Here is a 57,671-nt window from a genome sequence, read left to right on the forward strand (position 1 = left end):
AACACCGCAAGGTGGCCTCGGCGATCAATTGTGACCTGGTGCTGACCTATGGTGACGAGGCTCGCTTCCTGGCCGATGAGCTGGGTGCGGATATTGCCACCCACTGCCCCACTCTGGAGGACGTTGTGGCACGACTTGCGAATTGCCAGAATGCTGTGGTTTTGGTAAAAGGTTCCCGAGGAAACCAAATGGAAAGGCTTCTTGATGCTCTATAACCTCCTTTATCCCATGGCGGAACAGTTTCCGGTGCTGAACGTCTTTCGCTATATAACCTTCCGGGCGATCTACGCGGCCATTACGGCTCTGCTGCTCTCGTTTTTGCTGGGGCCTTCCCTGATTGCCTATTTGCGCAACAAGCAGTTTGGCCAGGTTATCCGTACCGATGGCCCCCAGAGTCACAGCGGCAAGCGCGGTACTCCCACCATGGGCGGCATTCTGATTATCTTTGCCACGGTTATCCCCACCCTGCTCTGGGCGGATCTGAAGAATATGTATGTGTGGCTGATTGTATTAACCATGGTTGTGGGGGGCCTGATTGGCCTGGCCGACGATCTGCTTAAAATTTTCCGTAATACCTCCAATGGTCTTTCTGGGCGTAAAAAGTTGCTGGGCCAGTGCCTGCTGGCGCTTTTTGTGGCCTATGTTCTCTATGCCAGTGGTTTCTCCACTGGCCTGAACATCCCCTTCTACAAGCAGTACGCCCTGGATCTTGGCCTGTGGTTTATTCCCTTCGCCATGCTTGTCATCGTGGGCTCTTCCAACGCGGTCAATCTGACCGATGGCCTCGATGGCCTGGCCATCGGTGCGGTGCTGATCTGCGCCGGTGCTTTCGCGGTTATTGTCTACGCCACCGGCCACGCCGGTTTTGCCAACTATCTGCTGATCACCTTTGTGCGCGGTGTGGGTGAGCTGACTATCTTTCTGTTCGCCCTGTGCGGGGCGGGTCTTGGCTTCCTGTGGTACAACTCCCATCCGGCGGAGATCTTTATGGGTGACGTGGGTTCGCTTTCCATCGGGGCCAGCCTGGGAGCTGTGGCGGTCATGGCGAAGCAGGAGATTCTGCTGGCCATTATCGGAGGGCTCTTCGTCCTGGAAGCGCTCAGCGTTATTATTCAGGTGGCTTCTTTCAAGCTGACGGGCAAGCGGGTTTTTCGCATGGCACCTATCCACCACCATTTTGAACTGGGTGGCCTGAGCGAGTCCAAGGTCATCGTGCGCCTGTGGACCGTTGCCATTATCCTGGCCCTGGTCGGGCTCAGTACCTTGAAGATGAGGTAGACGGCATGTTGTACGAAAAGGGTTCGCCGGTTCTGATTCTCGGTGCCGGCAAAAGCGGCGTCAGCGCCGCCCGCTTTCTGGTTGCCCGTGGTTGCCCGGTGACTCTTGCCGATGATGGTTCTTCGGCCCATGTGCCCGGAGAGCTGGCGGGTGCCGTGACTCTTGTCAGTGGCCCCGGGAGTATCGCAAAGTGCCTTGCGGAGCATCCGGGTCTGGTTGTGGCCAGCCCCGGGGTGGATATACGGTCCTTTGACAGGCCCATGGTCAATGATATTGAACTCTTCTACCAGGAGTACGAGGGAGCCATCATCGCGGTAACCGGCACCAACGGGAAATCGACGGTCACGGCGCTGATTGCCCATATCCTGCAGCAAAGTGGTATCAGTGCCGTGGCGGCAGGCAATATCGGACTGCCTGCCCTGGACACCCTGGCCCTGGGTTGTCAGGTGACGGTGCTGGAGCTTTCCAGCTTCCAGCTGGAGACAATTCAGACCTTCCGACCGGATATTGCCGTGCTGCTGAACGTTACCGAGGATCACCTCAACCGCTATGATACCTTTGAACACTATGTTGATGCCAAGGAACGCATCTTTCTCAACCAGACCGCGGAAGACTGGTGCGTGCTCAACCACGATGATCCGGTGATACGTACGCTCACCAGTGACAACCATATACCGGCCCGCAGGGTCTTCTTCAGCAGTCGCAGCCGACAGATGGTCGATAACTTCCTCAACTGCACCGTTCAGGGAGTCAGGGGCAAGGTCAATGGCCAGTTGCTGGAGGCGCCAGCCGATCGCCTTTGCCTGGAGGGTCTGCACAATATGGAGAATGTCGCAGCCGCCCTGGCGGCCGTGCGTCTGTATGGACTCAGCCCGGAGCAGATTGGCACTGGGTTGGAAGGATTTGCCCCCTTGCCCCATCGCATGACGCTGGTGCGTGAAATCGTGGGCGTGCGCTACATCGATGACTCCAAGGCCACCAATATCGGCGCGGTTCTGAAGTCCCTGGAGGGGCAGAAGAATATCATTCTCATTGCTGGTGGTCGCAACAAGGGAGGGGATTTTGCCCAGCTTGCCGGAGCGGTCAAGGCGTCCTGCAAACTGATTCTCGCCATTGGCGAGGCGCGCCACCAGATTGCCGGAGCCCTGGGCAAGTCGGTATCAGTGCTTCTGGCCGATGACATGGCCGATGCCGTCAGCCAGGCATGGAAGCAGGCTGTCAGCGGTGACACAGTGCTCTTAAGCCCTGGATGCGCCAGTTTTGACATGTTCACCTCCTTTGAACATCGCGGGGCCGTTTTTGAGCAGGCGGTGCAGCAATTGTGAGCACCATGGCCCAGGTGGCATCCAGATCACGGCTGCAGACGTCGCACAAAATCTGTCTGCTGATTCTGACGCTCTGCTTCATTGGCGCGGTATTTATCTACAGCGCCAGCAGCATCACTTCAGCGGATCTGTACGGTAACCCGGCCTACTACCTGAAACGGCAGCTGGTCTGGCTGCTGATCGGTTCGCTGGTATTTCTCAGTGCGGTTCTGGTTGACCTGGAGAAAATGCGTCAGTTTGCTTTCATGGCAACCATTGTGGTGATGGTTCTGCTGATGCTGGTCTTTTTCCAGGATCCCATCAACGGGGCTTACCGCTGGATTCGTTTCGGCCCCTTTTCCCTGCAGCCATCGGAGTTGGCCAAGGGGGTGCTGATCTTCTACGCTGCCCACAAATACGCCCAGTGCGCGGATCGCGATGAGCCTGCCCGCAATGCCCTGCCCACCATCGTCATTGTTCTGATGTCCATCGTGCTGCTCATCTTCATGGAGCCCGACCGGGGAACGCCGGCCATTATCGTCGTGGTGATCTACTCCCTGTCGCTGCTGGCGGGAGTGCGTAAAAAAAGCATGGTTCTGCTGCTGTTGCTGATTATTCCCTATATTTATTACGATATCTTTCTCTCCGACGGCTACCACCTGCGCCGCATTCAGGCGTTTTTGAATCCCCTTGAAGATCCGCTTGGCAAGGGGTATCAGGCCATGCAGTCCGCCATTGCCATCGGCAGTGGCGGGCTGTGGGGTGTCGGGCTCGGCGAGGGGGCGCAAAAGATATTCTACTTGCCGGAAAGCCATACGGATTTTATCTTCGCTGTCATCTGCGAAGAGCTCGGTTTTCTGGGGGGTATGGGGGTGGTGCTGCTGTATGCGGTCCTGCTGCTCTACATCATCAAAGTCGGCAGCGAAGCCCGCAGCTATTTTGAAACCTATCTTACCTTTGGTATCTCCTATCTGCTGATGGTGCAGATATTCTTTAACCTGGGAGTCGCTGTCGGAGCACTGCCCACCAAGGGGCTTGCCCTGCCGCTTATCTCCTATGGCGGATCCAGCCTGGTCACCACCATGCTCCTGCTGGGGCTGGTGGTCAATGTTGCCCGCAACACAGAAAGGCAGCGTACCCATGCGTATTCTCATTAGCGGTGGAGGAACCGGTGGCCACTTCTTTCCCGCCATGGCAGCACTGAAATCTTTTCAGGAAAAGGGTTTTGACGTCTACTATGTGGGCAGTCGCCGAGGGATTGAGGCGGAAAAAGTGGCTGCTTTCACGGCGGATTTTCTTCTGCTGGAGCTCAGTGGCATGCTGGGGCATTCCGCCTTGAAAAAACTGCAGGCTGGCTGGCAGCTCGTCTTTGCTGTCAAGGAGCTGCTGCTGCTGATGCGCCGGATGCGTCCCGATGCCGTGGTGGGCTTTGGCGGCTACTCCAGTGCTGCTGCAATCATTGCCGGCAGGCTGATGGGGGTGCCCTGTTTCATCCACGAACAGAACGCCATTGCCGGCCTGACCAATCGCCTGCTCGATCGTGTTACCACGCGGTCTTTCAGTGCTTATGGGAACATTGGCGAGCATGTGGGCCTGCCCCTGCGCCACAGTGCCCTGGTGCCAGCACCAGCCGATGAGCGGGAGCACCTGCTGATCTTGGGGGGCAGCCAGGGGAGCCTCTTTCTGAACACCTTTGTGGGCGATCACCTGGGTGAGCTGACGGATCTTGGCATGCCGGTCTACCATCAGACGGGCAGTCTGATGCACGAAAAACACATGCAGATGCTCCATGAGCGCTATGGCAGGCAGCTTCCCGCCAACTACCTCCCCTTTGCCTTCAGTGACGATATCCACCACATTATGGCGGGCAGCGTGGCAGCTATCTCCCGCAGTGGTGCCGGCGCCGCCTTTGAGCTGATGCAGCTGCGGGTTCCCTCCCTCTTTATTCCCTTTCCCCATGCGGCTCACGACCACCAGTACGCCAACGCAAAGTACTTTGAAGATCGTGGCTGCGCCCTGGTGTACCGCCAGGAGGAATTTGAGCGGGGTGCCATGGATAAGGTCCGGACCTTTCTGTCTTGCGTAGATCAATATCATGGGAACATGCAGGGACTTGAAATTGACACTGATGCCAGCACCCTGACGGAGCGCATTATTGGCGCGATCCGCATGAGTTAAGCATTCTGCTGCCGGCAGGCGTTCCGGAAAGCAGCAGCCAGCATGTGGGTCACCTTGCAATACCCGCCATATTCTGATAGTCATAACAGGTTGTTGAGAAATGATGGCCTAACAGATTGCTGAAACACTTCACAATACTCAGGCAATGGAAGAATACTCAGGTGCAAGGCGCTCGCGGAGCGAGCAGATGAGGGTTTTTCAGCAGCCTGTTAAGGTGCTTCAGCTCATATGTGAAATGACACTGAGAAATCATACAAGGAGACACCCATGAAAAAAATGACATTGCGCCTTTGCCTGGCTGCAGGCTTGACCCTGGGAACGCTTGCCGGTGTGGCACTGGCTTCCGATACGGTTCTTGCTACCGTGGAAAAACGTCAGATTACCCAGCAGGATCTGAATCGCGCTATCCAGAGCCTGCCCGATGAACTCCGTGCCCAGGTGCGTTCGAACCCGGAGTTCAAGGCGCAGCTCCTGGATGAGCTGGTACGTCAGGAAATGGTTTACCATGAGGCCCAGCGTCAGAACTTCCAGGAAAATGAAGTGGTGCGCAACCGCCTGAAACTCCTTGAGCGCGAGCTGATGATCAACGCCTTCCTTGAGGAGTACCTCAGCCGCAATGTCAGCGTCAGTGAACAGGACCTCAAGGAGTTCTACGAGCGCAACAAAGCACGCTTTGTCACCCAGGCGACCGTAGCCGCCAGCCATATTCTGCTGGAAGACGAGCAGAAGGCCCGTGAAGTGCTGCGCAGGGCCCGCGCCGGTGAAAATTTCGGTCAGCTGGCCCGTGAGCACTCCCTGGATCCGGGCAGTGCCCGCCAGGAAGGCTTTATCGGCGAATTCTACCGTGGACAGGGCCTGGTGAAGGAATTTGAAGACGCCGCCTTTGCGGCGGAAGTTGGCGTCCACCCTGAGTTGGTGCGAACGGAATTCGGATACCACATCATCAAGGTTCACGAGAAAAACCCCTCCCGTACGGTCAGCCTGGATGAGGCCAGGGATCGTGTGACGGAAATCATCGCCGAGGAAAAACAGAATCAAGCCCTGATGCGCCTTATCCAGGAACTGGAACTGCGCTATTCGGTCAGGACCCACAAGGATCGCATTCAGTAAGCTCAGGATACCCCCATGAAAAAAATCGGTTTCAGCCTGTTTATTGTGCTTTGCGGTGCTGCCCTCAGTGCTGCCCTCAGTGCTGCCACTCTGGTGGATGGTATTGCGGCTGTGGTAAACGGAGTACCCATTACGATTCAGGAAGTTCGCCAGGCCAATAAGGAACATATCGAACGTGCCACCAGAGGCCTTGCCGACGAGCAGGCCCGGGAGGCAACCATGCAGATGCTCCTGGAAGGAACCCATCAGAAAGTGGAGCAGATGCTGTTGGAAGATTACGGTCGGCGCAACCGCATCTTTATCTCCGCACAGCAGGTGGAAGAGGCCATTAACCAGGTAGCTGCCAACAACAATGTCAGCCGCAGCGCTCTGGAATCAATGCTGGCCGATGAGGGAATCTCCATGGAGTCCTATCGGCGCGATATCCGGGTTCAGCTCCTGGTCATGCAGATTGGCCAGAAACTGAGTCAGGAGATCAGTGTCAGTGAACTTGAGGTGGTCAGCGCTTTTCGCGAAGGACGCTTCCAGCGTATTCCCTACGCCGATGTGGGCCATGTGCTGATTGCGCTGGATGGCAAGAGTGACGATCAGGCCATCCGGATTGCCGAACGTCTCCATGAGCGCATCATCAGCGGTGACATTGAATTTGAAGAGGCGGCGCGCCAGTATTCCGAAGGGCCCAATGCCGCCGAAGGTGGCCTGATGAAGGACGTGCGCCGCGGACGCCTGCTGCGCGAGCTGGACCAGGCGATCTTCAGTATGGAAAAGGGGCAGACGACCCTGGTGCGCTCCAGTGTGGGCTACCACATTCTGCACCTGTATGATCTGGGCTTTAACCGTGAAATGTCCGATGAGGACTTTTCACGCACCCGCGCAGCGCTGCTGCGGGAAAAGCAGGAGCGCAGGCTGCAGGGCCTGATGGATGAACTCAGGGACAGTGCCGTTATCCAGTACAACCTGAAAGAAAACAGCTGATATGCGCCTTGACATCTTTCTGAAGAAATCGCGCTTGATCAAACGACGCCCTCTGGCCAAGAAGATGTGTGACGAGGGCATGGTTCAGGTGAATGGCCGGGTCGCAAAAGCCGGCACCAAACTGCTGGTGGGTGATACCATCGCCATTGACAGCGCTTCACGCCTGGTGGAGGCCAGGATCGAGGAACTCCCCGGTGGCAACGTGCGCAAAGATCGCGCCGCTGAACTTTACTCGGTGCTGAAAAATGAACGCAAGCAGATTAACATCCTCGACTGGTTTGATGATGATGAGGAGGACGATGACTTTTAACAGGCTGCTGAGAGCCCCATCTGCGGGTCTCGCCCCTGTTTTCCGTTGTCTGCCCCTGGATTGCGAGTAGCCTTTGCCCTTTCTGTAAGGGTTTTACGCGATATTTCCGATTATATTACCCCGTGGAGGTAGCCATGCATCGAGCCATACGCCTGCTCCTGACCCTGATGACCCTGACCCTTATTCTTGCCGGATGCTCCCAGAAAGTCAGCCGCATTGATCTGGAAGAGACCCGTGATCTCAGTGGAAACTGGAACGATACCGATTCCCGCCTGGTTTCCCGTGAAATGGTGGGCGATGTTCTCTCCCAACGCTGGCTGCCGAACTTCGTGGAGAGCAACAACCGGCAGCCGACGGTCATCGTGGGCTCCATGCGCAACCTCAGCCATGAGCACATCAATATGCGCACCTTCATCTCTGACATTCAGCGCGAGCTCATCAACTCCGGACGCGTTGACTTTGTGGCCTCGGCGGAAGATCGCACTGACCTGCGCGAAGAGCGGCGCGATCAGGATCTGCACGCCCGCGAAGAGACTCGGTCCCGTATGGGCCAGGAGATTGGTGCTGACTATATGCTCAGCGGAACCATCAACACCATTATCGACGTGGAAGGCCGCACCCAGGTGAAGTACTATCAGGTTGATCTCTCCCTGACCGACCTTGAGAGCAACCGCATTGTCTGGATTGGTCAGAAGAAGATCCGCAAGCTCATTGAGCGTTCACGGGTACGCTCGTAAGCGCCACCGTAGCAACTATGGCCAGTGCAGTCTTTCGGCGACCACTGCTGCCCTGGGTACTGCTGGCAGCCATGCTGAGCGGTGGCTGTGCCACCTACAGCGACTCTTTTCTCATGTTAGAACGCAGTCTGCAGGCCCAGAATCCCCGTGAAGCACTGCAGCATCTGGAAAGGACCACTCCCGGTTCCCGCAACCAGGTGCTGCACCTGCTGAATCGGGGCATGCTGCTGCGCATGGACGGAGAGTTTGCTCAGAGCAATCGCAGCCTTGAAGAGGCCAAGAACCTCATGGAAAAACTGCGCGCGGTCAGCATCAGCGAGCAGTTTGGCTCCTTTGTCCTCAACGACAGCACCATGTCCTACGTGGGCGAGGAGTTCGAGCAGGTGCTGGTTCACCTGTACAAGTCCCTGAACTACCTGGAGCTGGGAGAGCCTGACAGTGCCCGTGTGGAAGCGCTGCAGGTGGACATCAAATTACTGGAAATGGCCCAGGCCGGCTTTACCGGCAACTACCGCGAAGACGCCCTGGCCCGCTACATAACCGGCATGGTTTACGAAATCCACCGGGAGTACAGCGATGCCCTGATTGCCTATCGGCGGTCCTATGAAACCTATCAGGAGTATGCCAGGCACTTTGGCGTAGCGCCTCCGGGCCAGCTGCGCCACGATCTGCTGCGTATGGCTCACCGCATTGGGTACCGCGAGGAGCTGGAGCGCCTGCAGCAGGAGTTCGGAATGGCTGAATGGGAGCCACCTGCCCTCACGAGTGGCCATGGTGAAGTGGTGGTGATTCTCAGCAGCGGCCTTGCCCCCATCAAACGTGAAGAGAGCGCCCTGATACAGCACTCCCCCAATCGCGTCCTGCGCATTTCCCTTCCCACCTACGAAGCCCGCCCACGCGCGGCCCATGGCGTGCGCCTGCGCACCGGGCAACCCCCCATGATGGTTTCCGCAGAAAGGGCCCATGATATCAATGCCGTTGCCCTCGATACCCTGCAGGCAAAAATGGGTGCCATTACCGCCCGGGCCATTGCCCGCATGGTCGCCAAGGATCAGACCGTCAAGGAAGTGCAGGAGCAGGCGGGGCCCCTGGCGGGATTTATCGCCAACATCGCCAGCATTGCCACGGAGACCGCTGATACCCGCAGCTGGCTGACCCTGCCCCAGGAAATACACATGGTTCGCCTCTCTTTGCCAGCGGGCGAACACGAACTTCAGCTGGAAATCCTGGGCGCCTTCGGCCAGGTGGTCGACTCCCTGCGTCTTGAAAGTGTCACGGTGGAAGCGGGCGGCATTGCGGTGCTCTCGCCCCACTGGATCCCCTCTCACCTTTCCCATTCCCCAAGGAGATAGCCATGCGTAGCCTGATTTCCGCCCTTCTCGCCCTGTCTCTCACTCTCCTGTTGAGCGCCTGCGCCAGCAGGGATACCTCGGCACCCACCCACCCGACATGGCTGACGGGAGAGAGCGAACGCTTTCCCGCCAGCAGCTATGTGCTGGGCCGCGGCAGCGGGCCAACTCCCGCCATTGCCGCTGACGGAGCCCGCGCGGACCTGGCCAAATTCTTTCAGGTGCAGGTGAGCTCTCAAGTGCGTACCCATGTCCTTGAGCGCGTGGAGGGCACCGCCGCGCCCCAGATTCAGCAGCAGTATGAAGTGGAGGTGAACGCGCGGGTCAATCGCGTGCTTGAAGGGGTGGAAATCGGCGAGAGCTGGTACGACAGCCAGTCGGGAAGCTACCACGCCCTGGCGGTACTGCATCGGGGCCGTACGGTACTGAACCTGGAGAATCAGGCCGCTGACATCGATAGTCGCACACGCCACCACGTGGAGCAGGCCACCCGGCGCTCCGATGTGCTGGGTGCGGTCAGTGAACTGCAGCAGGCCATAGAGCTGCAGCGCAGCCGCCTGCCCGTGGAGAAGATGCTGCAGGTGCTGGATCGCACCGGCCTGTCCCCCGTGCGCGAGTACGAAATCAATGCTCTGCAGACCAGGCAGCGTGAGCTGCTGGCAACCAGAACCATCCGGGTGGTGGCCACTGCCGATCAGGGAGCCGATCAGCTGCAGGCAGCCGCCAGCGGTGCCCTGAGCACCTGGGGTCTGCGGGTGGTTCCCGAGGGGGACTATACCCTGAATGTCACGCTGCAATCGGCGACGCCCGTGTATCAGGATCGCTGGTACTGGGTGCGCGCATCGGTGGACATGGTCCTCAGCGATGCCGACGGCAATGTGCTCAACCGTCACAGTACCCCGATCCGCGAATCGGCTCAGCAGGCTGCCACCGCCAGCCGGCGCGCCCTGGAGCAGGCCATCAGGGCCACGGAACTCCACGCCATGAAACTGTTTGTGGAGGCAGGGCAACCATAATCACTTCCTGAAAGACGGAACAGGAGTTATCCGATGCGGCTTACGTCCACGGACACTTCCAGTTCATCCTTGCCACTGCTGTAGACAACGCCGTTGATGGGGATAATGTCCGAGTAGTCACGACCCCAGGCGCAGACGATGTGCTGCTGGTCGGGCAGCTGGTTATTGGTGGGGTCGAAGTGCACCCACCCCCAGCCCGGTACATAGACGGTGAACCAGGCGTGGGACGCATCGGCCCCCACCAGCTTCTCCTGTCCGGGAGGCGGCAGCGTTTCGAGATAGCCACTCATATAGCCGGCGGCCAGGCCGATGGAGCGCAGGCAGCCAATGGCCACGTGGGCAAAATCCTGACAGACTCCCTGGCGGTGGCGCATGACCTCGGTCAGGGAGGTGGTGATGGTGGTAAAGCCGGGGACATAGCGGAAATCATGGAAGATGCCTGCCATGAGGTCACGGGCCACCAGCACCAGGGGTTTTTCCGGTTCCAGGTACTGGCTGACGTATTCGCGCAGCTCAGGAAAGACCGGAACCAGCGGCGAGGCCATGGTGTACTGGCGGGCGTTGATGGTGGGTTCATCAAGGCAGGAACTGAGAGTTTTCAGGGTCTCCTCCCAGCTTATGGGCTGTTGCAGGGGATCGCGGCCCTGGTTTCCCAGGATTTTCACATCGCTGATCACTTTGATGATCATCTCCCGATAGGGCTTCTGCATGCAGAAGTAGCTGACGTAATTGCCGAAGAAGTCGGTGCGTTCCCGGTAGTCATCAGCCGAAGGCGTGATATTCATGGAGCTGCTCTGTACCACCTGCCGCGAGAAAGAGCGCGGCTTGATGCGCGTTTCGTTATAACACAGGTCGACGCTGTCGCTGTAGGAGTAGGTGGTGGTGTGGGTGACGCGAAACATCATAGTTCCACCTCCAGCAGGGTTTTCACCAGTTGTCGCCGGTCGGCGGCGTGGCGGAAGAAAGTACGGTTGATGACGACGGAGAGCTTCTCCAGAGAGCTCTCCAGGTGAATCAGCAGCTCTTCGAGCTCGGTGTGCATGGTGCCGTCCAGGCTCACCCGGCTGAGCTCGCTGGCCTGGGCCAGCTTCAGGGCGGTGGAGACGTCCAGGATCAGTCGCTCATCCTCATCAAGGCGCGAAGGAATGCGCTGACGTGGCAACTGGTCCACGTGCTGGCGCAGAGTGCCTATCTGATAGGCCAGGGAGCGGGGGTTCACTTCGTCCAGCAGTGCCAGTTCCAGCACCCCTTCCAGGTGCAGGGCCGAGCGGTAGCGGCGCCGGTAGGTGATCAGGCTCTCGCAGGTTGCCAGCAGCGCTTCCAGCAGGACGTACTCTACCCTGGCCTCATGGCTGGCGGAGACCGTTGCGCGAAAAAGGGTGATCAGCAGCAGGGCACGCTCAATGCGACGCCCCATATCCAGCATGCGCCAGCCGGCTTCACGGGTCATGCTTTCCATGGTCAGCCCTGTAAACGCCACCATGGAGGTGATCAGCTGGTTGAGTTCGGTGTGCAGGCGGAAGATATTATTGCTGTTCTTGCGGTACGCTTTTTTCCAGTGCTCCTCCATGTCGTTGATAATGCGCCAGGTGTCGAAGGACCAGCGTTCGCGGACGCTGAAAGCTCCGCGCAGGAAGGCGTTGATGCTGGAGCTGAGGCTGCCGACGCGCTTGGGGTCGATGATGATGCTCAGCAGTTCTTCCTCGGGTTTCTGCAAACGCTCCAGGGCGTCATCGCCCACAAAGCCGGGCAGGGTTCCCGTGAGCTGGGTCGTAGTCTGCAACAGGGCGCGCAGGCTGGCATTCTCCGTGGCGTCGTCGCTGTAGGAGTCCCGGTCTGCCAGGCTTGAGAGGGTGGTGCGCAGCAGGCGGGCAGTGGTTTCCACCCGTTCGGCATAACGACCGACCCAGTAGAGGTTTTCTGCGGTGCGGCTTGGCAGTGAGCTCTGCTGGCGGATCAGGCTTTCCAGTGACTCCTGTTTCCAGAGGCTGATATGCTCCTGGGGCTTGGAAGAGAGTATCCAGGTGTCTTTGGTGATGGGGTTGCCGCCATTGCGGATCTCTTTCTTGGTCTGCTCGGGGACGCTGCGGGCCAGGCCACCACGCATGACGGTGTAACCCTGGTCCCCTGCCACGAGAAAGCTTCGCATAAAGGCCCTGCGCGGCTCCAGCTGGTCGCCGGTGAGGGAGGGGGCCGTGGAGAACTGCACGATTTCGCGGCCACTGAAGGCGTAGGGGGTCATTTTGATACGGGCTTTCAGGTTCTCCAGCTCCCGCTTGCTCAGCAGGGGGCCGTAGACAATCTGGCCTTTTGGGTCGTGGAGGGTGCTGATGATGGCCAGCTTGTCGATGTTGGTCAGGACGTGCTGCTTTTCGCGTTCCTGCCCGCACCACCAGGTGGCGACCATGGGCAAAATCAGGTCTTCATTGAGATAATAGCGGGCGATGGCCGGCAGAAAGGCCATCAGTCCAGGGTTTTCCATAACGGCACAGCCCACAGGGTTCACGACGGTGACATTGCCTCGACGCACGGCTTCAAGGAGCCCGGGGACGCCCAGGTAGGAGTTCTTGTCCAGCTCCAGGGGATCGCACTGGGTGTCCATGACACGGCGCAGGATGATATCCACCTGCAGCAGCCCATCGATGGACTTCAGCCAGACGCGCCCATCGCGCACCGTCAGATCGTCGCCCTGCACCAGGGTGTAGCCCAGGTAGGTGGCGAGGTAGGCGTGCTCAAAATACATTTCGTCTCGGGCTCCGGGGCTCAGGAGTACGATGCGGGGAAACTCCCGCTGCTGGGGAGCGAGTTTGGAAAGGGTTTCCCGCAGCACCCGGAAGAAGCTGGCCAGGCGGTGGGTCTGGTAGCTGCGCATCAACCAGGGCATGATGCGGGACATGATCATGCGGTTTTCCAGGGCATATCCCAGACCGGACGGGGCCTGGGTGCGGTCATTGAGTACCCAGATGCGATTATCGGGGCCCCTGGCCAGGTCAGCGGCGTAGAGGACGATATTGCGGCTGCCGGCAGCGGCGACCTGGTCACAGGGACGCAGGAAGCCACTGTGACCGTAGATAAGCTCCAGGGGGAGCAGCCCTTCCCGGATCAGCTTGCGGGGTCCGTAGAGATCCGCCATGATCATGTCCAGCAGACAGGCCCGCTGCAGCAGGCCTGCTTCAACGGTCAGCCACTCTTCGCCTTCGATGAGCAGGGGGATCATATCCAGCTGCCAGGGGCGGCTGTGGGAGCCTTCGTCGTGGAAGGTGCTGTAGGTGACGCCGTTTTCCCGCAGCAGCTGCTGCATCTCCTGCTGGGTGTGGCCGATTTCGGCGGGTTCCATGGCGGTGATATATTTCATGAACTGTTGCCAGTGCGGCTGAATGGTGCCGTCCTGGGTCCACATTTCATCGTAGGAGGTGCTGTTTTTGAGATATCCCCGCAGCCGTGGAGGTATTTCCGGTGCCTGTTCCATGCGCTCTTCCTGTGCCAGAAAAACTGAAATTCAGCACCAAAATAAACCAGCGGCAAAGCGGAAGTCACGCAAAATCACGATCTTTGCTAAAAACCCGGACAGCTCAGGAGAGGGCGGATACCCGGAAGCGCCCCATCAGGCGCTGCAGCTTACTGCTGGTGTTGCGGGCGGTGTCCGAGGCCTGGGAGAGATGGACAACCGACTGGCGCACCTGGGTGGTGCTGCCGCGCACCTGGGAAATATTGGCGGCGTGGCCCTCACTGCGGGCGGAGATACGGCGGATGGCTTCCAGCATCTCTTCGATGACATCATAGAGGCTGCTGTTATCCGCTGCAGCTTCTTCGGCCAGGCTCAGTCCGCGATCCACTTCACTGACGCCATTGTGCATGATCCCCACCGCCTGCTGGGTCTGGGCGCGCACGCTGGCCAGCATGGCGCTGATCTCCTTGGTGGCGTCGGTGGTGCGTTCGGCCAGCTTGCTGACTTCCTGGGCCACCACGGCGAAGCCTCGTCCGTACTGACCGGCACGGGCGGCCTCAATGGAGGCGTTCAGGGCCAGAAGGTTGGTCTGGCTGGCGATATCGTTGATGACATCGGCGATACCGGCGATCTCCTCCGTGCGCTGGTCAACTTCCTGAATACTGCGCGAAGAGCTGTGTATGGCATCGCGGATGCGCTGGGTCTCCCGGCGTACCTGCTGGAACTGACTCTGGGCGTTGGCAATGACGCTGTCCATCTCCGCGCGCATCTGACCTGCGGTCACAGCAGCGCTGCTGGTTTCGCTCATCTGACTGTCCAGCTCCTGCAGCATGTTTTCTATGGCGGTTTCCATCTGACGGGTAGCGCTATCCACAAAGCGGTTCTGATCGATCATCTCGTCGTTGGCGTGGCGTGCTTCATGGGTGAAGCGAACCACCTGGTGGATCGTGCTGTCCAGGTTGTCAATGAAGCTGTTGATCCAGCGAGCCATTTCGCCGGTCTCATCGCCGCTGAGGTAGCGCTGGTCGAGCCGCAGGGAGAGATTTCCGCCTCCTTCGGCAATGGTGCGGATGACATCATTCATGGCTCGCATGCGCCCGACGATGCGGTTGACTCCCAGGCGGTAGAAGATCCAGGCGCTGCCGAGGAAGAGGGTGGCGTTGGCCATGTGAATAAGCGGAGCGGCCAGGCCGATGCCAAAGGTGAAGAAGAGATTCAGAGCGCCCATGCCGGTGATGATAACCAGGAACATGCGCATGAGCAGATAATTGATGGAGCGGCGGCGGTAGACCTCCTCCAGGTCTGCTTCGCACATCATGCCCCAGGTGTCCAGGGATCCGGGCAGCTGGAAGGTGACGCCCTTGCCGATAACGGGAATATGGCGATAGTCGGAGTAGCCGGGGTATTTGATGTAGAGGTTCTGACCATTTCTGATGGTCTCGCGCACACCGGGGTGCAGCTGACCGGTGGCAGGGTCCGTGAACGTGATTTCAAACTCGGTGTGGTTGTGGATTTTGATAACGCCATAACCGGAGTCAATACCCTCCTTCAGGTTCTCGCCATGGGAGAAGGTGCTGTCCTCAAAGCGCGAGCGGGAGAGGGCGGTGCCGACGGGAATGCGGGAGTCGAAAACCGGTTTTACCATGAAGATATAATTGTCGCCGGATTCAGGATAGATGTGCCCGGCTTCGCGCTGAATCAGGTCGCTGACCACGTCATTGGGCACCCTGGCGCAGAGCACACCCAGGGTCTGGCCACTGCTGTCGCAGATAGGCTGGTGGAACATCAGGGTAACCGCATCGTGGAATGACGAAGTGGTAGGGCCGATGCGTTCGGTGTCCGGATCAACATAGGGGCCATGGAGGAAGGGCTGACGCAGGCCCACGGCCAGGGCCTGTTCGCTGAAGGTGCGCTTTCCTTTGCGCCAGGGTAGAGTCGATGCCAGGATCATGCCTGCCGGGTCGACCACGAAGAGCTCCGCGATCTCCAGCAGCCGCGAGCGGCGTGCTTCGATGATGCTCCCTGTCTGGGAGACATCCTCTCCCAGCTGGTCTGCCAGATGGCGCAGATATTCCCACTTCTGCTGTGTCCAGTCCTGCAGCAGGGTGGTGCGGGTCTGGGCAATGCCCTCGAAGGTTTCTTCCACCGCATGGTATGAATGACGATTCAGCAGGCACGACCAGCCCATTGCCAGTTTACCGGTACGGCCCGTCCAGGGGAGCCAGCGTCGTTCGCTGGCGGTCAGGGACATCGCGTCGCTTGTGAGTAACATGGAAACACCTCGCCTCGTTTCTTGTGAGGCCTCCTGCTATAGCAAGGAGCCCGCCAGAAACCGGAAGTGTCCGCAATATCACATTCCCCCCTGGAATGTCAGGGATATGACGGGAATTCACTGCGTAAAAAGGTGGCAAAATGCAGGAGGGGTGCAGCTGGTGCCAAAAGAGCGGGCATTTGAGAAAAAACGATCTTGGTGATTTCTGTCATTAACCAGACAAGCCTATTTGCGATTTGCGTTTGGTGGCTGCTGAGTCGAAGGTGCTTCCAGTATCACGCCCATGCTGCGCACGCTCCTGATATGATGGTGGCCTATTTTTTTGCGCAGCCGCAAGAGCAGGTTCTTCAGGGCGGCTTCGCTCATCTCCTCGTCACCATACACAACGCTTTCGATCATCCGCTGTGACACAAGACTCCCGCGTTTTTTCAGCAGCAGCTCCAGCAGGCAGCTCTCCTTGCTGGTCAAGGAGATGGTGGAACCCTTGACCAGCAGGTTTTTCTTCAAGGCGCTGTAACTCACATTATCATCAATGCGCACAAAGAGTTCGCCGTTTTCTTCCAGCTTCTCCACGCAGGCGACCAGTGCCTGACGCAGCCTGGAGAGGTCGATGGGTTTGAGGAGGTAGTCGACGAAGTTGAGTTTGACGGCCTGCAGCAGATCCTCGGTTTCAGCATAACCACTGGTGATGAATATGGGCGTGCGGGAGTCGAGTCTGCGTATTTCTTTGGCAAGGGTAAGGCCACCCATGACCGGCATCTTCAGATCGGTAATGACGATGTGAATGGGTTCGCGTTCGAATATTTCCAGGGCGCTTTTGCCATTGTCAGCCACGTGAAGGTGCGCGAAGTATCGTGTCAGGAGTTTGGCCGTCTCTTCGCGCAGCAGCGGCTCATCTTCGACGTACAGAGCGTTGAGGTTCTTGACAACTTCGAGGGGGGTCATCGGGGTGGGCTCCATCTGCAGAATAGCTTCACGTACAGGAGCTTAGCGCAAAACCAGTCGGGTGTGAATAGAAAAATGTTATCTTTGATACTTTCCTGATACTTTTATGGTTTACAATGATTTTGCAGCTCAGATTGTGGGAGTCCGTGTGGCTGCGCGGCAATTTTCAAGCTATGTTTTATTTCGGGAGGTTTGTTCCATGGGGGAGAAAATTATTATTGACCCCGTCACACGCATTGAGGGGCATCTGCGCGTCGAGACGGCCATGGAAGGCCGACGGGTCAAATCAGCCCGCTGCAGTGGCGACATGTTCCGAGGCATTGAAAAGGCCCTCAAGGGGTTTGACGCCCGGGTAGCCCAGCATATTACCCAGCGCACCTGCGGGGTTTGCCCGTACGCCCACGCGGAAGCTTCGGCCCTGGCCCTGGAGAGTGCCATGGGCATCCGGCCCAATGTCAATGGTCAGCTGCTGCGCAATCTCACCGTCGGAGTTTACCAGATTAAGGATCACCTGCTGCATTTTTATACCCTGTGCGCCCTGGATTTTATTGATATCACCGCCGTACTGGAATACCGGGGCAATGATCAGGCGCTGCTGCAGGTGAAGTCGTGGGTTCAGCATGAACTGGCCAATAACAAGGTATTTCCGGCGGCGCCTTTTCTGCCCCGTTACGAAGCAACCTACTGTTCTGACCATGAAGTAAATATTTCCGGAATAAAAGGCTACCTTGATGCCATCGAAATCATGGCCCAACTGCACAAGATGGTGGCCATCTTCGGTGCCAAAGCGCCCCATCCGGTGGCCATTGAGGCGGGTGGCGTGACCACCATGCCAACGGTGGACCGCCTCGCCCACTTCGGCACTCTGCTCAGCCACTGCACAGATTTTGTGCGCAATCGCTACGGCAATGATGTCCTGGCAGTGGCTAAGGCCTTTCCCGCTTACTTCAAGGAAGGCAAAGGCTATGGGAATACCCTCTCGGCTCCCTATCTGCCCGACGGCAATGGCGAGAATTTCTTCTTCGCCGGTGGCGTCACCATCGGAGGAAGCTATCGCCCCCTGGATCTGGGGAAAATTACCGAGGACCACTCCTACGCTTACTACCACAATGGTTCCAGCCCCCTGCTGCGCCCGCTGCAGACTGATACCCTGCGCCCTCTGAGCGCCCGTGACTTTGAAGTCGAGCAGGGGAAGGTCGATGGCAAGTACAGCTGGAACCGTGCGCCGCGCTATGATGGTCATGCCATGGAGGTGGGCCCGGCAGCCCGGGTGGTCAATACCTACCGCAGTGGTTCCAATCCAGAGCTGACCGCCATGGTCAACCGCCTGAATCGTGAACTGGGTATTACCATTGACGACTACCCCTCCGTTATGGGTCGTCACCTGAGTCGCTATATTCTGGCGGACCTTACCCTGCGGCACATGGAGCGGCAGCTGGCGGAAGTGCGTCCCGACGTGCTTGGCTTCACCCACCACCCGGTGCCGGTGAATGCGCGAGGGGTCGGCATCACCGAAGCGACCCGCGGTGCCCTGGCTCACTGGATTGAAACCGATGGCAAGGGCGTGATCCGCAACTACGAGATGGTGGTTCCCACCACCTGGAATATGTCTCCCCGCGATGGCCGTGGCAACCCCGGTGCGGTGGAGAAGATGCTGGAGGGTACCGAGGTGGCCGATGCCGCCAATCCCATGGAGCTGGCGCGCATTGTGCGCTCAACAGACCCCTGTATCGGCTGTTCGGTACATTGAAGGAGGACGCATGTTTACTGAAATTTCCAGGAATATCGACCGGCGCCAGGCCCTGAAGCGGATTTTTGCAGCCATTACGGCCGTGGGCGCGTCGTCATTCCTTTCGTTTGAGGATCTGCTGGCGGCTGACGCAAGCCCCCGGAAACCTCTCAATATTCTGTGGCTGCACGGAAGCTCCTGTACCGGCTGCTCGTGCGCCCTGCTGGACATCGAAAAGGTGCCGGTGCTGGATGTTCTCACCCGCTTTGCCCATATCGTCTTCCACCATGACCTCTCCCTGGCCACTGGCGATCAGGTCATCGCCATCAAGGAGAAGCTGCTGGCTTCGGAAGAGCCTTTTGTGCTGGTGCTGGAGGGTTCCATCCCCGTGAGCATGCCCCATACCTGCATGGTGGGGCACCGCACCATGGATTCCTGGATGGAGCGCATTCTGCCAAAGGCCACGGCCTGTATCGCGGCAGGAACCTGCGCCAGCTTCGGCGGTATTACCAAAATGCCCGGTATGGACACAGGTTGCATGGGACTTTTGCAGTACTCCAGTTTCAAAGGGTATACCACGCCGTTGATCACCCTGCCCGGTTGCCCCATGAAGCCCGAACACCTGCTCTATGCCCTGCTCTACTTTACCGCCCATGGGCGACCACCCGCGAGTGATCGCTATGGACGTCCCCGGCATATGTTCGGACGCACGGTTCACGACCGCTGTGTGAACTACGCTGACTTTCAGGAAAACTACTTTGCCCGCAGGATCGGCGAGGATGGCTGTCTGCTGAAGCTTGGCTGTCAGGGAATGGTGACCCGCAGCGACTGCGTGGTACAGGGTTACAATAATAATACCAATACCTGCATACGTGCCGGACACCCCTGTATCGGATGCTCCGGGGAGAGCTTTCCGCGGCGGGTGATGTTCCACAGTTATGATGACAGCCGCGATATCATTCCAAGGAGGCCCTGACCATGCATGCTGCAGAGGATCGTGTCTCGTTTTTCCACTCCCTGATCTTCCGGTCCATCGCCTACCTGATGATCAGTGCCTTTATCCTGTTTCTGATCTCCTTTTTCCTCTATCAGGGCTGGCAGGAGCGCCTGATTCAGCAGCGCCTGGTGGAACATGGCAACAGCTACATGGAGATGCTGGTGGCCAACACGGCCGACTCCATTGCCAAGGGGCAGCGCAACTCCTTTCAGAACGTGATAGACAGTTTCACCCAGGTCAACGAGGTGGATGAAGTGGCCATGTACGGGCGCAACTACGGTCTCATGAACTATGTCTCCAACCAGGTGACCGTCGGCATCCCTTTTGTGCAGCACAACGGAACCTTTGTGAACCCCAACGAGCAGCTGTATCGCGAAAGCCGCGGCATGTACCACCGCAAGGACTGGCATATGGTGGACATGGAGGAGACGGAGCAGGGCCTTGCCCACGTGCGGATAACCCAGGCGGCGGGGCAGAGCTGCGTGGACTGCCACATCGCCATCAATCCCGATATCCGGTTCGATAACGGTTTTGCCCATGCTCTGGACAATGGCCGTTCGCACTTCTACTACCGCATGGAGGTCACCCGTGACTGTATCTCCTGCCATACCAACTGGCGTGAGGGAGAGACGGCGTCCTACCTGCGCATCTCCCTGAATAATCACGCCATGGACGAGCAGCGACGGGAGAATACCCTGGGAATCCTCTTTGTCATGGCATCGGTACTGGTTCCCCTGCTGATCATCGTGATTCTCATCATGCGCCTGATGATCTACCGGCCCCTTTCAAGGGCCCTGCGCTTCGCCCAGGGCGTGGCGGCCGGGAACCGTTCCCATCAGCTGGACGCCAGGGAGAAAAACGAAATCGGTCAGCTGGGGCGTGCCCTCAACAAGATGATGGACAATATCAACGACGCCGTGCGCGATGCCGCCCGGCAGGTGGGCAGTGTCAGCGAGCGGGTCAGTGATATTTCAGGCCAGCTGTTTGCCCATATCGAGCAGGCCAGCCGCGGTGCTCAGCAGCAGAGCGAGAAAACCCAGAAGACGGCCCACGCCATGGATGTCATGAGCTCCACCATGGTGGAAGTGGCCCAGAAGACCTCCGAAACCCATGAAGCGGCGGAGTCGGCCAAACACAAGGCGGCCGAAGGTTCCGAAGCGGTGCGTCAGGTGGTGCAGTCCATCAACCACGCCCGCACGCAGTCCCTGAGCCTCAAGGAGAACATGGGTATTCTGGCCCGTCAGGCCGAAGATATCGGGCAGATCATGAACCTGATTCGCGACATCGCCGATCAGACCAACCTGCTGGCGCTGAATGCCGCCATTGAAGCGGCCCGGGCCGGCGAGTCGGGACGGGGATTTTCGGTGGTGGCCGATGAGGTGCGCAAGCTGGCCGAGAAGACCATGGAGGCCACAAAGAATGTTACCCAGGCTGTGGAAGCCATTCAGCGCGGTGCCCGGGATAATATGGAAAATGTCGATCAGACCACCAGCGTTATCGGCGAAGCCACCGAGAGGGCGAACCAGTCCGGCGAGTCCCTGCAGGAGATCGTGACCCTGGTGCAGTCAGCCACGGATCAGATTCGCCTGATTGCCCGAGCCATGGAGGAGCAGTCCGCCACCAGTGAGGAAATTAACAGTTCCATTGACGATATTCGTCGCATATCTCTGGAAACCAGCCAGTCCATGGAGCACTCCTACCACGATGTGGAAGAGCTCGCCGCCCAGGCAGATCAACTGCAGAAAACCATCGAGAAAATGCGTCAGGGGGATGTGGAAGACGGCGGCAGGCATCTGCCGCGCCTGGCGGAAGGACGGCAGGGGTAGTCTTCCGGGCTGCTGGTCAGTGGCTTTCGTGCAGGTAGAGTGACGAATAGATGCCCGACGTACGGATCAGCTCAGAGTGGCTGCCCTGCTGGGCAATGCGTCCATCTTCGAAGACGATAATGCGTTCGGCCTGACGCACCGCGCTGAGTCGATGGGCGACGATGATGGTGGTGCGCCCTTTGAGGTATTCGGCCAGGGCTTTATGCAGTGCCCGTTCGGTGTCGATATCCAGCGCTGAAGTGGCTTCGTCCAGGATGACGACGCGCGGATCCTGCAGGATCATGCGGGCGATGGCCAGGCGCTGGCGCTGGCCACCGGAGAGCTTGAGCCCCTGGCGGCCGACGATGGTCTCCAGCTGGTCGGGAAGCTGCATGATGGTATCCCTGAGCTGGGCGATGCGCAGGGCTTCCCACAACTGTTCATCACTGGCTTCGCGCCCGAGGGTGATGTTCATGCGTACGCTGTCATGGAACATGGGCGGATGCTGCAGCACCGTGGCTATGTGATTGCGCAGCGTCTCATAGCCAATCTCTTCCACCGGCACGCCATCAAAGAGAATGCGCCCCTGCTGAGGCCGGTGAAATCCCACCAACAGCTGGATCAGGGTGGTTTTTCCGCCACCGCTGGCCCCCACAAAGGCCACCTTTTCTCCGGCAGCGATTTCCATATTGATATTTCTCAGTACCGGCTCGTCGTCCCGATAGCCGAAGGTTACCCCTTCCAGGGAAAGAGCCGTGGAAAGCTTCCCCGCGAAGGGATTCTGGCGCGGAGGGTATATGGGCTCTTCTTCCAGATCGAGGGTGCGATTGATGCGTTCCAGGGCGCCATTGGCGGCCTGGTAGCCGTACTGAATACTGAGCACATCCTGCACCGGACCCATGATGAACCACAGGTAGTTGAAGACGGCGAACATCTGGCCGATGGAGAGATCGGAAAACACTACCGTCAGCATGGCCATGGCGCGGAAGATATCGAAACCGAACATGAAAATGAGAAAAGAGAAGCGGCTGGCCGCCTCGCTCTTCCAGGCATAGGCGTCGGCATGGCCGCGAATAGCACCGGCATAGAGGCGCAGGCGGTCAAAAAATGCCTGCTCGCGGCCCGAAGCCCGCACCTGGGCGAAGGCGTCCAGGGTTTCGCTGAGGGACTGCTGGAAGACTTCGACCGCCTGGTTCTCCTGGCGCTTCAGGTGCTTGACCTGCCGCCCCACCTTGATGGTGAAGTAGACCACCACCGGGTTGAAACAGATGAGGAAGAGAGCCAGCTGCCAGTGGATGAAGAAGAGTATGACCCCCGCACCGGCAATGCTCAGCACCGAGATGAGCAGCTTGGCTACGGAGCTGCCCAGAAACTGATCCAGGGTATCGACATCGTTGACCAGATAGGCGTTCATGGATCCCGAGCCGATGGATTCGTAGCGGGCCATGGTCACCCGTTGCAGGCGGCTGAGCAGGGCGCTGCGCAGCTCAAAGGTGACATCTTTGGCGATACGGGTGAACTGGCGCATCTGCCAGACGCCGAGCCCGGCGGAGAGGGTTCGCAGGCTGAGGGTGATGAGCAGAATGAGCAGCACCGTCGCCACGGCACCATGCCACGCCGTGGGCAGCAGCCACTGAGAGAGGCTGACCAGGGTTCCGGGTTGCGCCAGCAGTACTTCGTCCACCAGCAGGGGGATGAGCAAGGGGACGGGGATGCTGACCAGAGCCGCCAGCAGAGCGATGGCATTTGCCATGATAAGGTGTCGGCGGTGGACGAGAACCCTGGCGGTAATGTCACGCCAGGAATAGGGCTTAACAGCCCCTGAGGGCTTTGCGGTATCGGTGCGGGTTTCCCCTGTCATGGTGTCTCTCCCGTGTCTGCCGGGTTCTGGGAATCCACGATCAGAAAACGCGAATCCAGGGAGCGCTCCAGAATGGAGCGGACAACAGGCCACTCCAGGCCGCCACTGCCACAGCCCGGACGGGGGAGCACCACCTGGGGCCATTGATGCTGGTCGGTCAGTTCCACCAGTTCGCGGGTGGATCGCTTCAGAATTCCCAGATCCGGCGGTTCCATGGGCCCGTTTTCAATGGGAAAGGCGATGATCTGATGGTCAAGGACGAAGACGTGGTTGCCGTGCTGGCGGATCAGAGCACCCAGCTGAGCGGGAAGATGTGGGAAGCGCTGGCGGGCCTGGGCGGCGCAGCCGCGTGGCATGGAGCAGTGGCCGCGGCGATTGAGTTGGCCACCGGTGGTAATCACAACCGGGCACTGCTCCAGGTAGTCCCACAGATTGCCTGACACCATTCGCATATCAGAGGTCAAACTGCTTGATTTTGCGTTGCAGGGTGCGCAGGCCGATGCCCAGCATGCGAGCCGCCTGGGTACGGTTCCCCTGCACCTTGTTGAGGGTATTGACGATGGCCTCTTTCTCGATCTCCTCCATGGTCATGCCCACGGCGAAGTCGATATGTTCCTCTTCGTCAGGCTCATCGCTGAAGCCTTTCTGGTCCGCGTATTCCGAGGGAATATCGCTGGTGGTGAGCACTTCACTGCGATTGAAGATCACCATGTTTTCCAGACAGTTACGCAGCTCGCGCACATTGCCGCGCCAGGGGATATTCTTGAGTATCTCCATGGCCTCGGCGGATATGCCGCGGATGGTGCGGTTATTCTCCTTGGCGAAGGTTTTCAGGAAGTGGTTGACCAGCAGGGGTATGTCTGACTTACGTTCCCGCAAAGGGGGGACATGGATCACCACGACCTTGAGGCGGTAGTAGAGATCCTCCCGGAAGTGGCCCTTGCGGACTTCTTTCTCCAGGTCGCGGTTGGTGGCGGCGATGATGCGCACGTCGATGGGGATATTTCCGGCGCCGCCGACACGCATGATTTCACGGTTTTCCAGGACACGCAGCAGTTTCACCTGCACGGCGAGGCTGATTTCACCGATTTCGTCCAGAAAGAGGGTACCGCCGTTGGCCAGTTCAAATTTTCCCTTGGACTGTTTCATGGCACCGGTGAAGGAGCCCTTCTCATGACCAAAGAGTTCACTCTCCAGCAGACTTTCAGAAAAAGCCGAGCAGTTGATGGCCACATAGGGCTTTTCCCAGCGTTCCGAGCACTCGTGGATGGTCTGGGCAATCAGCTCCTTGCCGGTTCCCGACTCTCCCAGCAGCAGTACCGATGCCCGGGTGGAGGATACGGTGGTGATTTTTTCGAAGATTTCCTGCATAGGTTTGCTCTGGCCGATCAGCAGAGGAAAGGTGTTGTTCTCTCCGAGGATGGAGCGCCCTGGCCCAGCGGGTGGGGTTGAAATAGTGGTGGCCTTCTCCCAGGCCTGGGCGACCAGGGCGCGCAGCTCCGAGAGGTTGACGGGCTTTGCCACATAGTCAAAGGCGCCGTGCTTCATTGCTTCAACGGCGGTTTCCACGGAACCGTAGGCGGTGATGAGGATGATTTCGCTGCTTGCCTGAAGGCCCTTGACAAAGGGCACCAGATCCAGGCCGCTGCCATCGGGCAGGTTCAGGTCCGTGACCACCACGGGGTGCTTGTGCTGACGAAAAAGGCGCTGCGCCTCGGAGAAAGTTTCCGCTTTGTGGGTCTGATATCCTTTTTTCTCCAGGGCCCGGCTGATGGATTCCAGGGAGGCGCGCTGATCGTCAACTACCAGGATGGGGGGTGTCCCGTCGCTCATGTGGGTATATCCGGTAAAGTAATGGTGACTGTAGTGCCCCGGCCAAGGATACTCCGTATCTCCAGGGATCCGCCGTGGGCTTCCACAATATTTTTGGCAATAGGCAATCCTAACCCAGTTCCCTCTTTTTTAGTAGAGTAAAACAAATCATACACCTTTTCGCGATCCTTGGGGGAGATGCCCGGGCCGTTGTCGTCGATGACGATCACGTGGTGACGCTTGCGGTTTATGGAGTGGGCTATGGTTATGATGCCGCCGGATCTTTTTTCCAAGGCCTCTATGCTGTTTTTGATGATATTGGTGAGTACCTGGCGTATCTGGTTGCGGTCCATGGAAATGGTGTCACTGCGGCTACTGGTTTTTTCCAGGACGAGCTGGATGTTTTTTTCCATGCAGGTCTTGCGGAAAAGCTCCACCACTGCGCCCATGGTTTTGGTGATGCTCTCATGGCGCAGCCTGGGCGAGTGCATGCGTGAGTAGATGAGGAAGTCATTGAGCAGTTCGTTCAGGCGCTGCACTTCATCGGAGATAACATGGCAGGTGCTCATGGCTTCATCACGGTCAATGGTTTCTTCGCGCAGATCCTCTTCCAGCAGCTGAATATTGAGGTTGATGGCGTTGAGGGGGTTCTTGATCTCATGGGCCAGACTGCCGGAAATACTGCCGATGTAGGCCAGCTTCTCGTTGGCGCTGACGCGCTTCTGCAGCTCTCGCAGCCGATTGATCTGGTTGACCATGTAGAGAAAGAGGGCGATGACGGCACCGAGGATGACCAGGAAGACGATGGAGTGCTTGCGCATCAGACCCTGGATTTCCGAGGTGAGCGAATCGCGGATCAGCGCACTGGAAACGCCAAGTCGCAGAACGCCGACCCGGCTGGTGTCGTAGAAGATGGGGATAGCGATATCAAAGCCGTCAGCGGTGAATTCGGCTGTTTCCAGCAGGCCTGACTGGATCAGCGGGCGATCGGCGGCAGCGGCATTCAGGGAGACGGCATCGTTGAGGATTATTCCCTCGCGGTGACGGTCTGTGTGCAGGACGACCAGGCCATTGGTCTCCATGACCATAACGTAGATGATCTCCTGATTGCGGGAGCGGATATCCTCCATGAGCTGGTGCAGAGCCCGATAGTCGGTCTGGCTGGTATTGAGGCGGCGGATATCGTAGGAACTCATGATGTCTTCTATTTTCGACTGAACCCGGTAGGCGTGCACTTTGGACTCGCTGAGCTTGTTGTCTACGCTCTTTTCGGCAATGATTCCCACGATGAACTGCAGCGAGAGCCACACCGTGGCCAGAATGACCAGAGTGAAGAGAATATAGAAGACGATCAGGTTGACTTTGAGATTTTTGTCCATGGCTCAACTCGCGGCGAATGTACTGATAAGCGAGCGCACCTGAGCGCTGTCGGTGCAGGAATTCAGCGCCTGGCGGAATTCGCTGCTGCCCGGTGTGCCCTTGCTGTACCAGGAGCCGTGTTTGCGCATGAGAATATGGGCCCGCTCCGGCATATACTGACACAGAAGGTCAAGATGGCGCAGCAGAATTTCTCTGATCTGCCTGGGTGTGGGCTCGCAGGTGGCCTGGCCGCGAACCTGTGAAAGTATTTCACGGAAGATCCACGGGCGGGTATAGCCCTCACGGGCGATCATGGCTCCATCGGCCCGGCTCTGTTCCATGGCCAGACAGGCGCTTGGGTAGTCAGTGATATCGCCGTTGATGATCAGGGGAATGTGCAGCAGAGATTTGATGGGAGCCACCTCGTGCCAGCGTGCCTGCCCACCGAAGCCATCACTGCGGGTGCGGGCGTGTACCGTGAGCATGGACGCGCCGGCCTGCTGAACCTGCAGGGCCAGTTCTGGCAGCAGTTCATCACCATGGATCAGACCCAGTCGCGTTTTCACCGTGATATCCGCACAGGCTCCCGCTGCCGCGACCATCTGGCTGACGATCTCCCCCGCCAGCTGCGGGTGCTGCATCAGCTCAACACCGGAACCGGAGCGCACGACTTTTTTGACAGGGCAGCCCATGTTGATATCAATCAGCGTGAATCCTTCCTCTGTGCAGATGCGTGCCGACTGGGCCATGGTTGCCGGATTGGCTCCGAACAACTGAACAAAAGGCCGCAGGCGTTCCTCTGCTCCCACCCGCAGGAATTCGACGGTTTTGGGAATATGGCGGCTGAGGGCTTCTGAGCTGACCATCTCGGTGAAGATGTTGGGACAGCCCTGTTCACGGGCGATGACGCGAAAGGGAATATTGCAGACACCGGCCACCGGGGCCATGAAAAGGGGGGTGTCTATGGTGTTGTGGCGCAGTTGCAGGGGGTGAAACATAGGTCTTCCGGATCCAACAGAAAACGGGGCTTCAGTGAAGCCCCGTTCTGGTTTTTGTGGGTGAGCCTGTCGTGGCCTTATACCTTGGGGCCAGCTGCGCTGAAATCGTAGTCGGCGCCTCTGGTGATGTATTTCTCGTAGTTTTTGGTGAACATCTCCGCCAGCTTCTTGGCTGTTGCGTCATAGGCGAACTTGTCGGCCCAGGCGTTGCGAGGGTTGAGGACAGAAGTGTCTACGCCGGGGATTGCTTCGGGAATCTGCAGGCCGAAGATGTCCATGGTCTCAAACTGGCAGTCGTTGATCTTGCCGTTGAGGATGGCGTTGACACAGGCGCGGGTGGCCTTGATGCTCATGCGCTGGCCCACGCCGTACCCGCCGCCGGTCCAGCCGGTGTTGACCAGGAAGGCGTTGACATTGTGCTTGGCCATCTTTTCGCCCAGCAGTTTGGCGTAGGCCGTGGGGTGCAGGGGCAGGAAAGCTTCGCCGAAGCAGGCGGAGAAAGTGGCCTGGGGTTCGGTGACGCCGCGTTCCGTACCGGCAACCTTGGCGGTGTATCCGCTGAGGAAGTAGTACATGGCCTGCTCCCTGGTGAGTTTTGACACCGGAGGCAGGATGCCGAAGGCATCGCAGGTGAGGAAGATGATATTGCGGGGATGGCCAGCTTTCAGGGCGGGCTCGTGATTGTCAATGTGGAAGATGGGGTAGGAGACCCGCGTGTTTTCCGTCTTGGAGGCATCTTCATAGTTCACGATGCCGTCGTCGTCGTAGACCACGTTTTCCAGCAGGGCATCGCGTTTGATGGCCTGGTAGATTTCCGGTTCGCTGCCGGGATCGAGGTTGATGGTCTTGGCGTAGCAGCCGCCCTCGAAGTTGAAGATACCATCATCATCCCAGCCGTGCTCGTCGTCGCCGATGAGCCTGCGTGAAGCGTCGGTGGAGAGGGTCGTCTTGCCGGTGCCGGAGAGACCAAAGAAGAGGCAGACATCGCCTTCTGATCCAACATTGGCGGAGCAGTGCATGGAGAGTATATTTTCAAGGGGGAGCCAGTAGTTCATCATGGTGAAGACGCCTTTTTTCATCTCACCGCCGTACCAGGTTCCGCCAATAATAGCCACATTCTTTTCGATATTGAAGATGACAAAGACTTCAGAGTTCATTCCGTGCTCTTTCCAGCGCGGATTTACCACTTTGCAGGCATTGTAGATGGTAAATTCAGGGGCAAAGCTGCTGAGCTCGTCTTCGGTGGGGCGAATAAACATATTCTTGCAGAAGTGGGATTGCCAGGCGATTTCCGAGATGACGCGGATATTGCGGCGGGTTTTCTGGTTGGAGCCAACAAAGCCGTCGGTGACATAGACATCCTTGCCGGAGAGCTGGTTCGTTACCAGTTGGTAGAGCTCGTCAAAAACCTCAACGGCGACGGGCTTGTTGATGTTGCCCCAGGCGATATGCTGAGCTGATGGATCCTGCTTGACGAAATACTTGTCCTTGGGAGATCGTCCTGTGAACTTTCCCGTGTCCACCATCATGGTACCGTTGGAGGATACCCGACCTTCCCCGTTGTCTACTTCGTGTTTGAAAAGCTCCTCGTAGCCGAGGTTCCGGTAAATCTTCCCTACGCTCTTGAGGCCCAGGGAATCGGCGTCCAATGCATTGGCTGTCTTCATGGCACTGCCCCTTTGCATGATAATACTATAACATACTTTGCGTTATATGCTGTTGCAAAAGTAACATATTTGCTGCAGCAGGGGAAGGGAAAGTTGCCAAAATATTGACAGGGATCTGCATTGGTATGTTCTTGTTTTTGAATGGGATGCGACTAGGTGGTGCCGTTTGTGGAACCCTGTTCGGCGGTGGCGGGATTATCAGTGGGGGCTTTGACCTGGGAGCGCAGATAGTTTTCCATTTCCAGCAGGGACTTGTTGCAGGGGGCGACGGGGCTGGAATGGTCAAGAACCGGTATCAGGTTTTTGTCCAGAAACATGATCCGGCCAGACTGCTGTAGCTTGCGCACGGCGGCAATGCAGCGTTCCAGCAGCTTGCGGTCGGAGAATATTTCGCGGTTGGTAATCTCTTCGCCGAAGACGCGGTGTTTTTTCAGAAACTGATAGAGGCTGGGCAGCACCTTCTGCTGGGGCGTCTGGGGGCCGATCACCAGGACCTCATCCTCGCCTTCGGCATGGGCCTGGGATTGTGTGCCGTGCAGCGCATCGTGGACGCGCTGCAGCAGTTCGCGGATATCGATGGGTTTGATAATATAGCTGTTGACATTGATTGCCGTCATCTGGGAAATATGGTGTTCCTCATTGAGGGCGGTGGTGATGATGACCGGTACTTCAGGATTGATTTCGCGGATCAGCTCGATCATGCGAAAGCCGTCCATGACCGGCATGTTGATATCGGTGACCACGATGTCGGGGCGGTGTTCCCGGAACATGTCCAGGCCCTCTTGCCCGTTGGCGGCGATGTAGAGGTTTTTGACCCGACGTGAGAGGGGTTTTTCCAGCGCTTTCCGTATGACCGCTTCATCTTCGACATAGAGAATTTTCAGTTCGGAAAAATTCGGAGCAGTCTCCACGGCAGTCCTCCACGGTCAGCAGCCTGCTGGAATATTTTCTGGATACGCAGGCTGACTCTTCCTGAATTGTACACTGAAAAACATCTTAATACGCATCCCATGTGAGTTCAAGGATCTTATTGTGTCACCGTCGAAAAATACCATCATGAAACCATGCAGACCGCAGCTGCTCGCTCCGGCGGGTGATCTCGAAAAACTGTACACCGCCGTAACCTATGGTGCGGACGCGGTGTATATCGGTGGCGATATCGGTGGCCTGCGGCAGCGGGCGGGAAATTTTTCCCATGGCGATATGGTCCGGGGGATCTCCTTTGCCCATGGGCATGGCGCGAAGGTATACGTGGCCGTCAATATCTACCCCCGTCCCGAAGATATAGCGCTCCTTCCCCCGTACCTTGCCGCGCTTCGTGCACATGGTGTCGACGCCGTCATCGCCTCTGACCCTGCCGTGGTGCGCTGTGCCCTTGAGCATGGCCACACGGTGCATCTGTCCACGCAGGCGTCGTGCATGAATACTCCCGAAGCCCTGGCCTGGAAGGAGACCGGGGTGAGCCGTATGGTTGCCGCCCGGGAGCTTTCCATCGAGCAGGTGCAGCGTATAGGTGCCGCCAGTGGCCTGGAAACGGAGATGTTTGTCCACGGCTCCCTGTGCATGTCCTACAGTGGCAAGTGCCTGATCAGTAATTTCACCGCAGGCCGCGACGCTAACCGCGGGGGCTGTGTCCAGAGCTGCCGCTGGGGCTACCGGGTCTGCGGGGAAGCAAAGGACCCTGGTGAACTGGTCTATCCCTTGAATTCACAGGATATCATGGGTATCAGGCAGCTGGGGCGCTTTCGCGATGCCGGCATAAGCTGTCTGAAAATCGAGGGGCGCATGAAATCACACCTCTATATCGCAGCCACCACCTGCGCCTACCGCAACGCCATCGATGACCATGATGGTACCCCTGAAACGGTGGACGCCATGGAAGAACTTCTTCGCAAAATTTCCAACCGGGGCTTCACAGCGCACTTTCTGGCGGGCAGACCGGAGGATCCCGGGATCAACCTGCGCTCCTCGGGGTATGTGAGCCAGGTTGAGTATATCGGCCAGATCATCGGATGGCAGGATGGCGTAGCCCTGCTCTACAGTCGCGCGCCAGTGCGTTCCGGGGAGCCATTGTTTCTGCTGAACACTGATGGTGAACTGCTGGAGCTGCCTGGTCAGATGCGGGAAATGGATGACACCATGGTCAAGTCGGTCAATCCAGGCACTCTCGTGCAGGTGGAAGTGCCCGTTGCCTGCCAGTACTGGGTGGTATGCAAGGGAACTGAGCCACAGAGGAGGCCATGGTGAACGGTAAATTCGTGGTCTGCAGTGCAGACGATATTCGCAGCGTTCAGGAGTATGGCGTGAAGCGTGTTATCATCCCCTGGGCTGCTGCCAGCCAGGGGTCGGGAGTCTTTCTGCCTGAGCTGGAGGCGATGCTCACCCAGGCCCATGATGGTGGCATGCAGGTGGATCTCGCTGCTGACATCCTGCCCGATGACTCCCAGCTTGATGCCCTGATGGACGAGTTCCGGCGTACAGACCTGCTGCGGCCCGGCCGTATCCAGGGTGTCAGGCTGCAGAATATCGGCCTGGCGCGGGTTATCAGGCAGGCATATCCCCACCTGAAGGTGATTTTTGACGTGCGTTCCGGTGGGAACCATCCCGCCTACTATACCTGGCTGCAGCGGATGGGGCTGGATGGCGCCGTGCTCTCCCGTGAGCTTAGCCTGGAGAGTCTCCCGGATTTCTTTCGCTCCGCTGGCGCGCCCTTTTCTTTTGAGCTGAGGGTTTTTGGCGCCATTGCCTTTTTCAGCAGCCGTCGCGCGCTGCTTGATATGGCCGTGGGGCAGACATGCCTGCTGGAAGAGCCCTCGCGTCCCGGCCAGCGTTTTCTGCTGGAGCGGGGCAACGATTCGGTGCTCCACCACTCCCGTTACCTTGATCTGCGGGGCCACCTCGGGCGTCTGCAATCCTGGCCGTTGACCCTGGTACTGGATTATCGCCATGTGTGCACCTGCCGGGAGATGCTTGCGTACTGGTTTGATGGCAGGGAGTTTGCCGCGCTGCACGGTCTCGCTCCCATGGCTGATCCCCAGTTGCCTCGGGAAGAGAGTCGCCCGCCATCCGATGCTCAGGAGCCCGTGGCGCGCCTGCTTGATGTGAAGCGTTCACGCTACCTGGTGGCGGAGGTCTTCGCTGGTCTGGCTGATGGCGAGGAACTGCTCTGCCAGTCTCCCGAGGGGAAGTGTTTTTCCCTGCGCTGGCAGCCCCGGAAAACCTGGAGCGGATCGCCCGGGAGTTCGCTGGCGCTGCTGCCGTGGGTGAAAGGAGCGACTGTGGGAGCGGTGTTGATGCGAAAGGATGTGGATGGGTGAAATGCCAGGAACCCTCAGCAGGCTGCTGGAAAACCCCCATCAGCGTTGCCAAGAAAAAAAGCACACTCATGTGAGTGTGCTTGTTCCATTTGGAGCGGGAAACGGGACTCGAACCCGCGACCCTCAGCTTGGAAGGCTGATGCTCTAGCCAACTGAGCTACTCCCGCTTAAAGAGTGGTGGGGAGGGGAGGATTCGAACCTCCGAAGTCGATGACGACAGATTTACAGTCTGTTCCCTTTGGCCGCTCGGGAACCTCCCCACGATAATGGCTGAATGGAGCTGGTGAGAGGAATTGAACCCCCAACCTGCTGATTACAAGTCAGCTGCTCTGCCAATTGAGCTACACCAGCCCATACGCCGACAGAGGACAGGCCCCCGTCGAACATCGGGGATTATAGGGAAATACTCAGCGATTTCAAGCAAAATCTCCGCTTACTTGTCTTTTTCCTGCATCTGCTCCCAGCGCAGTGCTTTACGGGGAGGGTTTCGGTCGGAGGTGCTGGACTCATCCCCGATGGCCTGCTGCTGCAGCTGCAAATCGGCAACATAATCAGGGCATCGTGATGGATCGGAAATGGAGAATTTTTTCCCGCAGGTGGCGCGCCAGGCGCAGGTGGCACAAGTCTGTTTCATGGATGGCTCCTGAAGTCGGGTCTCTGGACGCACAGCTTGTCGGCTCGCTTGATCAGGATGACGCGGTTGCCCTTGCGGTTATACTGAATGCGGTCCATGTAAAAGTAGCTCATGAGAATGCCCCGGCCAGAGGTCTTCAAAAGGTTTTCCGCATTGCGAGGATCTGGAAGCTGCTTGACGTTGAAGCCCTCGCCTTCGTCTTCCACGATAAAAGTGAAGAGGTTGCGACGGAAGATAAAAACAAAACGCACCTTCTTGTGACCGTGCTGGCGGGTGCGCTCTTCAAAAAGCTGCTGATATGTGCCAGCATCAAGGGCATCGTTTTTCTCGTCGTAGCCGATGCGCAGGTTTCCGTGCTCAATGGCGTTCAGCAGGATTTCAAAGAGGGCCATGCGGATTTCATTGGCGCTTTTGGCGCTGCAGAAGGTATTGATGGTGGGCATCAGGGAGCTGATGACGCCGTGAATCATGTCGATGCTGTTATCGAGAGCGTATTCGCGGCGCTCTTCCACGAGCTGCTTCAGTATCATGGTATTGGCGAAACTCTGCAGCAGTCGAATCACAGCCCTGTCGAGGGATTCCAGCAGCTCTTCATTACTCCAGGGCGGTGCCAGGTAGTCAAAAGCGCCGCAGCGCAGGCAGTGCAGAATGCAGTCGGGGGCATTCTCGCGCCCCAGGACGATGATGGGAATATCGGGAGTCACCTTGCGGATTTTGGCAATGGGCTGCTCGTTGAGGCATTGGTCGCTGCCTTCATCGATGATGATGTGTGGCATGCTCTCCCAGTAGAGATCAAATGCCTGTTCCGCCGTGGAAAAGAGCACGGAAAAGCCCCTGCTCTGGAGCGCCTGTATCGTCGCTGCCTGCTCCTGGAAAAAGTCTCCGGTTCCTATCCACAGAAGAGAGTGCCCTTGCATGTCCGTCCTTTACGTGTTGGAGAGGATATCGTCCATTTCGCCTTCGCTGAAAAGGGAGTTCATGTCCAGTAGAATCAGCAGGCGATCCTGGTACTGCACCACGCCACCAAGGCGCTGGCGTCCGCCCTTGGCGATGGAGGGATTGGCCTCCACCTGGCTGTTCCTGATGCGCACCACTTCCCGTACAGCGTCCACCACCAGTCCGATGAGTTTCCCCTGCACGCTGACAATGATGATGTTGGTTTCCTCCTGCAGGTCAGAGGTGGGATGTCCCAGCTTTTTCGCCAGGTTGATGATGGGGATGACCGAACCGCGCAAATCGATGATGCCCTCCATGAAGGAGGAGCTTTTCGGTATGGAAGTGATGGTGGTTTTCTTGATGATTTCCCGCACCATGTGGATATCCACCAGGTACTCTTCATCGTGGAGCATAAAGCTCACAAACTGGAGCATTTCGTCGTTGTTTTCCGTCAGGGACGTATCAAGAATCTTTTCTTCCTGAGGCTTTGACTTCTGCATGGCACACTCCTGCTCTCTCAGATGCACTGTATCTGAATAAAGGGTTGTTCGATCAGATTGATGAAGACATCGTCTGCCAGAGCATCGCCGTCCGGGGTATCCAGGACCTTGATGAGCGGGCGGTTGATCTCGAGGGTTGAAAGTTCCCAGACCACTCCGGTATGCCCGGCATATTCACCGCTGAGAATCTGGATTTCGCTTCCCGCTGGGTAGCGGGGCGTGATGGAGATGAACACCTTGACCATCTCCAGGTTCAGACGGTTTCCCGCCAGGCGCATGATCACATCCAGGGCCCTGTCCACGGTCATGGCTTTGCGGTAGGGTCGGTGGGAAGTCAGGGCCACGAAGGTATCCACAATGGCGCAGATCTCTGCGTAGCGGTGTATCTGCGCTTTGGTGGCAATGGGTTCACGCCTTTTGGGGATGCGGTTGGAGCCCTTGAGGGCGCGGGGATAGCCACTGCCATCCTGGCTTTCATGGTGCTGATAGGCCATGTGGGCCGCCAGAATGCCCACCCGCGGGTTCTTGCGCAGGAACTCATATCCCAGATGGGGGTGGTGGCGCATCAGGGCGTCCTCGGCGGCGCTCAGGGCGCCTTCGCGCTCCACCAGCGCCGTCGGCAGAAAGAACATGCCCACATTGTGCATCAGCCCCCCCTGGGCGATGGCGGCAATCTCCTTGCTGTCATAGAGCATCTTGCGGGCCATCATGACGCAGCCTGCCAGAACCTCGATGGCGTGGTGGGAGAAGTAGCCTTCCCGCTCCTCCTGGGGGGTGACCACAAAACACTTGGAGCTTCCCAGGAAAATGTTTTCCAGAAGACTCTTGCTGGCAGCTTCCAGCTCACTGAGCCACTCTGAAGTTATTCCCTTGGGGCAGACTGCATCCATGTGGGTTTCCGGGTCGTCGATGGTCTGGTTGGCATGCGCCTCGGTGATGGCGTGGAAAACCTGGTGAACGCGATGCCTGGTGGTGCGCTTCAGATCTTCGCTGATCGTGGCAGAGGGCTGCATTCCCTGGGTACGGGGGTCATCCATGTACACCCACAGGACTCCCAGCTCGTCCAGGCGGTCGAGATTCTTGCCGCTCAGGCGATAGCCGGCACCCACCAGGAGGTTGTCTCCCCCGGTGTACACGCCATCGGCGGTCTTTTCGCCCGACTGAATTTTTTCCAGGGAAATCCTGCGCACGCGTCACCTGTGTATTGAAATAAGCCGTTTACGGGTAATCTTTTACAGTAAGTGTCCCAGCTTGTCTTTCTTGGTGTTGAGGTAGCGGGTATTGTGTTCGCACTCTGCTGTATGCAGGGGAACGCGCTCGTCTATCTCAAGCCCGTATCCGGAAAGGCCCACCAGTTTACGGGGGTTGTTGGTCAGCAAGCGGATCTTTTTGATGCCGAGGTCGGCGATGATCTGGGCGCCGGTGCCATAGTCGCGCAGGTCAGCGGCAAATCCCAGGGCTTCGTTGGCCTCCACCGTATCCATGCCCTCGTCCTGCAGATGGTAGGCGCGGATCTTATTGAGAATGCCGATGCCGCGTCCTTCCTGGAAGAGGTAGAGCACAACGCCGGATCCCGCCTCTTCAATGGCCTTCATGGCTGTCTGAATCTGGGAACCGCAGTCGCAGCGCAGGGAGCCAAACACATCTCCTGTCAGGCACTGGGAGTGTACCCGCACCAGGGTCGGGGTTTCCGGAGTGATATCCCCCTTCACCAGGGCGATGTGCTCACTGCCATCCAGTCGGGAGCGGTAGCCGATCAGTTTGAAGTCGCCACCGTAGCGGGTGGGCAGATTGGCTTCGGCGATGCGCTCTATGGAAAGCTCTTTTCTGACATGAACGCGGTAGGAGATCAGATCTTTGATGGTCACCAGTTTCATATGGTGTTCGTCGGCAAAGGCGCGCAGTTCGCTGTAACGCGCCATGGTGCCGTCGTCGTTCATGATCTCGCAGATGACCCCGGCAGGCGAGAGGCCGGCCAGGCGGGCCAGATCCACGCTGCCCTCGGTCTGGCCGGTGCGCTGCAGGACGCCGCCATCTTTGGCGATCAGGGGGAATACATGGCCGGGGCGCACCAGGTCGTGGGCTTTGCTGTCGGGGGCCACGGCGGTCAGAATCGTATGGGCCCGGTCCTGGGCGCTGATGCCGGTACTGACGCCGTGACGGGCTTCGATGGAGACGGTGAAGGCCGTCTCGAAGGCGCAGGTGTTGTCGCGCACCATGGGCCCGAGATCCAGGGTCTCCGCCTTTTCGCGACTCAGGGAGAGGCAGATCAGGCCGCGGCCGAATTTCGCCATGAAGTTGATGATTTCCGGCGTGACCTTCTCGGCCGCACAGACCAGGTCACCCTCGTTTTCGCGATCTTCGTCATCCACCAGGATGACCATCTTGCCATTGCGGATATCCTCAATGGCCTCTTCTATGGAATCAAAGCGTTGTTTTTCGTCACTGCTCATGCTGTCGTTGTCTCCTGTGTTAGCAGCCCGGCGCAGCTTTGGAAGCTGTCTCCAGGTCACGGATTTTCTGCAGGCGTCCGCTGTGGCGCCCTCCCTCAAACTCGCTGTCAAGCCATACTTGCACGATATCGGCAGCCAGATCCGGGCCGATGATGCGTCCACCCAGGCACAGCACATTGGAGTCGTTGTGCAGGCGGCTGAAGCGGGCGGTGTACAGGTCGTTGCACAGGGTGGCGCGGATGCCCGCGAACTTGTTAGCGGCAATGCTCATGCCAATACCAGAGCCGCACACCAGGATGCCCCGCTGGGCCTGCCCGCTTCTGATAGCCTGACAGACCGGGCTGGCGTAGTCCGGGTAGTCCACCCGCTCAGTATTCATGCAACCAAAATCAAGAATATCCAGTCCATTTTTACGGACCACGGAAAGAATCAGCTCCTTGAGCATAAAACCGCCGTGATCACATCCGAAAGCTATCTGCACATATCCTCCAGGGAAAATAGGGTATTTTTTGTTTATGCCTGTACCAGCAGCATGCGGGTAAGCATCATGCCTCCCACCACAGCGGCAATGGACAATGTCACGTTCAGCAGAATATTGATCAGTGCCAGCCCCATGGTGCCACTGTCGCTGAGGAGTACCGAATCCAGGGCGAAGGTGCTGAAGGTGGTGTAGGAGCCCAGAAAGCCGATGGCAAAAAAGAGCCGGAACTCATCGGGCAGCATGCCCTTCTGGGTTGTGAGTACGTAGACCACGCCCAGCAGAAAGCTTCCCGCGACATTGACCAGCAGGGTGCCGAAGGGAAAGTTTCCGCCCAGGAGCTTCAGGGCCAGGGCGCCACTGAAAAAACGGGCCAGGGCGCCGAGCGCACCGCCGACGGCGATAAACAGAACCTGTGTCATGGGCGATACCCGGCCACTGGAAACATGTTGTCACTCCCGAAATGGTAAACCGAGATATTACCACGCCTGGAGGGGCGCACCAAGGGAAAACTCCCAAAGCGTTATGGCAGTGGGGAGTCATTCCGGCAGACTGCTGAGAGCCCCATCAGGAAGTGCTGTTCCTCAATGTAGGCGTTGGGTTGTCTGGTGTTCCAGTCGCGCAGGTGTTCCAGCGGGACTTCCGTGTGAACAGTGCCGGACTGGTAGGCCCTCAGGGCTGTGGCGAAAGCTTCTTTTTCCTGCTTGCTGGGCTGAAAGTACCCGGCCATATGCTGGATGGCATTGATAACCCGGCCCCGCGTCACCGGAGCCTGCAGGGCTCCGCGCAGCCCGTATTCATAGGCATTGATGTGGCTGGCGTCCGGATGCCTGCCCGCTGCGGCGACGACGGCTCCCAGCTCCTTCTGCCTTTTGGGGTCGTAGGCCATGAGGAGGTACTTGTGGCGGCGGTGAAAGTGTTCCAGCCATCCAGGGAGCTCCTCCTGATGGCTGTGGCGCCAGCGCCCCAGGCAGAACAGGCGTGCCAGGAAGTGGTGGCGCGTTTCGGGGTCTTCCAGCCCGACTTCATCGCCCAGGGGCAGCCAGGGGAAGTATTGCCGCAGATGGCTGGCAAAAAGGCCGGAGTCGCGGACAGTGGTCGTGTCAGGCAGGTGGTGGGGTGTGCTGTCCACTCCGCAGGAGGGAGATTTGGCCTTCAGGAAAGCACCATCGATATCAAGGCCGGGAATACTGGTTGTGGCGAACTCAGACAGCTGAGCGGTCAGATCGCGCTGGTCCGTGGCCTGGATCAGCTGTATCGCGCCATGGGCACAGCGGTGGATATTCATGGGTGGACGGGGTGTCTGGAGGCCGGCGTCCACTTCGGGGCAGATGGTGAGAATTTCGCAATGGGGTCTCAGGGCATCCACCAGTTCGCACTGGAGCTGGCGGCCGTCATAGCGGCAGGGGGCAAAGCCCAGGCAGCGGCTGACCAGCAGGCGGGGACCCATGGACTGGCTCACGTCAGCGCAGCTCTTCCAGGAAAGTAGCCAGCAGCCCCGTGGTGTTTTCATCCCCCAGAACGATGCTGCGGCACTCGCTGGAAGCCTCCGGATGCAGATTTTCTCCATGGGCCCAGCAGTTGCGGTAGTTGATGGCCAGGTCGTTCACCTGCTGGGGGAAGCTGCTGTTGATGAGCTGCAGGCCATTTTTCAGGCGGGTACTGGTGAACTGGCGCAGTGCCTCCATGGAGCCGCTGAGCTCATGGGGATTGTCATCCTTGAGAGCTTCCAGCACGTTGGCCATCTGGCCAAGGGAGAGATTGATCTTGTCGCCGATATAGTTAGCCATGATCTTGAAGGTCTCTTTTTTGGGCTCAAAGCATTCCTGCAGGAACTGCTGTTTGAAGGGGTAAAAGAGGTGGCGCTTGAGTTCGCGCTCCAGTACAAAGCAGTACTGGATGCCGGTCAGCCCACTGGAGAAACGTGCCTGTTCGTAACGCTGCTCCAGGTAGAGGGCCTGGATAAGCAGCTGCTTACTGTCGTCGCCCATCAGGTTCCAGCAGGGGTCTCCCACGGCTTTGTGGGCCTGGGCCTGTACATCGTCCAGCAGTTCGCTGTGGGTCTTGAAGTGGGGCATGATGGCCCCGATCAGGTCTTCCGTCAGCTGCCCCATGTCGTCGTTCTCACCGGGCTGCAGGGCAATGCGTCGCAGGGCTTTCTGGAACTCCTTCTGGGACTTTTTCACGATGCGCGCCACGCCAGCCATCTCTTCCGAGCCGGGCTGCACCCGCTCCAGGAAGAATTCAGAACGCTTTCCCAGTTGGGTGAAGAGTTTTCCCGCCATGTTCAGGCGCTTCTCGTAGCTGCGGATCTGCTCCATGGCGCGTTGCAGGGCCTCATGGCCGCGCTGGCAGCCGGCCAGGTAACCACTGAGCTGGTGCCCGGTCTGGTCTGTGGGTTCTGTTTCCAGTATCTGGGCAGTGATCTCTTCGGCCTCGGCGAAGCGGGCGCTTTCAATGCAGATGAGGGCCATCTTGTGGGAGAGTTCGCGGCTGCTTTCTCCGAAGGCGATGGCCTGTCGGAAGTGCTCCATGGCCTGCTCATCGTTTTCAAGCATCATGAAGCAGTCGCCCATGGCCTTGAATATCTGGCCGCGGATGCGGTCGTGATCAACCTGCACCTGCTCTGCCGCAGTGCCGTGTTCCCGCAGGAGGTCGAGGGAAAGCTGATATTGTTCGATGGCGGCCTGATACTCGTCCAGGTTCAGGTAGGAGTCACCCAGCAGCATGTGCAGGATGGGTGAACGGGGGATGTGCCCTACGGCGGTTTCCATGTGGAGGCGGCACTCTTCAAAGCGCCCCTGGGCCAGCAGGAGCATGCCCACGCTCATCCAGGGCCTGATCCACTGGGGATCGGCCTGAATCTCCAGCAGGAAGTACTCCAGGGCTTCGTCGTACTGACGACGGGCGTAGGCGTTTTCACCAAGGGCGTAGTAAGGCAGAGGCTGCATGGTACCATCCGGAATTGTACTGAGTCTGGCCTAGTCGGCTGCTGAAAAACCCTCATCTGCGGCGTTGCTCGCCGTCGCTCGTCACTGCAACGTACGGGGAGTACGCTTCATTCCTCGCTTCGCGAGCGCCTTGCACCTGAGCATTTTTCAATTGCCTGCGCGTTTGAGGTATTTCAGCAAGCTGCTAGATTGAAGCACTCCCCTGCAGAAGTCAATACGGCAGATGGTATGACCGGCCACCGGAAGGCGGTATTTTTGTTGCGCCATTGCCGTAGGAAAGTTAGATGCGGCTTTACTGTAAAATGTATTTCATTTGCCACATTTTACCCCATCTGGTATATAGGTTCCCTTGAAAACCACACCCGAAATGAAGGTATGTATGCTGAAGTATCTGGCCAAAAAGATAGTTGGAACAAAGAACGAACGGGAACTGAAGAAAATCCGGCCCCTGGTGGATAAAGTCAACGCCCTTGAAGCTTCCACGCAGGCACTCAGTGACGATGAACTCAAGGCCAAGACCATTGAATTCCGCGAGCGCTACGCTGCCGGCGAAAGTCTGGATGACCTTATGCCGGAAGCCTTCGCTGTGGTGCGCGAAGCGTCAGTGCGAACCACCGGAATGCGTCACTTTGATGTGCAGCTTATCGGTGGTGCCGTGTTGCACGCCGGCAATATCGCGGAAATGAAGACCGGTGAAGGCAAGACCCTGGTAGCCACACTGCCAGTGTACCTGAACGCCCTGAGTGGCAAGGGTGTCCACGTTATCACCGTCAACGATTACCTGGCAAAGCGCGACTCCGAGTGGATGGGGAAAATTTATCGCTTTCTCGGCCTGGAGGTTGGGGTGATCGTCCACGGCCTGACCGATGAGGAGCGCAAAGCCGCCTATGGTGCCGATATCACCTATGGAACCAATAACGAGCTGGGTTTTGACTACCTGCGCGATAATATGAAATTCCGTATCGAAGACTACGTCCAGCGCGAACACAACTTCGCCATTGTGGACGAAGTGGACTCCATCCTGATTGACGAAGCCCGCACACCGCTCATAATCAGTGGCCCCGCCGAAGTCTCCACCGACGACTACTACCGCGCCGACAAGGTGGTGCGTCAGCTTCAGGAGGGTGAGCACTTCAACATTGACGAAAAGAGCCGCAATACCGTGCTGACAGAGCCTGGCGTCAAGCAGGCTGAAGCCCTGCTGGGCATTGAAAACCTCTACGACGTCAGCAATATGAAGCTTTTGCACCACGTCAACCAGTCCCTGAAAGCCCACCACAATTACCAGCGCGATATCCACTATATGGTGGACGAGGATGGCAAGGTTGTCATCGTCGATGAATTCACGGGTCGTGTGCTGGAGGGACGCCGTTACAGCGACGGCCTGCACCAGGCCATTGAGGCCAAGGAGCAGGTGCCCATTGAACGGGAAAACCAGACCCTGGCCACCATCACCTATCAGAACTACTTCCGTCTCTACAGCAAGCTGGCGGGCATGACCGGCACGGCGGATACCGAGGCGGCGGAATTCAAGAAGATCTATGACCTGGAAGTGGCCGTTATTCCCACGAACGTCCCCATGCAGCGTATCGACAACACCGACAAGGTCTACCGCACCAAGGACGAGAAGTTTGCCGCCGTCATTGAAGAGATTCGCGAAGCGCACCAGAAGGGGCAGCCTTGCCTGGTGGGAACCATCTCCGTTGAGAGCAGTGAATACCTGTCGAATCTGCTGAAGAAAGCCAAGATCAAGCACAATGTGCTGAACGCCAAGAACCACGCCCATGAAGCCACCATCATTGCCGATGCAGGCAAGCAAGGCGCCGTGACCATTGCCACCAACATGGCTGGCCGTGGAACCGACATCAAGCTGGGCGAAGGCGTGCTGGAGCTTGGCGGCCTGCATATAGTGGGCACCGAACGCCATGAATCCCGCCGCATCGACAACCAGCTGCGCGGACGCTCCGGGCGTCAGGGCGACCCGGGAAGCTCACAGTTCTTCCTCTCCCTGGAGGACGATCTCATGCGGATTTTTGGCGGCGACCGCATCAAGAACCTCATGGATCGTTTCGGCATGCAGGAAGGCGAGCCCATCGAGCATACGCTGGTCAACCGGGCCATCGAGAATGCCCAGAAAAAAGTGGAAAACTACCACTTTGAAGTACGTAAACACCTGCTGGAGTATGACGATGTCATGAACCAGCAGCGCCAGATCATCTATACCTATCGCCGCGAAATCCTTGGCGGCGAAGGCGTTGACGGCATGGTCGAGGAGCGCATCGACCAGATTCTCCACGATATCTTCCAGCTCTCCATACCGGCAGTGGGCTATACCCAGGACGTGAAACAGGAAGAGCTGAGCGAATCCTTCCGTTATTACTTCTCCTTCGCCCCGGATTTCGGCCGCTTTGACGACACCGCCAAGGTGACGGAAGTCAGGGAAGGTCTGCGCGCGCAGGTCTTTGAAGTGCTGCACCGCAAGGAGGAGGAAATCGGCAAGGAGCGCTTCTTTGCCCTCAAGCGCTATTTCCTGCTCAATATCATCGATACCGCGTGGAAGGATAACCTGCTGAGCATGGACCGCCTCAAGGAGGGCATCGGCCTGCGCAGCTACGGCCAGAAAAATCCCCTCACCGAATACAAGCGCGAAGCCTTTGAGCTCTTCGAAAATATGATGAGCCGCATCAAGGAAGAGACTGTCGTTATCCTCTTCAAGGTGGAGATAGCCAAGGAGGAAGAGCCCCCGTCCCTGCAGGATGCTGCTTCAGTTCCTGAGGCCCGTAACCGCGCAGAGCGGCGGCGCCAGCAGAAGAAGGCCCAGAAGAGCACACCAGCTGCCAACGCGCTGTGTCCCTGTGGCAGTGGGGTGAAGTACAAACTCTGCTGTGGTGCCAACTGACAATAAAGGCACTGCCCGCAGGCAGACTGAAAGCATCAAGGCCTCCGCGTTTGCGGGGGCTTTTTTTTGCTGCGCGACGGATGTCGCTGTTGTTATTTTTATTGGAACTCGTAAATACAATTTACATTCTATGCATTACCGTCTATTATCGTTCTGTGTAACCCGAAAACTCTTCCGGAGGTATTCCCATGGTACGAAGAATTCTGGCCTTGTTGTGTGTTATCGGACTCGCCTTTGGCATCGCCCTGGCAAAAGTAAACATCAACACCGCATCACAGGCGGAGCTGGCCGCGCTCAATGGCGTGGGAGATCAGCGGGCCGCGGCGATTATCGAGTATCGCGAACAGAATGGCCCTTTTCAGAAGCCTGAGGATATCACTCGCGTCAAGGGAATTGGAAAGTCAACCTTTGAGAGGAATAAGGACAGTATTACCGTAGAGTGATTGTCGTCTTTTTTCTGTTGCTGCCCGCAGCCCCGCGCTGTGGGCTTTTTTATTGGCAGGTTGCTGAAACCCCTCGTCTGCGGTTTGATCAACAGGTTGCTGAAATAACTCAAACTGCGCAGGCAATTGAAAATGCTCAGGCGCAAGGCGCTCGCGGAGCGAAAATGAAGCGTACTCCCCGTGCGTTGCTGGCGCGTGAGCGTCCTGCGAGCAACGCCACAGATGAGGGTTTTCAGCGGCCTGCTAATAGCGCAGGACTGTCTCCAGGAAACGCTGCAGTGAGAGTGTTCGGGGAGCATTGAAGAAGGTGCTGGTGTCGGCCCATTCCACCAGCTGACCGTTTTCCACAAAAGCGCACAGGTCGCCGACCCGCCGGGCGAATCCCATATGATGAGAGGCGATGATGATCTTCTGTCCGGCCTCACGGAGCTGCGCAATCATGTCAAGGACTTCGGTGGTCATCATGGGGTCAAGGGCTGAAGTGGGTTCGTCCAGCAGGAAAAAGCGCGGCTTTATGGCGATGGCACGGGCGAGGGCGATGCGCTGCTTCTGTCCGCCCGAAAGCTGGGCGGGTTTTTTGGTGGCATGCTCCTGGAGGTTGAAGCGCTCCAGTAAATGCCAGGCGCGTTCATCAGCAGCCTGACGATGGTAACCGTGCACTTCGCGCAGGGGCAGCGCGATGTTCTCCAGGGCGCTGAGGTGCGCAAAGAGGTTGAACTCCTGGAAGACCATTCCCACACAGCGACGGTGGGCCAGCAGTTCCCTCTCGCGACGGGCGACCCTCTGGCCGTCGATACGGACTTCACCACCGCTGGGGATCAGCAGTCCGGCCAGAATGCGCAGCAGAGTGGTCTTGCCACTACCCGATGGTCCCACCAGAACCAGGCAGCCGAAGTCAGGCGAAACAAAGTCAATGGGGCCCAGTACACGCTGGTCGGAAAAATTCATGACCAGACTGCTCAGTTCAAGTCGCATAGTTGAACTTCCTCTCCATGTGGCGGCTGTACAGAGAAACTGGCAGGGTGAGTATCAGGTATCCCAGGGCCAGGGGCAGATAACTCTCCAGGGTACTGAAGGTGAAGGCGTTCACTTCCTGGGCGTTCAGGGTGAACTCGCTGATGGCAATAATGGACAGCAGCGAAGAGTCCTTGATCAGTGAGGCGAATTGCCCGGCCAAAGGCGGCAGGATGCGTCGCAGCACCTGGGGAATGATGACATGGCGATAGATCTGCCAGGGGGTGAAGCCCAAAGAGCGTGCCGAGTCAATCTGGGACTGGCTGATGCTCTCGACGCCGGCCCGGATGATTTCAGAGATATAGGCACCGCTGAAGAGAGCAAGGATGAGCACCCCTGCCACATAGCGGTTCTGCAGGCCAAAGGCATCGGCTACCACGTAAAAGAAGATGAGTATCTGTACCAGCAGCGGTGTGCCGCGAATCACTTCCACGATGGTGCGTCCAAGCTGGCACACGAGGATCACCGGGCTGCGCTGAGCCGCGGCCAGCAGCAGGCCGACGATAAGGCTCATCAGCAGGCTGATGGCGCTGATCATCACGGTCATCAGCCACCCCTGCCAGAGTTTGTGCCGATACTGGTAGAGTACCTGCCAGTGCCACTCATACTGCAGGGCGCTGAAAGCGTACACAAAAAGGGCGCTGAGGCCGAAGCACAGTACCACGGCGTTGAGTGTCGCCGCTGGCAGGGAGGGAGCCGCTGCGCCGCGCAGGAAAAAGCGTTGCCAGGGCATCAGTAGTAGAATCCGTATCCCAGCTCTTTAAAGGCGCGCTTTTGCTCGCCGAGGTACTTGTCTCCCAGCCTTTCAAAAAAACCCTCACCGCGCAGCCGGTCCAGGGCGTCGTTGATCTGAAGGCGCAGGTCTTCACTCCCCTTGGGCAGGCCCACAGCCCAGTACTCACGCTGAAAGGGTTCCAGAATCGCGCGGGTTGTCTCCCGATTACGCTGCCAGTGCGAGTAGACAGACATCTGATCGTAAATGAAAGCGTCAATCTTCCCCTGTACCAGTTCAAGAACCGCAGCGGCCTCCTTGTCCAGTACCAGTATGCGCGCCTGACTCAGATGGCGAGACGCGTAGGCATGTCCGGTGGTGCCGCGTTTGACAGCAATAACCACTCCCGGCCGGTTCAGTTCGTCAATGCTGGTGACTTCACTGGCCCGATTGAGGAGCAGACACAGCCCGGTGCTCAGATAGGGTTCGGAGAAATCAACGACCCGTGCGCGCTCTTGCGTGGCAGTCATGGAGGAGAGGATCATATGGATTTTTCCCGTGCGCAGGGCCGGGATCAAGCCGTCAAAGGGAATATTTTCGATGATGACTTCGCGTCCGAGGATCTCCCCGATCGCCCTGGCCATCTCCACGCTGATTCCCGAAGGCTCTCCTCTGGCATCTGTCATCTCGAAGGGCGGGTAGGATAGCTCCATGCCGACGATCAGCGCTGAAGAGGTGGCCGCAGCCGTACTGGTGAATATGAGCAAGGCAATCAGAGCATGTGTCAGCAGGGCAATTCGTGGCATGGGCACCTCCGGAAGTATGGCTGATCGGTGAGAGATTCCACTCGCGGGGACTGCCTGTGCTGGAGTTTTCAGCAGCCTCTCAGGAGATTTGTACCTTTGGTGCAGGGGGAAGGCAAGGGGAGTTTGGCCGTAAAAAGGAGCTTGTTCACGGAGCAGCCATGGTCTATCCTTACCCTTCTGCGCCTGATCAGGCCGTAATGCCAAAATCGAGGTACGAATTGTTTACGATCTTCAGCGCCCTTTTCCCGGTCTTCGCCCTCATTGCCCTCGGGTATTTTCTGCGCGTTCGCCGTTTTCCCGGTGATGCCTTCTGGCCCCTGGCCGAGCGCATCACCTACTTTATCTTTTTCCCCGCGCTGGTGTTCTCAAACCTCTACCGCGCGCCTCTGGCCGAGCTCTCCCTGTGGAGCATGGTATTGACCCTGGCTGGCGCCACCGTGCTGGTGGGCCTGCTGACCGTCATCCTGCGCCGACCTCTGGGCATGGGCGGGCCGGCCTTCACCTCAGTGTTCCAGGGGGCCGTGCGCTTCAATACCTTTGTGGGCATTGCCGCCGCCGCTGCTCTGCTGGGGGAGAGCGGCCTGACCTTTGCCGCCATTGCCATGGCGACCCTGATTCCCCTGGTCAATGTGCTGTGCGTCTTTGTACTGCTGCGCCACAGCAGCGATGAGCACAGCGGCATGCAGAAAGTACTGGTGGCCCTGGCCAAAAACCCCCTTATCCTGGCCTGCGTTGTTGGCATTCTCTTCAACGCCCTTGCCATCCCCCTGCCCAGCTTCGGACTGGCCACCATTGACGCCCTGGGGCGCGCTTCCCTGCCCATTGGCCTGCTGGCCGTCGGTGCCGGACTGCAGTTTCGCGCCATCACCTCATCCAAGAAGGATCTGGCCATTGCCAGCGTCCTGAAACTCATGGTGCTGCCGCTGGTGACGGCAGCGCTTGGCATGTGGCTGGGTCTCAGCGGTGACGCCCTCTTCATCGCCGTACTCTTCACCGCCCTGCCCACGGCCCCCTCCGCCTATATCCTGGCCCGCCAGCTGGGGGGCGACACCACCCTCATGGCCAGCATTATCACCATTCAGACCGCCCTGGCGGCTGTTACCCTGCCCATTGTGCTCAGCTTTCTGTTGAATGGCTGACAGGCTGCTGAAAAATCCCCGTCTGTGGTGTTGCCCGCGGCCGCTCGTCGTTGCAACATGCGGGGAGTGCGCCTCACGCCACGCTCTGCGGACGCCTTGCACTTGGGGATTTTTCCATTGCCTGCCCGTTCCGTGATATTTCAGCGAGTTGCTGAGCCATCCGGTGGTGTTCGCGGCTTGCCTCATGGCGCGTGAATGGCGTAAGATACCAACCCCATATACAGAGAATATTTTCGGGAGCATACACATGAAATACGAAACGGTTATCGGACTGGAAATTCACGCCCAGGTTCTCTCTGAATCCAAAATCTTCTGCGGCTGCAGCACCAAAGTCGGACAGCAGCCCAATTCCCATACCTGCCCGGTGTGCCTGGCCATGCCCGGTTCCCTGCCCGTGCTCAACCGCAAGGTGGTGGACTACACCATCAAGACAGGCCTGGCCATCAACTCCACCATCAACAAATTCTCCCAGTTCGCCCGCAAGAACTACTTCTATCCCGACCTGCCCAAGGGCTACCAGATCTCCCAGTACGAAGAACCCATCGTGGGAGAGGGCTACATCATGATCGACCTGCCCGAGGGCCAGACCAAGCGCATCGGCATCGAGCGCATTCACATGGAAGAGGACGCCGGCAAGTCCATCCACGGCTCCAGCATCGGCAAACCCGGCAGCTCCTACATTGATCTCAACCGCGCCGGTACGCCCCTGATGGAGATCGTCTCCAGGCCTGACATGCGCGGCCCCGAGGAAGCCAAAGCCTACCTGGAAAAGATCAAGAGCATCCTGGAGTACCTGGAAGTGTGCGACTGCAACATGGAAGAGGGCTCCCTGCGCTGCGACGTCAACATCTCCCTGCGCCCCGTGGGCCAGGAGAAACTGGGCACCAAAGCCGAAATCAAGAATATGAACTCCTTCCGCAACGTGGGACGGGCCATCGAATACGAAATGAAACGCCAGGCCCAGATTCTGGATGAAGGCGGCAGCGTCGTCCAGGAAACCCGCCTCTACGACCCCGAAAAAAATATCACCGTCTCCATGCGCAGCAAGGAAGAAGCCCACGACTACCGCTACTTCCCCGAACCCGACCTGGTGCCCGTCAACCTCACCGATGAGTGGATCGACGCCCTGCGCGGCACCCTGCCCGAACTGCCCGACGCCAAAAAGGAACGCTTTGTGCAGCAGTACGGCATCCCCGTCTATGACGCCGGCGTCCTGACCTCCGACAAGTACGTGGCCGACTACTACGAAGCCGCCGTCAAAACCCATAACAACGGCAAAATCATCTCCAACTGGGTGATGGGCGACGTGCTGCGCGTCCTGAAAGAGCGCAAACAGGACATTCGCGAATTTGACATCCCCGCCCAGTACATCGGCAAGATGGTCAAGATGATCGACGATAAGCTCATCAGCGGCAAAATTGCCAAAACCGTCTTTGAGCACATGTGCGAAGAGCCCAAAGACCCCGAAATCATCGTGAAGGAAAAAGGCCTGGTGCAGGTGGTGGACGAAGGCGCCATCCGCGAACTTCTGCAGAAAGTCCTGGACGAAAACCCCGGCCCCGTGGAGCAGTACCGAAATGGCGAACAGAAAGTCATGGGTTTCCTGGTGGGCCAGAGCATGAAAGCCAGTAAAGGCAAAGCCAACCCGGAGCTGGTGAACAAACTGCTGCGGGAGCTGCTGGGGTAAAAGGGTATTCACCGCGAATGAACGCAAATGTACGCGAATAGAAACAAGGAATAGCATGCATGTCGAAAGCGACCTGGTCTATCGTGTAACTGGCTGTGCCATGGAAGTGCTGAATACGCTCGGCCATGGCTTGCGTGAAAAAACCTACGAGCGTGCTCTGTGCATGGAACTTCAGCACCAGGGACTTCAGTTCACCCAGCAGAAGACCTATCCCGTGCTCTATCGTGGACAGCAGGTCGATGAATATGTTCCCGATCTGGAAGTGGAGCAGCGCCTGATTGTGGAAGTAAAAACGGCAGAGGCCATTTGCGAGGCGCATGTCGGCCAGGTACTGAATTACCTTCGCATTACGGGCCTGGAAGCTGGGATAATTCTGAATTTCAAGCACCCCCGACTTGAATGGAAAAAAGTGGTATTGCAGAAGCGCTAGGTTCGGAGCTCGACCCATTCGATACGCTTTATTCTTGAATTTGCGTCCATTCGCGTTTATTTGCGGTTTTGATCTCACTCCAGCAGGTACTTCATGAACTCTTCCCTCTTCGACAACACACCCCGCCCTTTGGCGGCGCGGCTGCGGCCCACCGACTTTGCCGACTTCGTCGGCCAGCGTCACCTGCTGGGTGAGCGCTCTTTGCTGCGGCGCATGGTGGAAGAGGACAAGCTGGTCAGTGCCATTTTCACCGGCCCGCCGGGTACGGGCAAGACGACCCTGGCCCATATTATCAGTCAGCGCACCCAGAGCCATTTTGCCACCCTGAACGCGGTCAACGCGGGCACGGCAGATATCCGGGCTATCTGCAAAGACGCCAAAGAGCTGCGCCTGCACCAGGGGCAGCGCACGGTGCTCTTTATCGATGAAATCCACCGCTTCAACAAGATTCAGCAGGACGCCCTGCTGCCGGAGGTGGAGAGCGGCAATATCATCCTCATCGGCGCGTCCACCCAGAATCCCTCCTTCGCCCTGGTTCCTGCCCTGCTCTCCCGGACCGTGCTCTTTGAACTGCACGCGCTGGATGACGAGGATATGGGACGCCTTGTTGAGCGCGGCTGCGCGGAGTTGGGTGTTACCATGGATGACGAAGCCCGCGAAGCCATCATGACCCTGTGCAGCGGCGATGGCCGCCGCTGCCTCAACACCATCGAGGCCGCCGCCCTGCTGTGTCAGGGGAATCACATCACCCGGCAGGATATCCAGGACAGCACGCCACGCAAGATCGTGCGTTACGACAAGAACGAAGACAACCACTACGACTATATCAGCGCCTTTATCAAGTCGGTGCGGGGCAGCGACCCCGACAGCGCCCTCTACTACCTGGCAGTCATGCTGGAAGCGGGGGAAGACCCCCTCTTCATCGCGCGGCGGCTGGCGATCCTGGCTTCGGAGGACATCGGCAACGCCGCTCCGGGTGCCATCAACATGGCCGCCTCCACCATGACCATCGTGGAGCGCATCGGCATGCCCGAAGCGCGCATTACCCTGGCCCAGACCACGGTCTACCTCTGCCTCAGTCCCAAGTCCAACGCCGCCTATCTGGCCATCGACAAGGCCCTGGCCAGTGTGCGCCGTGAGCGGGTGCTGGAGGTGCCCGACCACCTGAAGAACCTCAAGCTGCGCGCAGGCAAGGCCAGCTACCAGTATCCCCATGACTTCGGGGGATTTGTGCGCCAGAACTATATGACGGAAAAACGCACCTTCTATGAACCAACAGAAAACGGCTACGAGGCCAAGATGAAACAATTCTACCAGGCACTGTGGGGGGAAGATGGGCCGAATACTGGCACTTGATATCGGCAGTCGACGCGTTGGCGTCGCCGTCAGCGACAGCCAGCGCAGGATGGCATCCACCCTGAAAACCCTGGAGCGCCAGGACTATCAGCAGATGCTCCACCGCATCGGCAAGTATATTGAAGAGTACGGGGTGGATCTGCTGGTGGTGGGCATTCCCCTGGATTCCCGCGATGGTTCCTTCACCCCCAAAGCCATGGAGATCGGCGCCGAAGCAAGGCAGTTGCAGGAGCGTTTCGCAGTACCGGTCATCGGTGTGGATGAGCGCTTCAGCACCAGCAAGAGCAACGACTTCCTCATCGGCGTGGCTGACCTCTCCCGCAAGAAGCGCAAGAAAGTGGTGGACACCATGGCGGCCCAGAATATTCTGCAGGGCTATCTGGATGATCCGGCCAAGGGGATAGAACTGGCCGATGTGCCGCTGCCTGCCCAGTAACGTGCAGCCTGTTTCCCGTTGATCAGCAGCAAAAACCCCCAGCCACGGGTGGCTGGGGGGGATGGCTCAGGGGTTATGGAGCAATCGAACACAAGAAAGGCCGTTGCCTCCCGCGAAGGCGCTGAGAGCGCAGCGAACGGGCGAGAGATTCTGTCCTTGGCTGTTGCCGCCAACTCTTGCTATTCATGTATCCAGACACTATACTTCCAACTATGAGTAACCAGCATGGACACCACAACCAGCACGACAGCGGCTACAAGCTACTCTTCTCCAATCCGCGCCTGGTGCAGGATCTACTGACCGGATTTGTCAGGCAGGAGTGGGTCGGGCATATGGATTTCGCTACCCTGGAACCCGTCAAGGCATCATTTGTCAGCGACGACATGCGACAGCGCCATGACGACTGTATCTGGAGAGTGCGTTTCAAGGGGCAATGGCTGTATCTGTATTTGCTCCTTGAATTCCAGTCCAGCGACGATTACTTTATGGCTGTGAGGTTCATGACCTACACTGGGCTGCTCTATCAGGACATCATCCGCAGTGAGCAGTTGCGGCGGGGCGATACATTGCCTCCCGTCCTGCCCATCGTCATTTACAACGGCACCAGCCCCTGGAGCGGCCCCCAGGATATACAGGAGCTCATTAACCCCGTGCATCCGGGCCTTGGACGCTTCACACCGCGCTTGTCATACTTCCTGCTGGATGAAGGGCGCGTCAGCGCCGAGGAACTGGCCGGTGAGGACACCAACCTGGTGCGGGAGTTGATTAAACTGGAATTCTGCAGCAACCCCGCAGAAATCCGCCAGTGCATCGGGCAGCTGCACAGCAGGCTCGATCAGCCGGAGCACCAGCAAATCCGCCGGGTCTTTGCCATCTGGCTGAATCGCTTTCTCAGGGCACGTTTCAGGAACACCATTATACCGGAATGCAGCGAACTCACGGAGGTCAACGCCATGTTAGCGGAACGACTTGATGCATGGATAGGGGACATAGAAAAGCAAGCCCTGGAAAAAGGCCTGCGCAAAGGCGAACTTAAAGGCGAACTTAAAGGTGAACTCAGAGGTAAACTGGAAGGTGAACTGCATGGTCGCGCCCAGCTGCTGTATCTGCAGATCGAACTTCGCTTCGGCAGCGTACCCGATGCCGTGCGGGAGCGCATATCCCACGCCACGGCCGAGGAGCTGGATCGCTTTGCAGTCAATATCTTTGACGCCGAGACAGCTTATAGGGTAGTGGAGCTGTAAGCCAGGCTGAAACGAATCACAAGATCAGGCCGGGAGGGAGACTTCCCGGCTTTTTACGTTGAAACCGGGAGATTCAGGGAAAAAAGCATTTGCCTCTCGTCAAGGCGACAGATAAACACAAACCCCCCAGCCACGGGTGGCTGGGGGGTTTTTTGTGGGAAAGACAAGGGCGCTGGTCAGTCGCCCTTCATGGTATTGACCACCCGTTTCCAGGCGGACTCATTGAGCTGGTACCCATTCATGACCTGTTCATAGGGCAGGTACTCCCGTGAACTGGTATGTGTTGTCAATAACGGACACGAAAACTTTATGCGGTTTTTCTCTCTTTGTAATATTTTTGTTCGAATGCAGCAGGTGAGAGATACCCAAGTCCCCGCTGCACCCTTTGTCTGTTATAGAACACTTCAATGTACTCGGTTATATTACGTATAGCCTCTTGGCGTGTCGCATAGCGCTTGTGATAGATCAACTCTGTCTTCAGTATTCCCCAGAAACTCTCAATTGGTGCATTGTCATAGCAATTTCCCCGACGGCTCATGGAAGATTGCATGCCATAACGCTCCAATTGTTGCCTGAACTCATTTGAGCAATATTGGCTGCCACGATCGCTGTGGTGAATGAGCCCCTTGCCGGGACGCTCCAGCTCCACCGCATGCTGCAGTGACTGCATGACAAGGTTCTTGGTCATACGTTCAGACATAGCATACCCCACCAGCTTTTTACTGTAGAGATCCTTGTGACCAGCAAGGTAGAGCCACCCTTCATCTGTTGGAACATAGGTGATGTCGGTAAGCCACGCCTGGTTAGGGGCACTGGCGGTAAACTCCTGATTCAGTATGTTTGGTGCCACTGGCAGCTTGTGGTTCGAGTTGGTGGTTGCCTTGAACTTCTGCTTCTGTTTGCACACTATTCCATGCATCTTGCGTACTTTCCTGATCCGGTAGAGACTGACATGTATTCCATTTGCCATCAGCTCCTGTTGTAGGCGCTCCGGAGAATATGTCTTCCGGGTTTTCTCGTGAGCCGCTTTGATTTCAACCGTGAGCCGCAGGTTTTCCTTGCGACGCTCTGACACTGGCCGTGTGCGCCATGAATAGTACCCACTGACGGATACATCGAGGACTTCACACAGCAGGCGCAGGTTATACTCAGGCTGAAGTGCTTTGATCATCGCGTACCGGGCTGCGACTCCCGGGCAAAGTACGCGGCGGCCTTTTTTAGGATTTCACACTCCTGGCGCGCACGGTGAAGCTCGCGCTTGAGTCGGGAAAGCTCCTGCTCTACTTCTGTCAGGGGGCGGCGATCACTCCCTATTTCTGTAAGCTTGCCAGCCTTGTCCGCACGAAGCCAGCTTTCAAGCGTTGACTTGGGCAAGGAAAGATCTCTAGTGTTTAATTGCAAAAGTTCGCGATATACTGTATATTCATGACAATCGGACCCAAAGGAGGTTGTCATGGCCAGAAGAGCTCCAATACCTCGCTGCTCAGAGGAAGATCGTCGCACGATTGAAGAGTGGGCCAGTAGTCGAACAATGGAGGCGCGACTGGTGGAGCGTGCAAAGATCATTAAAAAGTGCCTGGCTGGTTTACCTGTTGGCCAAATTGCAGCCGATCTCAGCATTAGGCCCAACACGGTCATCGCGTGGCGCAAGCGTTTCGAGGAGCAGGGAATTAAAGGTTTGAATGATCGCCCTCGCTCCGGCAAGCCCCGGAAATACGATGAATCACTACGGGACAGAATCCTGGAAACCCTGGAGCAGCAGCCACCAAAAGGCCAGGCAAGATGGGACGGGGCCGCATTGTCCGCTCACCTCGGAGTGTCAGACGATGCCGTCTGGCGGGTGCTTCGCAGAGAAGGCATCTTTCTGTCCCGCCAGCGAAGCTGGTGCGTAAGCACTGATCCTGAATTTACGAGCAAGGCTGCGGACATTGTGGGCTTGTATCTCAATCCACCGGAAAATGCCATAGTGATTTCGCTTGATGAAAAGCCAAGTATTCAGGCGCTGGAGAGGGCGAGGGGTTATGTTTGCACGAACAACGGCAAGATCGTCCAGGGATTAAAAAGTACATATAAGCGTCACGGAACTTTAAACCTTTTTGCGGCGCTCAATGTGGCCACTGGGGCTATCCATGCCAAGACAACGCAACTCAAGCGCCGAGTTGAATTTCTGGAGTTCATGGACGAGCTCTTATTGGAATTGCCTGCTGACAGGGAGATCCATGTTATTCTCGACAACTACTGCATCCATAAGCGAAATAACGACTGGTTGAAAGCCCATCAGAATGTCACCTTTCATTTCACGCCTACTTCTGCAAGTTGGCTCAACATGATTGAGATATGGTTTGGCATTTTATCGCGCAAAGCGCTGAAGGGGGCAAGTTTTGGCAATGTCGAACAGCTTCGCAAGGCGATAGAGGATTTCATTGAAGTCTACCAGCAAAATGCAAAGCCTTTCCTGTGGAGAAAACGTGAAGTAAAAGGCAGTCAGCTTAAAAATACTATCGTTAATTTATGCAACTAGACACTAGATACTTCTACGGAAGACTTCCCACTGTCCCTCACAAGACTCACGGCCTCTGCGCGAAATTCCTTGGAGTAACGCGATACCACTCGACGCTTCATAGACACCTCCGGTTTGATAACTCTATCTACCTTTCGTGTCCGATTTATTCAACATACACCAAACACACTTTGTCCAGTTCTTCCGAACGGGTGATTGCGGTAGATGTGAGAAAAAGGAAAGACAGGTAATACCTTGGAACGTTAGTAGGCTGCAGGCAGAAAATGACGGAGCATATTACCCATTTTCAAGGAAACCTGCCATGTTTATCTGAACTTATAAGTGCTTGAATTATTATTGAGTTGTCTTAAGTGTTGCATTACGCTTAAAGGTGAAATCGAATGATGTCCCACGGCCGCATTATAAATATGTGTAAACTCGTTGCGCAAATTCGTCGCAAAAATCCCAGGATCGTCGCTTGAGACTACTATTCTAGTGTCTAGTTGCATAAATTAACGATAGTATTTTTAAGCTGACTGCCTTTTACTTCACGTTTTCTCCACAGGAAAGGCTTTGCATTTTGCTGGTAGACTTCAATGAAATCCTCTATCGCCTTGCGAAGCTGTTCGACATTGCCAAAACTTGCCCCCTTCAGCGCTTTGCGCGATAAAATGCCAAACCATATCTCAATCATGTTGAGCCAACTTGCAGAAGTAGGCGTGAAATGAAAGGTGACATTCTGATGGGCTTTCAACCAGTCGTTATTTCGCTTATGGATGCAGTAGTTGTCGAGAATAACATGGATCTCCCTGTCAGCAGGCAATTCCAATAAGAGCTCGTCCATGAACTCCAGAAATTCAACTCGGCGCTTGAGTTGCGTTGTCTTGGCATGGATAGCCCCAGTGGCCACATTGAGCGCCGCAAAAAGGTTTAAAGTTCCGTGACGCTTATATGTACTTTTTAATCCCTGGACGATCTTGCCGTTGTTCGTGCAAACATAACCCCTCGCCCTCTCCAGCGCCTGAATACTTGGCTTTTCATCAAGCGAAATCACTATGGCATTTTCCGGTGGATTGAGATACAAGCCCACAATGTCCGCAGCCTTGCTCGTAAATTCAGGATCAGTGCTTACGCACCAGCTTCGCTGGCGGGACAGAAAGATGCCTTCTCTGCGAAGCACCCGCCAGACGGCATCGTCTGACACTCCGAGGTGAGCGGACAATGCGGCCCCGTCCCATCTTGCCTGGCCTTTTGGTGGCTGCTGCTCCAGGGTTTCCAGGATTCTGTCCCGTAGTGATTCATCGTATTTCCGGGGCTTGCCGGAGCGAGGGCGATCATTCAAACCTTTAATTCCCTGCTCCTCGAAACGCTTGCGCCACGCGATGACCGTGTTGGGCCTAATGCTGAGATCGGCTGCAATTTGGCCAACAGGTAAACCAGCCAGGCACTTTTTAATGATCTTTGCACGCTCCACCAGTCGCGCCTCCATTGTTCGACTACTGGCCCACTCTTCAATCGTGCGACGATCTTCCTCTGAGCAGCGAGGTATTGGAGCTCTTCTGGCCATGACAACCTCCTTTGGGTCCGATTGTCATGAATATACAGTATATCGCGAACTTTTGCAATTAAACACTAGATATTTCATCAGCCTTATTAACTTGTTCGCTCAGGCCAAGCCATCTAAATATATGGTGCTCATGGTAACTTGAATAGTAGCTGATGGCCACATTGCTACTTGGCATGGTTTCCACAACTATTTGCTTAGAGTTGATACTTTTTATGACGCGTTGTTGCAGCGCACTATAGACATCATCAGGCAAAAAAGAGTTTGGCACTTCTATTAGCGATTGTGATTGCCTGTAAACGGGTGCTGAATGGTAGCTTCTAAGGATTTTTTTGCAATGGAGTGAGCCTTTTTGCGGAAAGTCCTTTTCAAGCGGATCTTGCCAGCGTAAACGCCAGAATTCCTGCAGGGTAGATGCGGTCAAAGGAGCGTCAGTGTCGAAGATTCGATGGGCATATTCGAGTGCTTCGCGCTCTGCTTTTATGACATATTCTGACATGCCGTCGACTTCACTTAGCAGCGAGAAGACAAAAATCATATTATCAAGCCATTCACCCATTGGAAGGTATGATGTTGCTCCAGCTCTGGCACGCCAAAGGGCCGGCTGAATGCCAATTGCTGTGGCGTGGCCAATCCTGTCGCCAGGTTGCAGGTCAAGATATTCCATCGTTTCAAATAAAGCTCTCATGCCGCTCAGCAGGTGGTAGAAGTCTTCGCCTGCATGATAAGTAAAATGGACAATCCCATTGTTTCGCAAATAGCGGTAAGTTGGAGCAAATACCTCAGGAGGTGTATGGAGCTCGTTCCCAGCAGCATCTATGCCGCACAAATACTCGCGAATCCACTGAAAACTTTTGCGTAAAAAGATAATAGAACTAGACTGCCTTTTGAGTGTTTTTCGGAGAGAGTAGAATCGGGGAGCAACAATGCTAAACTCTTTAGGGATTGCGTCCCTTTTCTTGATAAAGTGAAAAACCAGCGTCATGTTCATCCGCTTTTTCTTTATTGCCCGCTCACTAGAA

Annotated in this window: 51 protein-coding genes and 3 tRNA genes (2 of these 54 only partly in view); 25 read left to right on the plus strand and 29 right to left on the minus strand. The window is 57.2% G+C overall.

Annotated elements, in window-relative coordinates; all coding sequences use genetic code 11:
- The 11 genes from SELIN_RS02155 to SELIN_RS02205 form a co-directional block, all read left to right on the plus strand.
- Nucleotides 1–215, plus strand: the final stretch of a protein-coding gene (locus SELIN_RS02155; RefSeq protein WP_013505069.1) for a UDP-N-acetylmuramoyl-tripeptide--D-alanyl-D-alanine ligase. 1,123 nt of this gene lie to the left of the window's left edge; the window shows 215 of its 1,338 coding nt (coding positions 1,124–1,338); the start codon falls outside the window, past its left edge; its stop codon occupies nt 213–215.
- Nucleotides 205–1,278 (plus strand): phospho-N-acetylmuramoyl-pentapeptide-transferase, encoded by a 1,074-nt coding sequence (gene mraY / locus SELIN_RS02160; RefSeq protein WP_013505070.1) that lies wholly within the window; start codon nt 205–207, stop codon nt 1,276–1,278. The genes SELIN_RS02155 and mraY overlap by 11 nt, the downstream gene beginning before the upstream one ends.
- 5 nt (nt 1,279–1,283) lie before the next feature.
- A complete protein-coding gene (gene murD / locus SELIN_RS02165) occupies nt 1,284–2,603 on the plus strand; it encodes a UDP-N-acetylmuramoyl-L-alanine--D-glutamate ligase (RefSeq protein WP_013505071.1) in 1,320 nt (439 codons plus the stop codon).
- Between the two features lie 5 nt (nt 2,604–2,608).
- A complete protein-coding gene (ftsW, locus tag SELIN_RS02170) occupies nt 2,609–3,739 on the plus strand; it encodes a putative lipid II flippase FtsW (protein WP_226509059.1) in 1,131 nt (376 codons plus the stop codon).
- Nucleotides 3,723–4,760 (plus strand): UDP-N-acetylglucosamine--N-acetylmuramyl-(pentapeptide) pyrophosphoryl-undecaprenol N-acetylglucosamine transferase, encoded by a 1,038-nt coding sequence (locus SELIN_RS02175; protein WP_013505073.1) that lies wholly within the window; start codon nt 3,723–3,725, stop codon nt 4,758–4,760. The genes ftsW and SELIN_RS02175 overlap by 17 nt, the downstream gene beginning before the upstream one ends.
- Before the next feature lie 267 nt (nt 4,761–5,027).
- Nucleotides 5,028–5,870: a peptidylprolyl isomerase gene (locus SELIN_RS02180; protein ID WP_013505074.1), complete on the plus strand. Its 843-nt coding sequence runs from the start codon at nt 5,028–5,030 to the stop codon at nt 5,868–5,870.
- Between the two features lie 15 nt (nt 5,871–5,885).
- Nucleotides 5,886–6,845, plus strand: a complete 960-nt coding sequence (locus tag SELIN_RS02185; protein WP_013505075.1) for a peptidylprolyl isomerase — start codon at nt 5,886–5,888, stop codon at nt 6,843–6,845.
- A gap of 34 nt (nt 6,846–6,879) precedes the next feature.
- The gene (locus tag SELIN_RS02190) at nt 6,880–7,155 is read left to right on the plus strand and encodes a S4 domain-containing protein (protein ID WP_198007110.1); all 276 of its coding nucleotides are present in this window, start codon (nt 6,880–6,882) and stop codon (nt 7,153–7,155) included.
- Nucleotides 7,156–7,289: 134 nt separating this feature from the next.
- Nucleotides 7,290–7,892, plus strand: coding sequence for a penicillin-binding protein activator LpoB (locus tag SELIN_RS02195; protein WP_013505077.1), 603 nt, complete (start codon nt 7,290–7,292; stop codon nt 7,890–7,892).
- A gap of 17 nt (nt 7,893–7,909) precedes the next feature.
- Nucleotides 7,910–9,244 (plus strand): COG3014 family protein, encoded by a 1,335-nt coding sequence (locus SELIN_RS02200; protein ID WP_013505078.1) that lies wholly within the window; start codon nt 7,910–7,912, stop codon nt 9,242–9,244.
- Nucleotides 9,245–9,246: 2 nt separating this feature from the next.
- Nucleotides 9,247–10,257 (plus strand): LPP20 family lipoprotein, encoded by a 1,011-nt coding sequence (locus SELIN_RS02205; protein ID WP_013505079.1) that lies wholly within the window; start codon nt 9,247–9,249, stop codon nt 10,255–10,257.
- Nucleotides 10,258–10,283: 26 nt separating this feature from the next.
- On the opposite strand, the gene SELIN_RS02210 is transcribed toward SELIN_RS02205, so the two are convergent.
- The 4 genes from SELIN_RS02210 to SELIN_RS02225 form a co-directional block, all read right to left on the minus strand.
- Nucleotides 10,284–11,162, minus strand: a complete 879-nt coding sequence (locus SELIN_RS02210) for a transglutaminase family protein (protein WP_013505080.1) — start codon at nt 11,160–11,162, stop codon at nt 10,284–10,286.
- On the minus strand, nt 11,159–13,726 hold the full coding sequence (locus SELIN_RS02215; protein WP_013505081.1) for a circularly permuted type 2 ATP-grasp protein: 2,568 nt from the start codon (nt 13,724–13,726) through the stop codon (nt 11,159–11,161). Before SELIN_RS02215 ends, SELIN_RS02210 begins: the two co-directional genes overlap by 4 nt.
- A gap of 103 nt (nt 13,727–13,829) precedes the next feature.
- Nucleotides 13,830–15,977: a methyl-accepting chemotaxis protein gene (locus tag SELIN_RS02220; protein ID WP_013505082.1), complete on the minus strand. Its 2,148-nt coding sequence runs from the start codon at nt 15,975–15,977 to the stop codon at nt 13,830–13,832.
- A gap of 225 nt (nt 15,978–16,202) precedes the next feature.
- Nucleotides 16,203–16,922: a response regulator transcription factor gene (locus SELIN_RS02225; protein ID WP_013505083.1), complete on the minus strand. Its 720-nt coding sequence runs from the start codon at nt 16,920–16,922 to the stop codon at nt 16,203–16,205.
- 199 nt (nt 16,923–17,121) lie between these two features.
- Between SELIN_RS02225 and SELIN_RS02230 the strand changes: the two genes are divergently transcribed.
- Genes SELIN_RS02230 through SELIN_RS13695 form a run of 3 tightly spaced genes read left to right on the plus strand, consistent with a single transcriptional unit; the run spans nt 17,122 to nt 21,474 of the window.
- Complete coding sequence (locus tag SELIN_RS02230) at nt 17,122–18,672, plus strand: nickel-dependent hydrogenase large subunit (protein WP_013505084.1); 1,551 nt, start codon at nt 17,122–17,124, stop codon at nt 18,670–18,672.
- Between the two features lie 10 nt (nt 18,673–18,682).
- Nucleotides 18,683–19,627, plus strand: coding sequence for an NADH-quinone oxidoreductase subunit B family protein (locus SELIN_RS02235; protein ID WP_013505085.1), 945 nt, complete (start codon nt 18,683–18,685; stop codon nt 19,625–19,627).
- 2 nt (nt 19,628–19,629) lie between these two features.
- Nucleotides 19,630–21,474, plus strand: coding sequence for a methyl-accepting chemotaxis protein (locus tag SELIN_RS13695; RefSeq protein WP_013505086.1), 1,845 nt, complete (start codon nt 19,630–19,632; stop codon nt 21,472–21,474).
- Between the two features lie 16 nt (nt 21,475–21,490).
- On the opposite strand, the gene SELIN_RS02245 is transcribed toward SELIN_RS13695, so the two are convergent.
- The 7 genes from SELIN_RS02245 to SELIN_RS02275 form a co-directional block, all read right to left on the minus strand.
- Nucleotides 21,491–23,314 carry an ABC transporter ATP-binding protein gene (locus SELIN_RS02245; protein WP_013505087.1) on the minus strand — a complete coding sequence of 608 codons (1,824 nt, stop codon included), beginning with the start codon at nt 23,312–23,314 and terminating at the stop codon, nt 21,491–21,493.
- Entirely contained in the window at nt 23,311–23,766 is a 456-nt protein-coding gene (locus SELIN_RS02250; RefSeq protein ID WP_013505088.1) for a macro domain-containing protein, read from the minus strand. The genes SELIN_RS02245 and SELIN_RS02250 overlap by 4 nt, the downstream gene beginning before the upstream one ends.
- A 1-nt stretch (nt 23,767) precedes the next feature.
- A complete protein-coding gene (locus tag SELIN_RS02255; RefSeq protein WP_013505089.1) occupies nt 23,768–25,147 on the minus strand; it encodes a sigma-54-dependent transcriptional regulator in 1,380 nt (459 codons plus the stop codon).
- On the minus strand, nt 25,144–26,505 hold the full coding sequence (locus SELIN_RS02260) for a sensor histidine kinase (protein WP_013505090.1): 1,362 nt from the start codon (nt 26,503–26,505) through the stop codon (nt 25,144–25,146). Before SELIN_RS02260 ends, SELIN_RS02255 begins: the two co-directional genes overlap by 4 nt.
- A 3-nt stretch (nt 26,506–26,508) precedes the next feature.
- Entirely contained in the window at nt 26,509–27,483 is a 975-nt protein-coding gene (locus SELIN_RS02265) for a tRNA dihydrouridine synthase (protein WP_013505091.1), read from the minus strand.
- A gap of 77 nt (nt 27,484–27,560) precedes the next feature.
- The gene (gene pckA, locus SELIN_RS02270; protein ID WP_013505092.1) at nt 27,561–29,150 is read right to left on the minus strand and encodes a phosphoenolpyruvate carboxykinase (ATP); all 1,590 of its coding nucleotides are present in this window, start codon (nt 29,148–29,150) and stop codon (nt 27,561–27,563) included.
- A 152-nt stretch (nt 29,151–29,302) separates the two neighbouring features.
- Nucleotides 29,303–30,061, minus strand: coding sequence for a response regulator transcription factor (locus tag SELIN_RS02275; RefSeq protein WP_013505093.1), 759 nt, complete (start codon nt 30,059–30,061; stop codon nt 29,303–29,305).
- 121 nt (nt 30,062–30,182) lie between these two features.
- Here SELIN_RS02275 and SELIN_RS02280 point away from each other — a divergent pair, with 121 nt between their 5' ends.
- The gene (locus SELIN_RS02280) at nt 30,183–31,397 is read left to right on the plus strand and encodes a peptidase U32 family protein (protein WP_013505094.1); all 1,215 of its coding nucleotides are present in this window, start codon (nt 30,183–30,185) and stop codon (nt 31,395–31,397) included.
- Nucleotides 31,394–32,467 carry a U32 family peptidase gene (locus SELIN_RS02285; RefSeq protein ID WP_013505095.1) on the plus strand — a complete coding sequence of 358 codons (1,074 nt, stop codon included), beginning with the start codon at nt 31,394–31,396 and terminating at the stop codon, nt 32,465–32,467. Before SELIN_RS02280 ends, SELIN_RS02285 begins: the two co-directional genes overlap by 4 nt.
- Before the next feature lie 90 nt (nt 32,468–32,557).
- Here SELIN_RS02285 and SELIN_RS02290 read toward each other — a convergent pair.
- The 12 genes from SELIN_RS02290 to SELIN_RS02345 form a co-directional block, all read right to left on the minus strand.
- Nucleotides 32,558–32,634, minus strand: a tRNA-Gly gene (locus tag SELIN_RS02290).
- 8 nt (nt 32,635–32,642) lie between these two features.
- Nucleotides 32,643–32,727, minus strand: a tRNA-Tyr gene (locus SELIN_RS02295).
- A 15-nt stretch (nt 32,728–32,742) separates the two neighbouring features.
- Nucleotides 32,743–32,818 (minus strand) — tRNA-Thr (locus SELIN_RS02300).
- 82 nt (nt 32,819–32,900) lie between these two features.
- Nucleotides 32,901–33,101, minus strand: a complete 201-nt coding sequence (locus SELIN_RS02305; RefSeq protein WP_013505096.1) for a hypothetical protein — start codon at nt 33,099–33,101, stop codon at nt 32,901–32,903.
- Entirely contained in the window at nt 33,098–34,018 is a 921-nt protein-coding gene (locus tag SELIN_RS02310) for an ATP-binding response regulator (RefSeq protein WP_013505097.1), read from the minus strand. The genes SELIN_RS02305 and SELIN_RS02310 overlap by 4 nt, the downstream gene beginning before the upstream one ends.
- A gap of 9 nt (nt 34,019–34,027) precedes the next feature.
- On the minus strand, nt 34,028–34,537 hold the full coding sequence (locus tag SELIN_RS02315) for a chemotaxis protein CheW (RefSeq protein ID WP_013505098.1): 510 nt from the start codon (nt 34,535–34,537) through the stop codon (nt 34,028–34,030).
- A gap of 17 nt (nt 34,538–34,554) precedes the next feature.
- Nucleotides 34,555–35,727 carry an HD-GYP domain-containing protein gene (locus SELIN_RS02320; RefSeq protein ID WP_013505099.1) on the minus strand — a complete coding sequence of 391 codons (1,173 nt, stop codon included), beginning with the start codon at nt 35,725–35,727 and terminating at the stop codon, nt 34,555–34,557.
- A 42-nt stretch (nt 35,728–35,769) separates the two neighbouring features.
- Nucleotides 35,770–36,990, minus strand: coding sequence for a bifunctional 3,4-dihydroxy-2-butanone-4-phosphate synthase/GTP cyclohydrolase II (locus tag SELIN_RS02325; protein WP_013505100.1), 1,221 nt, complete (start codon nt 36,988–36,990; stop codon nt 35,770–35,772).
- A gap of 19 nt (nt 36,991–37,009) precedes the next feature.
- Nucleotides 37,010–37,471, minus strand: coding sequence for a ribose 5-phosphate isomerase B (gene rpiB / locus SELIN_RS02330; protein ID WP_013505101.1), 462 nt, complete (start codon nt 37,469–37,471; stop codon nt 37,010–37,012).
- A gap of 32 nt (nt 37,472–37,503) precedes the next feature.
- Nucleotides 37,504–37,890, minus strand: a complete 387-nt coding sequence (gene crcB, locus SELIN_RS02335) for a fluoride efflux transporter CrcB (RefSeq protein ID WP_013505102.1) — start codon at nt 37,888–37,890, stop codon at nt 37,504–37,506.
- A 101-nt stretch (nt 37,891–37,991) separates the two neighbouring features.
- Nucleotides 37,992–38,930, minus strand: a complete 939-nt coding sequence (locus SELIN_RS13705) for a YbgA family protein (RefSeq protein ID WP_049871075.1) — start codon at nt 38,928–38,930, stop codon at nt 37,992–37,994.
- 1 nt (nt 38,931) lies between these two features.
- Entirely contained in the window at nt 38,932–40,419 is a 1,488-nt protein-coding gene (locus tag SELIN_RS02345; protein ID WP_013505104.1) for a tetratricopeptide repeat protein, read from the minus strand.
- Nucleotides 40,420–40,798: 379 nt separating this feature from the next.
- Here SELIN_RS02345 and secA point away from each other — a divergent pair, with 379 nt between their 5' ends.
- Nucleotides 40,799–43,318 carry a preprotein translocase subunit SecA gene (gene secA / locus SELIN_RS02350; protein ID WP_013505105.1) on the plus strand — a complete coding sequence of 840 codons (2,520 nt, stop codon included), beginning with the start codon at nt 40,799–40,801 and terminating at the stop codon, nt 43,316–43,318.
- Nucleotides 43,319–43,506: 188 nt separating this feature from the next.
- Nucleotides 43,507–43,761 carry a ComEA family DNA-binding protein gene (locus SELIN_RS02355; RefSeq protein ID WP_013505106.1) on the plus strand — a complete coding sequence of 85 codons (255 nt, stop codon included), beginning with the start codon at nt 43,507–43,509 and terminating at the stop codon, nt 43,759–43,761.
- Nucleotides 43,762–44,004: 243 nt separating this feature from the next.
- Here SELIN_RS02355 and SELIN_RS02360 read toward each other — a convergent pair whose 3' ends face one another.
- Genes SELIN_RS02360 through SELIN_RS02370 form a run of 3 tightly spaced genes read right to left on the minus strand, consistent with a single transcriptional unit; the run spans nt 44,005 to nt 46,293 of the window.
- The gene (locus SELIN_RS02360; RefSeq protein WP_013505107.1) at nt 44,005–44,736 is read right to left on the minus strand and encodes an amino acid ABC transporter ATP-binding protein; all 732 of its coding nucleotides are present in this window, start codon (nt 44,734–44,736) and stop codon (nt 44,005–44,007) included.
- Entirely contained in the window at nt 44,726–45,508 is a 783-nt protein-coding gene (locus tag SELIN_RS02365) for an amino acid ABC transporter permease (protein ID WP_013505108.1), read from the minus strand. The genes SELIN_RS02360 and SELIN_RS02365 overlap by 11 nt, the downstream gene beginning before the upstream one ends.
- Nucleotides 45,508–46,293, minus strand: a complete 786-nt coding sequence (locus tag SELIN_RS02370) for a transporter substrate-binding domain-containing protein (RefSeq protein WP_013505109.1) — start codon at nt 46,291–46,293, stop codon at nt 45,508–45,510. The genes SELIN_RS02365 and SELIN_RS02370 overlap by 1 nt, the downstream gene beginning before the upstream one ends.
- Nucleotides 46,294–46,490: 197 nt before the next feature.
- Here SELIN_RS02370 and SELIN_RS02375 point away from each other — a divergent pair, with 197 nt between their 5' ends.
- From SELIN_RS02375 to SELIN_RS02400, 6 genes are all read left to right on the plus strand, one after another.
- Nucleotides 46,491–47,432: an AEC family transporter gene (locus tag SELIN_RS02375; RefSeq protein ID WP_198007111.1), complete on the plus strand. Its 942-nt coding sequence runs from the start codon at nt 46,491–46,493 to the stop codon at nt 47,430–47,432.
- A gap of 247 nt (nt 47,433–47,679) precedes the next feature.
- Nucleotides 47,680–49,119 carry an Asp-tRNA(Asn)/Glu-tRNA(Gln) amidotransferase subunit GatB gene (gatB, locus tag SELIN_RS02380; protein ID WP_013505111.1) on the plus strand — a complete coding sequence of 480 codons (1,440 nt, stop codon included), beginning with the start codon at nt 47,680–47,682 and terminating at the stop codon, nt 49,117–49,119.
- 55 nt (nt 49,120–49,174) lie between these two features.
- On the plus strand, nt 49,175–49,549 hold the full coding sequence (locus SELIN_RS02385) for a GxxExxY protein (RefSeq protein ID WP_013505112.1): 375 nt from the start codon (nt 49,175–49,177) through the stop codon (nt 49,547–49,549).
- 93 nt (nt 49,550–49,642) lie between these two features.
- On the plus strand, nt 49,643–50,905 hold the full coding sequence (locus SELIN_RS02390; protein WP_013505113.1) for a replication-associated recombination protein A: 1,263 nt from the start codon (nt 49,643–49,645) through the stop codon (nt 50,903–50,905).
- On the plus strand, nt 50,883–51,341 hold the full coding sequence (gene ruvX, locus SELIN_RS02395) for a Holliday junction resolvase RuvX (protein WP_013505114.1): 459 nt from the start codon (nt 50,883–50,885) through the stop codon (nt 51,339–51,341). The genes SELIN_RS02390 and ruvX overlap by 23 nt, the downstream gene beginning before the upstream one ends.
- A gap of 212 nt (nt 51,342–51,553) precedes the next feature.
- Nucleotides 51,554–52,585, plus strand: a complete 1,032-nt coding sequence (locus SELIN_RS02400) for an Rpn family recombination-promoting nuclease/putative transposase (RefSeq protein ID WP_013505115.1) — start codon at nt 51,554–51,556, stop codon at nt 52,583–52,585.
- Nucleotides 52,586–52,892: 307 nt separating this feature from the next.
- On the opposite strand, the gene SELIN_RS02405 is transcribed toward SELIN_RS02400, so the two are convergent.
- Nucleotides 52,893–54,058, minus strand: a protein-coding gene (locus SELIN_RS02405; RefSeq protein WP_425481175.1) for an IS3 family transposase whose coding sequence is annotated in 2 segments (ribosomal slippage) — nt 52,893–53,806 and nt 53,806–54,058 — 1,167 coding nt in all. Because the reading frame shifts where the segments join, the coding sequence is not laid out codon by codon here.
- On the opposite strand from SELIN_RS02405, the gene SELIN_RS02415 reads away from it, so the two are divergent.
- A complete protein-coding gene (locus tag SELIN_RS02415; RefSeq protein ID WP_013505116.1) occupies nt 54,039–55,106 on the plus strand; it encodes an IS630 family transposase in 1,068 nt (355 codons plus the stop codon). The two genes, SELIN_RS02405 and SELIN_RS02415, sit on opposite strands and share 20 nt — an antisense overlap.
- Nucleotides 55,107–55,584: 478 nt before the next feature.
- Here SELIN_RS02415 and SELIN_RS02420 read toward each other — a convergent pair whose 3' ends face one another.
- Nucleotides 55,585–56,652 carry an IS630 family transposase gene (locus tag SELIN_RS02420; protein WP_013505116.1) on the minus strand — a complete coding sequence of 356 codons (1,068 nt, stop codon included), beginning with the start codon at nt 56,650–56,652 and terminating at the stop codon, nt 55,585–55,587.
- Nucleotides 56,653–56,710: 58 nt separating this feature from the next.
- On the minus strand, nt 56,711–57,671 hold the end of the coding sequence (locus SELIN_RS02425) for an amidohydrolase family protein (RefSeq protein ID WP_013505117.1). Its footprint extends 1,163 nt past the window's final position; the window shows 961 of its 2,124 coding nt (coding positions 1,164–2,124); the start codon falls outside the window, past its right edge; the stop codon is at nt 56,711–56,713.

This window comes from Desulfurispirillum indicum S5, from assembly GCF_000177635.2.
Lineage (GTDB): Bacteria > Chrysiogenota > Chrysiogenetes > Chrysiogenales > Chrysiogenaceae > Desulfurispirillum > Desulfurispirillum indicum.

Coding starts and splice junctions, on each gene's coding strand:
- SELIN_RS13695 (WP_013505086.1), top strand. CDS start 19,630: ATGCATGCTGCAGAGGATCGTGTCTCGTTTTTCCACTCCCTGATCTTC.
- SELIN_RS02220 (WP_013505082.1), bottom strand. CDS start 15,977: ATGTTACTCACAAGCGACGCGATGTCCCTGACCGCCAGCGAACGACGC.
- SELIN_RS02230 (WP_013505084.1), top strand. CDS start 17,122: ATGGGGGAGAAAATTATTATTGACCCCGTCACACGCATTGAGGGGCAT.
- SELIN_RS02265 (WP_013505091.1), bottom strand. CDS start 27,483: ATGTTTCACCCCCTGCAACTGCGCCACAACACCATAGACACCCCCCTT.
- SELIN_RS02200 (WP_013505078.1), top strand. CDS start 7,910: ATGGCCAGTGCAGTCTTTCGGCGACCACTGCTGCCCTGGGTACTGCTG.
- ruvX (WP_013505114.1), top strand. CDS start 50,883: ATGGGCCGAATACTGGCACTTGATATCGGCAGTCGACGCGTTGGCGTC.
- SELIN_RS02345 (WP_013505104.1), bottom strand. CDS start 40,419: ATGCAGCCTCTGCCTTACTACGCCCTTGGTGAAAACGCCTACGCCCGT.
- murD (WP_013505071.1), top strand. CDS start 1,284: ATGTTGTACGAAAAGGGTTCGCCGGTTCTGATTCTCGGTGCCGGCAAA.
- SELIN_RS02400 (WP_013505115.1), top strand. CDS start 51,554: ATGAGTAACCAGCATGGACACCACAACCAGCACGACAGCGGCTACAAG.
- mraY (WP_013505070.1), top strand. CDS start 205: ATGCTCTATAACCTCCTTTATCCCATGGCGGAACAGTTTCCGGTGCTG.
- gatB (WP_013505111.1), top strand. CDS start 47,680: ATGAAATACGAAACGGTTATCGGACTGGAAATTCACGCCCAGGTTCTC.
- SELIN_RS02315 (WP_013505098.1), bottom strand. CDS start 34,537: ATGCAGAAGTCAAAGCCTCAGGAAGAAAAGATTCTTGATACGTCCCTG.
- SELIN_RS02375 (WP_198007111.1), top strand. CDS start 46,491: ATGCCAAAATCGAGGTACGAATTGTTTACGATCTTCAGCGCCCTTTTC.
- SELIN_RS02225 (WP_013505083.1), bottom strand. CDS start 16,922: ATGACCCCCCTCGAAGTTGTCAAGAACCTCAACGCTCTGTACGTCGAA.
- pckA (WP_013505092.1), bottom strand. CDS start 29,150: ATGAAGACAGCCAATGCATTGGACGCCGATTCCCTGGGCCTCAAGAGC.
- SELIN_RS02365 (WP_013505108.1), bottom strand. CDS start 45,508: ATGCCCTGGCAACGCTTTTTCCTGCGCGGCGCAGCGGCTCCCTCCCTG.
- SELIN_RS02195 (WP_013505077.1), top strand. CDS start 7,290: ATGCATCGAGCCATACGCCTGCTCCTGACCCTGATGACCCTGACCCTT.
- SELIN_RS02215 (WP_013505081.1), bottom strand. CDS start 13,726: ATGGAACAGGCACCGGAAATACCTCCACGGCTGCGGGGATATCTCAAA.
- SELIN_RS02175 (WP_013505073.1), top strand. CDS start 3,723: ATGCGTATTCTCATTAGCGGTGGAGGAACCGGTGGCCACTTCTTTCCC.
- SELIN_RS02415 (WP_013505116.1), top strand. CDS start 54,039: ATGGCCAGAAGAGCTCCAATACCTCGCTGCTCAGAGGAAGATCGTCGC.
- SELIN_RS02250 (WP_013505088.1), bottom strand. CDS start 23,766: ATGCGAATGGTGTCAGGCAATCTGTGGGACTACCTGGAGCAGTGCCCG.
- SELIN_RS02255 (WP_013505089.1), bottom strand. CDS start 25,147: ATGAGCGACGGGACACCCCCCATCCTGGTAGTTGACGATCAGCGCGCC.
- SELIN_RS02390 (WP_013505113.1), top strand. CDS start 49,643: ATGAACTCTTCCCTCTTCGACAACACACCCCGCCCTTTGGCGGCGCGG.
- SELIN_RS02310 (WP_013505097.1), bottom strand. CDS start 34,018: ATGCAAGGGCACTCTCTTCTGTGGATAGGAACCGGAGACTTTTTCCAG.
- secA (WP_013505105.1), top strand. CDS start 40,799: ATGCTGAAGTATCTGGCCAAAAAGATAGTTGGAACAAAGAACGAACGG.
- SELIN_RS02210 (WP_013505080.1), bottom strand. CDS start 11,162: ATGATGTTTCGCGTCACCCACACCACCACCTACTCCTACAGCGACAGC.
- SELIN_RS02205 (WP_013505079.1), top strand. CDS start 9,247: ATGCGTAGCCTGATTTCCGCCCTTCTCGCCCTGTCTCTCACTCTCCTG.
- SELIN_RS02260 (WP_013505090.1), bottom strand. CDS start 26,505: ATGGACAAAAATCTCAAAGTCAACCTGATCGTCTTCTATATTCTCTTC.
- SELIN_RS02360 (WP_013505107.1), bottom strand. CDS start 44,736: ATGCGACTTGAACTGAGCAGTCTGGTCATGAATTTTTCCGACCAGCGT.
- crcB (WP_013505102.1), bottom strand. CDS start 37,890: ATGACACAGGTTCTGTTTATCGCCGTCGGCGGTGCGCTCGGCGCCCTG.
- SELIN_RS02180 (WP_013505074.1), top strand. CDS start 5,028: ATGAAAAAAATGACATTGCGCCTTTGCCTGGCTGCAGGCTTGACCCTG.
- SELIN_RS02355 (WP_013505106.1), top strand. CDS start 43,507: ATGGTACGAAGAATTCTGGCCTTGTTGTGTGTTATCGGACTCGCCTTT.
- SELIN_RS02325 (WP_013505100.1), bottom strand. CDS start 36,990: ATGAGCAGTGACGAAAAACAACGCTTTGATTCCATAGAAGAGGCCATT.
- SELIN_RS02245 (WP_013505087.1), bottom strand. CDS start 23,314: ATGACAGGGGAAACCCGCACCGATACCGCAAAGCCCTCAGGGGCTGTT.
- SELIN_RS02385 (WP_013505112.1), top strand. CDS start 49,175: ATGCATGTCGAAAGCGACCTGGTCTATCGTGTAACTGGCTGTGCCATG.
- SELIN_RS02420 (WP_013505116.1), bottom strand. CDS start 56,652: ATGGCCAGAAGAGCTCCAATACCTCGCTGCTCAGAGGAAGATCGTCGC.
- SELIN_RS02305 (WP_013505096.1), bottom strand. CDS start 33,101: ATGAAACAGACTTGTGCCACCTGCGCCTGGCGCGCCACCTGCGGGAAA.
- ftsW (WP_226509059.1), top strand. CDS start 2,609: ATGGCCCAGGTGGCATCCAGATCACGGCTGCAGACGTCGCACAAAATC.
- SELIN_RS02235 (WP_013505085.1), top strand. CDS start 18,683: ATGTTTACTGAAATTTCCAGGAATATCGACCGGCGCCAGGCCCTGAAG.
- SELIN_RS02185 (WP_013505075.1), top strand. CDS start 5,886: ATGAAAAAAATCGGTTTCAGCCTGTTTATTGTGCTTTGCGGTGCTGCC.
- SELIN_RS02370 (WP_013505109.1), bottom strand. CDS start 46,293: ATGCCACGAATTGCCCTGCTGACACATGCTCTGATTGCCTTGCTCATA.